This is a genomic window from Pseudomonas pharyngis (assembly GCF_021602345.1).
Classification (GTDB): Bacteria; Pseudomonadota; Gammaproteobacteria; order Pseudomonadales; family Pseudomonadaceae; genus Aquipseudomonas; species Aquipseudomonas pharyngis.
Genome location: NZ_BQID01000002.1, coordinates 630,321 through 687,991 on the forward strand (window position 1 = coordinate 630,321; position 57,671 = coordinate 687,991).

The 57,671-nt window shown below is 57.6% G+C and carries 43 protein-coding genes (2 of these 43 cut by a window edge); 23 read left to right on the top strand and 20 right to left on the bottom strand.

The annotated features are described in order from the left end of the window. Together L6D74_RS06445 and L6D74_RS06450 are read left to right on the top strand one after the other, a co-directional pair. A protein-coding gene (locus tag L6D74_RS06445; protein WP_236188308.1) for a hypothetical protein crosses the window boundary here: on the top strand, positions 1–130 show its 3' end. Its footprint begins 179 nt before the window's first position; the window shows 130 of its 309 coding nt (coding positions 180–309); its start codon lies off the left edge, out of view; the stop codon is at positions 128–130. 10 nt (positions 131–140) lie between these two features. Further along, positions 141–1,685, top strand: a complete 1,545-nt coding sequence (locus L6D74_RS06450) for a conjugal transfer protein TraG N-terminal domain-containing protein (protein WP_236188309.1) — start codon at positions 141–143, stop codon at positions 1,683–1,685. 9 nt (positions 1,686–1,694) lie between these two features. On the opposite strand, the gene L6D74_RS06455 is transcribed toward L6D74_RS06450, so the two are convergent. The 3 genes from L6D74_RS06455 to L6D74_RS06465 all read right to left on the bottom strand — a co-directional run bounded on the left by L6D74_RS06455 (position 1,695) and on the right by L6D74_RS06465 (position 3,579). Then, positions 1,695–2,078: a DUF3742 family protein gene (locus L6D74_RS06455; protein WP_126589253.1), complete on the bottom strand. Its 384-nt coding sequence runs from the start codon at positions 2,076–2,078 to the stop codon at positions 1,695–1,697. Between the two features lie 179 nt (positions 2,079–2,257). Next, on the bottom strand, positions 2,258–2,848 hold the full coding sequence (locus L6D74_RS06460; RefSeq protein ID WP_126589252.1) for a hypothetical protein: 591 nt from the start codon (positions 2,846–2,848) through the stop codon (positions 2,258–2,260). Beyond that, a complete protein-coding gene (locus L6D74_RS06465; protein ID WP_236184620.1) occupies positions 2,848–3,579 on the bottom strand; it encodes a hypothetical protein in 732 nt (243 codons plus the stop codon). Before L6D74_RS06465 ends, L6D74_RS06460 begins: the two co-directional genes overlap by 1 nt. A 440-nt stretch (positions 3,580–4,019) precedes the next feature. On the opposite strand from L6D74_RS06465, the gene L6D74_RS06470 reads away from it, so the two are divergent. Together L6D74_RS06470 and L6D74_RS06475 are read left to right on the top strand one after the other, a co-directional pair. Then, a complete protein-coding gene (locus L6D74_RS06470) occupies positions 4,020–4,349 on the top strand; it encodes a hypothetical protein (RefSeq protein ID WP_236184622.1) in 330 nt (109 codons plus the stop codon). Positions 4,350–4,481: 132 nt separating this feature from the next. Beyond that, positions 4,482–5,441 carry an ArdC family protein gene (locus tag L6D74_RS06475; RefSeq protein ID WP_236184624.1) on the top strand — a complete coding sequence of 320 codons (960 nt, stop codon included), beginning with the start codon at positions 4,482–4,484 and terminating at the stop codon, positions 5,439–5,441. 131 nt (positions 5,442–5,572) lie between these two features. Here the strand turns inward: L6D74_RS06475 and L6D74_RS06480 are convergent, their stop codons facing one another. Continuing rightward, positions 5,573–5,770: a DUF7740 domain-containing protein gene (locus L6D74_RS06480; RefSeq protein WP_007901093.1), complete on the bottom strand. Its 198-nt coding sequence runs from the start codon at positions 5,768–5,770 to the stop codon at positions 5,573–5,575. 222 nt (positions 5,771–5,992) lie between these two features. Between L6D74_RS06480 and mobH the strand changes: the two genes are divergently transcribed. From mobH to L6D74_RS06515, 6 genes are all read left to right on the top strand, one after another. Beyond that, entirely contained in the window at positions 5,993–7,720 is a 1,728-nt protein-coding gene (mobH, locus tag L6D74_RS06485; protein WP_236188311.1) for a MobH family relaxase, read from the top strand. A gap of 602 nt (positions 7,721–8,322) precedes the next feature. Next, complete coding sequence (locus L6D74_RS06490) at positions 8,323–10,941, top strand: PD-(D/E)XK nuclease family protein (RefSeq protein ID WP_236188312.1); 2,619 nt, start codon at positions 8,323–8,325, stop codon at positions 10,939–10,941. Then, the gene (locus L6D74_RS06495) at positions 10,938–14,114 is read left to right on the top strand and encodes a UvrD-helicase domain-containing protein (RefSeq protein WP_236188319.1); all 3,177 of its coding nucleotides are present in this window, start codon (positions 10,938–10,940) and stop codon (positions 14,112–14,114) included. Before L6D74_RS06490 ends, L6D74_RS06495 begins: the two co-directional genes overlap by 4 nt. Before the next feature lie 55 nt (positions 14,115–14,169). Beyond that, positions 14,170–15,381 carry a phospholipase D family protein gene (locus L6D74_RS06500; RefSeq protein WP_096134206.1) on the top strand — a complete coding sequence of 404 codons (1,212 nt, stop codon included), beginning with the start codon at positions 14,170–14,172 and terminating at the stop codon, positions 15,379–15,381. A gap of 339 nt (positions 15,382–15,720) precedes the next feature. After that, positions 15,721–16,491 carry a hypothetical protein gene (locus tag L6D74_RS06510; RefSeq protein ID WP_192874387.1) on the top strand — a complete coding sequence of 257 codons (771 nt, stop codon included), beginning with the start codon at positions 15,721–15,723 and terminating at the stop codon, positions 16,489–16,491. Further along, a complete protein-coding gene (locus L6D74_RS06515) occupies positions 16,488–19,295 on the top strand; it encodes a DEAD/DEAH box helicase (protein WP_096134205.1) in 2,808 nt (935 codons plus the stop codon). Before L6D74_RS06510 ends, L6D74_RS06515 begins: the two co-directional genes overlap by 4 nt. 796 nt (positions 19,296–20,091) lie before the next feature. Here the strand turns inward: L6D74_RS06515 and L6D74_RS06520 are convergent. The 4 genes from L6D74_RS06520 to L6D74_RS30030 all read right to left on the bottom strand — a co-directional run bounded on the left by L6D74_RS06520 (position 20,092) and on the right by L6D74_RS30030 (position 26,565). After that, positions 20,092–21,216 (bottom strand): DUF4062 domain-containing protein, encoded by a 1,125-nt coding sequence (locus L6D74_RS06520; protein WP_236188320.1) that lies wholly within the window; start codon positions 21,214–21,216, stop codon positions 20,092–20,094. A gap of 117 nt (positions 21,217–21,333) precedes the next feature. Next, positions 21,334–24,273 carry a DEAD/DEAH box helicase gene (locus tag L6D74_RS06525; protein WP_236188321.1) on the bottom strand — a complete coding sequence of 980 codons (2,940 nt, stop codon included), beginning with the start codon at positions 24,271–24,273 and terminating at the stop codon, positions 21,334–21,336. Positions 24,274–24,918: 645 nt separating this feature from the next. Then, positions 24,919–26,241, bottom strand: coding sequence for a hypothetical protein (locus L6D74_RS06530; protein ID WP_096134201.1), 1,323 nt, complete (start codon positions 26,239–26,241; stop codon positions 24,919–24,921). A 99-nt stretch (positions 26,242–26,340) separates the two neighbouring features. Continuing rightward, positions 26,341–26,565, bottom strand: a complete 225-nt coding sequence (locus L6D74_RS30030) for a DUF4113 domain-containing protein (protein WP_309295708.1) — start codon at positions 26,563–26,565, stop codon at positions 26,341–26,343. Positions 26,566–27,166: 601 nt separating this feature from the next. Between L6D74_RS30030 and hxsD the strand changes: the two genes are divergently transcribed. Genes hxsD through hxsA form a run of 4 tightly spaced genes read left to right on the top strand, consistent with a single transcriptional unit; the run spans position 27,167 to position 30,790 of the window. Continuing rightward, entirely contained in the window at positions 27,167–27,466 is a 300-nt protein-coding gene (gene hxsD, locus L6D74_RS06540) for a His-Xaa-Ser system protein HxsD (RefSeq protein WP_221397312.1), read from the top strand. After that, positions 27,463–28,950: a His-Xaa-Ser system radical SAM maturase HxsB gene (gene hxsB / locus L6D74_RS06545; protein WP_236188325.1), complete on the top strand. Its 1,488-nt coding sequence runs from the start codon at positions 27,463–27,465 to the stop codon at positions 28,948–28,950. Before hxsD ends, hxsB begins: the two co-directional genes overlap by 4 nt. After that, positions 28,950–30,185 carry a His-Xaa-Ser system radical SAM maturase HxsC gene (gene hxsC, locus L6D74_RS06550; RefSeq protein ID WP_236188327.1) on the top strand — a complete coding sequence of 412 codons (1,236 nt, stop codon included), beginning with the start codon at positions 28,950–28,952 and terminating at the stop codon, positions 30,183–30,185. The genes hxsB and hxsC overlap by 1 nt, the downstream gene beginning before the upstream one ends. Continuing rightward, the gene (hxsA, locus tag L6D74_RS06555; protein ID WP_221397309.1) at positions 30,182–30,790 is read left to right on the top strand and encodes a His-Xaa-Ser repeat protein HxsA; all 609 of its coding nucleotides are present in this window, start codon (positions 30,182–30,184) and stop codon (positions 30,788–30,790) included. Before hxsC ends, hxsA begins: the two co-directional genes overlap by 4 nt. Before the next feature lie 74 nt (positions 30,791–30,864). Here hxsA and L6D74_RS06560 read toward each other — a convergent pair whose 3' ends face one another. Beyond that, entirely contained in the window at positions 30,865–32,115 is a 1,251-nt protein-coding gene (locus tag L6D74_RS06560) for an MFS transporter (protein WP_236188328.1), read from the bottom strand. Between the two features lie 101 nt (positions 32,116–32,216). On the opposite strand from L6D74_RS06560, the gene L6D74_RS06565 reads away from it, so the two are divergent. Continuing rightward, positions 32,217–33,185 carry an AraC family transcriptional regulator gene (locus L6D74_RS06565; protein WP_236188329.1) on the top strand — a complete coding sequence of 323 codons (969 nt, stop codon included), beginning with the start codon at positions 32,217–32,219 and terminating at the stop codon, positions 33,183–33,185. Between the two features lie 37 nt (positions 33,186–33,222). Here L6D74_RS06565 and L6D74_RS06570 read toward each other — a convergent pair whose 3' ends face one another. The 3 genes from L6D74_RS06570 to gcvA all read right to left on the bottom strand — a co-directional run bounded on the left by L6D74_RS06570 (position 33,223) and on the right by gcvA (position 35,822). After that, positions 33,223–33,984 (bottom strand): SDR family oxidoreductase, encoded by a 762-nt coding sequence (locus L6D74_RS06570; protein ID WP_236188330.1) that lies wholly within the window; start codon positions 33,982–33,984, stop codon positions 33,223–33,225. A gap of 29 nt (positions 33,985–34,013) precedes the next feature. Beyond that, complete coding sequence (locus L6D74_RS06575) at positions 34,014–34,841, bottom strand: EamA family transporter (RefSeq protein ID WP_236188331.1); 828 nt, start codon at positions 34,839–34,841, stop codon at positions 34,014–34,016. A gap of 75 nt (positions 34,842–34,916) precedes the next feature. Next, complete coding sequence (gene gcvA, locus L6D74_RS06580) at positions 34,917–35,822, bottom strand: transcriptional regulator GcvA (RefSeq protein WP_236188332.1); 906 nt, start codon at positions 35,820–35,822, stop codon at positions 34,917–34,919. A gap of 430 nt (positions 35,823–36,252) precedes the next feature. Here gcvA and mexE point away from each other — a divergent pair, with 430 nt between their 5' ends. Genes mexE through L6D74_RS06595 form a run of 3 tightly spaced genes read left to right on the top strand, consistent with a single transcriptional unit; the run spans position 36,253 to position 42,131 of the window. Continuing rightward, a complete protein-coding gene (mexE, locus tag L6D74_RS06585) occupies positions 36,253–37,506 on the top strand; it encodes a multidrug efflux RND transporter periplasmic adaptor subunit MexE (protein ID WP_064596473.1) in 1,254 nt (417 codons plus the stop codon). A 15-nt stretch (positions 37,507–37,521) separates the two neighbouring features. Continuing rightward, a complete protein-coding gene (locus L6D74_RS06590; RefSeq protein WP_064596472.1) occupies positions 37,522–40,713 on the top strand; it encodes an efflux RND transporter permease subunit in 3,192 nt (1,063 codons plus the stop codon). Further along, a complete protein-coding gene (locus L6D74_RS06595) occupies positions 40,710–42,131 on the top strand; it encodes an efflux transporter outer membrane subunit (protein WP_039768284.1) in 1,422 nt (473 codons plus the stop codon). Before L6D74_RS06590 ends, L6D74_RS06595 begins: the two co-directional genes overlap by 4 nt. Before the next feature lie 59 nt (positions 42,132–42,190). Here the strand turns inward: L6D74_RS06595 and L6D74_RS06600 are convergent, their stop codons facing one another. The 3 genes from L6D74_RS06600 to L6D74_RS06610 are packed head-to-tail and all read right to left on the bottom strand — an operon-like array spanning position 42,191 to position 45,501. After that, positions 42,191–43,171 (bottom strand): HlyD family secretion protein, encoded by a 981-nt coding sequence (locus L6D74_RS06600; RefSeq protein ID WP_085610246.1) that lies wholly within the window; start codon positions 43,169–43,171, stop codon positions 42,191–42,193. 4 nt (positions 43,172–43,175) lie between these two features. Next, the gene (locus L6D74_RS06605; RefSeq protein WP_039768281.1) at positions 43,176–43,376 is read right to left on the bottom strand and encodes a DUF1656 domain-containing protein; all 201 of its coding nucleotides are present in this window, start codon (positions 43,374–43,376) and stop codon (positions 43,176–43,178) included. After that, positions 43,366–45,501: an FUSC family protein gene (locus L6D74_RS06610; RefSeq protein WP_236188333.1), complete on the bottom strand. Its 2,136-nt coding sequence runs from the start codon at positions 45,499–45,501 to the stop codon at positions 43,366–43,368. Before L6D74_RS06610 ends, L6D74_RS06605 begins: the two co-directional genes overlap by 11 nt. 192 nt (positions 45,502–45,693) lie before the next feature. On the opposite strand from L6D74_RS06610, the gene L6D74_RS06615 reads away from it, so the two are divergent. From L6D74_RS06615 to L6D74_RS06625, 3 genes are all read left to right on the top strand, one after another. After that, the gene (locus L6D74_RS06615; protein ID WP_236188334.1) at positions 45,694–46,749 is read left to right on the top strand and encodes a tetratricopeptide repeat protein; all 1,056 of its coding nucleotides are present in this window, start codon (positions 45,694–45,696) and stop codon (positions 46,747–46,749) included. Positions 46,750–46,877: 128 nt separating this feature from the next. Beyond that, entirely contained in the window at positions 46,878–48,380 is a 1,503-nt protein-coding gene (locus tag L6D74_RS06620; RefSeq protein WP_064596462.1) for an ATPase domain-containing protein, read from the top strand. Continuing rightward, positions 48,377–50,047 (top strand): ATP-binding protein, encoded by a 1,671-nt coding sequence (locus L6D74_RS06625; protein ID WP_236188340.1) that lies wholly within the window; start codon positions 48,377–48,379, stop codon positions 50,045–50,047. The genes L6D74_RS06620 and L6D74_RS06625 overlap by 4 nt, the downstream gene beginning before the upstream one ends. Before the next feature lie 13 nt (positions 50,048–50,060). Here the strand turns inward: L6D74_RS06625 and L6D74_RS06630 are convergent, their stop codons facing one another. From L6D74_RS06630 to L6D74_RS06650, 5 genes are read right to left on the bottom strand one after another with little or no spacing between them, the layout of a single operon-like run. Next, complete coding sequence (locus L6D74_RS06630) at positions 50,061–50,438, bottom strand: response regulator (protein WP_007954537.1); 378 nt, start codon at positions 50,436–50,438, stop codon at positions 50,061–50,063. Between the two features lie 44 nt (positions 50,439–50,482). Further along, on the bottom strand, positions 50,483–51,697 hold the full coding sequence (locus L6D74_RS06635; protein ID WP_085610240.1) for a hybrid sensor histidine kinase/response regulator: 1,215 nt from the start codon (positions 51,695–51,697) through the stop codon (positions 50,483–50,485). Continuing rightward, positions 51,691–52,284, bottom strand: coding sequence for a chemotaxis protein CheB (locus L6D74_RS06640; protein WP_064596456.1), 594 nt, complete (start codon positions 52,282–52,284; stop codon positions 51,691–51,693). Before L6D74_RS06640 ends, L6D74_RS06635 begins: the two co-directional genes overlap by 7 nt. Beyond that, positions 52,281–53,114, bottom strand: a complete 834-nt coding sequence (locus L6D74_RS06645; protein ID WP_064596454.1) for a CheR family methyltransferase — start codon at positions 53,112–53,114, stop codon at positions 52,281–52,283. The genes L6D74_RS06640 and L6D74_RS06645 overlap by 4 nt, the downstream gene beginning before the upstream one ends. Further along, a complete protein-coding gene (locus tag L6D74_RS06650) occupies positions 53,114–56,605 on the bottom strand; it encodes a response regulator (RefSeq protein WP_236188344.1) in 3,492 nt (1,163 codons plus the stop codon). The genes L6D74_RS06645 and L6D74_RS06650 overlap by 1 nt, the downstream gene beginning before the upstream one ends. A 264-nt stretch (positions 56,606–56,869) precedes the next feature. Between L6D74_RS06650 and L6D74_RS06655 the strand changes: the two genes are divergently transcribed. Then, positions 56,870–57,232 carry a response regulator gene (locus L6D74_RS06655; protein WP_064596446.1) on the top strand — a complete coding sequence of 121 codons (363 nt, stop codon included), beginning with the start codon at positions 56,870–56,872 and terminating at the stop codon, positions 57,230–57,232. A 432-nt stretch (positions 57,233–57,664) separates the two neighbouring features. Beyond that, positions 57,665–57,671: the beginning of a hypothetical protein gene (locus tag L6D74_RS06660; protein ID WP_236188346.1), read on the top strand. Its footprint extends 3,887 nt past the window's final position; only the first 7 of its 3,894 coding nucleotides appear in the window; it begins with the start codon at positions 57,665–57,667; its stop codon lies beyond the right edge, outside the window.

The following is a 57,671-nucleotide window of genomic DNA, read 5'->3' on the forward strand; positions in this document are numbered from 1 at the left end:
CGCCCTTTTTGCGCTCTGGTGGGATCTGCTTCGGCGCTACCGACGCCGACCACAGGATCGACTGCGCGTGTGGCGCATCGGGGCATTAGGGCTCGTGCTCTTGACCGTCATCGAACTCACCCGACTGTGAGGTCACCACCATGCTCATGAGCACCAACAGCTACCTGGAATTTTACCTCTCTCTGCTGGCCTGGATCATCAACAACGGCCTCTGGAGTGTCCTGTCCGACACCGGGCTGTTCGCCGCGCCCTTCGGCGCGATCATCCTCCAGGAATGGCTGTCGGCCCGTCAGCAAGGCGCGGATGAAGGTAACAAGGGATTGCTCTCGGTGCCGCGGATCGAGAACCGGTTGTGGCTGGCCTACATCGTCGTATTGTTCGGCTGCGCGCCGGTCTTTCCGTTGAGCCTCGCCTCAATGGCGTTCGATGATGCAGCGAGCCAGCGCTGCGGTGTCAGCGTGGCTAAACCGGCGGAAACCGCCTGGGGGACGACCTTCAATACCATCGGCGAACGCTCCGCCAACGTACCGATCTGGTGGTTTCTAGTGCATGCCTTGAGCAAAGGGGTAACCGCCGCAGCCACCGCCTCCATCCCCTGCGCACCGGATATCCGGCAGATGCGCATGGAGATCGACAGCTCGCGCATCGACAGCCAGGTACTACTGCAGGAAGTCGCCGACTTCACCCGCGACTGTTATGGCTATTCCCGTTCTCGGTTGTTTACCAATCGCCCGCAGTTGGACAAGGTACAAAGTCACGATGCGTCCTGGATCGGTTCAAGCTATTTTCTCGACACGCCCGGCTACTACGACACGGATCGTTCACGTACACCGCGAATCAGTTGGCCGTATGACGAAAGCCGCGATGTTTCCTTGCCGCGGCTGGAGAATGGCGCGGGCTACCCCACTTGCAAGCAGTGGTGGAGCGACAGCGGTGTTGGCTTGCGCGAGCGGTTGATCCAGCAGGTTGATCCCTCTCTGCTGACTCAGCTGAAAGGTTGGCTGACTGGCCGCTCGAACAACGAGATTGAGGATGCCACCCTGCGCGAACTGGTCAGTCCGCGCCAGCAATCGATGTCCATGTCGCCCGGACAGGTGTACCAGGACTATGGTTCCAGCGCTCGTGGCGGCTCGATCAATCAGGGACTTAATAACCTGGCCACCAACACTGGGCTGGCTCTCGGCTCCTTCAGCAATTTCCCGGCGATGAACGCGCTACGCGCCGCTCTGCCGATGGTGCAGGCTTTCCTGATCATGGGCGTCATCATCAGCTTGCCGCTGATCCTGCTGGTCAGTACCTACCAGCTAAAGACCGTCATGACGGTGACGTTCGCGCTGTTCACGCTGCACATGCTGGGCTTCTGGTGGGAACTGGCCCGCTGGGTCGACTCCAGCATGCTCGATACCTTGTACAACCAGGTTTCGGCGTCCAATCAGGTGCTGTTATCGCTGCCCACATCTGGATTTATGGATGGAACGGTCACGGCGCAGGTGATCGAGTATGTGATGGGGGCAATGTTCGTCGTGCTTCCAATGTTGTTTTTGGCTGCAATGAGCTGGGCAGGATATAGCGTTGGCTCAATTGCCGACGGCATGCTTAGCAAAGGAGCAGCTCAAGCTCAGGATGCGGGTGCAAGGGGCGCTGGAGCTCTGATGTCTGCTGGAAAGACCTTAAGGAAGGGGTGAAGAACTCGACTACAGGTCTTTTAAATCAGGCTGACCGGGTGCGCGCCCATACTCATACTCACCATATGGGTCGCCATATGCCTTGTACCGGAGAGCATCCTTAGGTTTGATAGACGTTCCATTGGCGATGGCCCAACACAAGGCAATAAGGATCATCACCGACACTGTAAACCATAAGCTAACGAGAAGGAGTCCGGCAGCTACTGCCAACTTGATGACTAGAAAACTCCCGCGAACAAGTAATTTACCTGCGGGCATTCCTGCCGTCTCCGCACGCTCAACCACGCGGGATTCAAACGTTTTCAACCTACGGTAACCACACTTCACCGACAGACCACAGGCATACGCCCAGCGGTGGGCACGTGAACTCTGAACAGGTTGCTGAGTCGGCATGGTCTCGCCCTCTTCTGAGCGTTTTCATGGTTGAGACAAAAGTAATAGCTTACTACTGAAGACGGCCCGTGCGTGACCATTTATCAGTTTGCTCAGACGGCACCGCGAGCTTTGATATGGGCGTCGCGTTGAGCGCCGCACCCATATCGCATTCCGTCAGGCATAGGACCAGTAAACGGTTAGTAACCTTTTGGTATGCGATAGGTCTTGCCCTTTGTGCGGTCTCCGAAAATGTCCGTATGCTCCGATTCGTCCGTGCGTATGCAATCGCGCGTCTGACCGTTCCCAACATTGCATTTCGACCACTCAACCCGACTAGCTAATTCGCCCAGTCTCGCAACTTCAACTCGACGCGCTTTTATTTCGTCTAATGACGGCACCCACAAATAAAGAGACACTACTACCAATGCAAGGATCGTAGCCTGCGCCGACAGGAAGTAGAGCCAACGCCTGCTATTCAATTTTTTTGCTGCCATGTTGTACAGTTCAGCAGCCCGCTGAGCGGCAGCATCTGCCTCCGTGAATCTCTTGCTCAACAGCTCAGCAGCTTGATTCGCAGTTGACTGTGCAGAACTCTCGATACTCTGCTTGACGCCAGCCTCCAGTCGAACCAGCTTCTTTTCGACGCTATCCTGCAGCTCACGCAACGCATCAGTAGCCCGTCGAGACTTGCTCTCATCGATCTCTACAGCTTCGAGAACTTTGCGAGCCGCGCCAAAGAGGGCCTGAAAATTTCGATCGTGCGCTTGCTCTTGACTTGTTCCGGCCATCAATATCTTCCTAAAGTTGGACCTTTTAGATCGGGCATCTCATGACCTGGTTGCTTCATCTCTCTCTGAAGGGAAAGATATCGCTCCTGGCTGTACTCGATCCATTGTTTGTGGGATAGGTTCAAATCCATCAAATCCTGTAAGGCGGCGAAATGCAGACTTCCACCGCTGCCGGCCACAAGCACCAATCCGCCTGTTCCGGTCTCCTCTGGCCCTTGAGCAAGCCGCACCAGATCGATGTAGTCGCGCTCAGCCCTTGTGATCTCAGCCGATCTGCGTTGCAGAATGCCAACAGCCAGCTCCTCGATAAAATTTTGGAACCTCTCGGTTGACTTAGGCCGTTGCCTGGCGCCGTCGCCAAACGCATCGAGGTAGGGTTCAATGCGTGCCGACAGTGCAGCGCTGGGAAGAGGCGCCGTTTCGATGTACCAATGCACCCGCCGCGAAGTACCTGGTAGATCAGGCAATTCGTCCAATTTTTCGGAAAAAATTCGAGATAGAAACTGGTGACGACCAGCCTCTTTTTTTGACTTGTTAGCCTCAGTCTTAAACTCGATCAAACGTACTGTGCCGGGGAATGCCATCAGCAAATCCCCCAATCGTTTATCGTCTGGCGTTTGTTGAAGCAAGTTCACCATGCTTGGTAACTGACCGGATCTCAGCTGTGAACCAAGAGCGAACCCCAGCCCGTAGAGAAAATTTCCGATAACCACATTTTCATACAACTTCATTGAACATCATCACCCTAGTATCACACCCTTTAGAAGCTTGCCGGTACCGCTCCAAGCCTAACCGTTTGTCAGTCAATCCGGTCGAAAAAACAAGGCTGGCTTTCAGTAGACTCAGTTCGTCTAACGTGTTGGTTTATCTCGTTGCTATTCGCGAACAGCTCGGCTAAACCCGAGGTACGGATCGCTGTTATCGGCAGCACTTTCCCAGGTAGCCAGAACCTTCAAGGCTACGTCACTTCGGTGATGGTTCTCCCCAAGTGCGATTAGCGTTCGGTGGCTCGCACGGTGACCGTTGCTACGGTGATGAACGCCTACTGCTCTCCTGAGCACCTTTCGAGCGCTGCTCGTGAGATAAGCCCTCTTGATTTTCTTCAACCCACTGCGGGGAAATCTTTCCCCGCACAGGACAGGTTTCTTCGCGTTTTCAACGGAGACATACCATGCCCGATTCACTTACACCGGAACCACTGAACACCCTTCGGTTGCCCATCGTGTTCACCCCTGGCGCGTGGCAACGCGCAGTACTGCTAGAGCAATCCGATCACGCTGAGAAGCTGCAGGTCGATCGGTTGAGCCACGTATTGCGCGCAGCCTTCGAAGCCCACCTGGCCTTTCCACACAAGCCTTACGTGCTGTTCGAGGTAATCCACATTGAACCAACCGATCGCTTAGACCAAGACCCGTTGCTGCAATTGAGTCTGAGCCTACTCCAAGAACCGGGTCAGCCTGCCGCCTTGCTGATAGCGCTTGCAGCAGAACACCAACGCTAAGTGCAATGGGCGGCGCCCACCTCCACATTCGGACGGTATGCAGGACCTGCATCAATCCAACCCATCACCCAACCGGGGAACCCTCCCCCGACGGGCAAGGCGTTCCTCCGTTTTGCTCTCGAGGAAATTGCCATGCGCGATATCTACCAAGACGTGACAGACAAGATCGTTACCGCGTTAGACCAAGGCGTTGTTCCCTGGATCAAACCCTGGTCCTCAAGTGGCTCCGCTTACATCGGTCATCAACCCTACCCCATCAACGCCATCACGCGACGTCCGTATTCGGGCATCAATTTACCGCTGCTCTGGGCCGAGGCCAGGTTGCAGGGCTTCACTCAAGATCGTTGGCTGACCTTCAACCAAGCCAAAAAGACCGGTGGGCACATTCGTAAGGGTGAGCACAGCACTCTGGCGGTGCTCTACAAGCCGATGGAGCGCGAGGAACAGACCGAGTCAGGCCAACCCGTACTCGATGAAAACGGTCAGCCCAAGGTCGCTCACTTCTGCATTCTCAGGATACATTTTCTGTTCAACATCGAGCAAACGGAGGGGCTCGAAATGCTCAATGACACCCTGCTCGAGACGGAACAGAGCGATCCCTTCCAGCCCAACAGCGCCGCGGAAAATCTGCTGTTAAGTTCAGGTGCACGCATCGTTCATCGGCCTGCCGACGAAGCCTTTTACCACCCGATCAGGGATCTCATCCAACTGCCGACAAAAGCGCAATTCCACGATGAAGGTGGGTACTACGCCACCGCACTTCACGAGCTGACGCACTGGACCGGGCATCACGCTCGGTTGCAACGCGAAGGCGTGACGTCAGCCTGTCCGTTCGGCTCGCCAGGCTACGCATTTGAGGAGTTGATCGCCGAAATGGGCGCGGCGTTTTTATGTGCCTACGCCGGTATACAGGGAGAGCTGAGGCACGAGGGCTACATCGACTCCTGGCTCAGCCTGCTCAAGGCTGACAAGCGCGCAATCTTTCGTGCCAGTGGCCACGCCCGAAGCGCCTCGGAGTATGTACTAAACCTGAAGCAGCAATTGGGGCAAGTAGTCTTGGATGACTCGCTATGCATGAACGATGGAGCTTAATCGTTACCTCACCGTTCCAATCGCTTCACAGGGCCCAACGCGAGTTGAGCCCTTTTTTCTGCGCCCGGAAAAAGCCCCATGCCACGGGGCACTGATGCAAAGAATCAGAGAGCGCACACACCCGCAGCCTGTCATTCCGCATCCAGGTTCTGCGCCAGAAAATCCACCAGCTCAAGCGGACTTCGACTATCGATCACTTTGTAGATCAGATCGCGTTTGCTGCGCGGCAACTTCTTGACCACGCTCTTCGCCGAGGCCCTGACGGCTTCGTCGGTCCCATGGATACGTGCCGCGAGCAACAGCACAAGCGTGGCGTCAGTGAGGTTCATGGCAAGACCCAAAAAATAGGCACCGTAGTGTACCGACTCTTTTCTTTTTCGTACCAGCCCCAACAAAACGATGTGTAGCAGTATCGATATCCCGATTGCCGCGCAAAGGGACACGAGCCAAAAAGGACGGGTAAGGGTTGGAAGGGAATGGGGACTCAAGGGTAAGAGCTCTATCCGAAAAGGCTAAAAGGCCACTGACCCAGCCACCTCCCGGGGGTCACGATGCTCAGTCTGTTTCGCCACAAAAAGCAGAAGCCACCTCCGCCACCGACCGTCAACGTCGCCGAAGGCTACCTACCCGTTGAGTCGGCCCACAGCCTGTTAGCGGCGGACCACCGCTGTCAGTTGCTTGATCGGATTTGGCAGTACACCGCCCTCTCCCACGCGCAGTTCAGCCAGCTCTATTTAAATCCTATACATCGTTACGCCGAACAGGTCCAGCAACTCCCGGCCAGCGAAACACACCACCATGCGTATCTTGGTGGCATGCTTGACCATGGGCTGGAGCTGGTCGCCTGCAGTTTGAAACTGCGTCAGTTATATCTACTTCCCACCGGTGCCGCGCCTGAAGACCAAGCTGCCCAGACTGACGCCTGGTCCGCAGGCATCGCCTATGGCGCGCTTCTCCATGACATAGGCAAGATCGCCGTGGACCTGTTGGTCGAACGCCAAGATGGCCGTCTTTGGCATCCCTGGCAGGGCTCACTGGATCAGCCCTACCGTTTTCGTTACATCAAGGGTCGCGACTACCACCTGCACGGCGCCGCCGCGGGCTTGCTCTACAACCAGATTCTCGATAGCCCCATCCTCGATTGGCTCAGTGGATTTCCGTCACTGTGGGCCGGTCTACTGTATGTCCTGGCGGGTCAGTACGAACGTGCCGGCGTGCTGGGGGAGTTGGTGATTCAAGCCGACCGCGTCTCCACCGCGCAGAACATCGGCGGTAACCCAAGCAAGGCATTACAAGCGCACACTCATTCGTTGCAATATCACTTGATTAGCGGACTGCGTCATCTGGTTCAGCACGAGCTGAAACTCAACCAGCCGGGTGCCACGGGATGGCTGACCCAGGACGCACTCTGGCTCGTCAGCAAGACGGTCACGGACAAGCTACGAGCCTATCTGCTGTCGCAATCGATTGAAGGCATTCCCTCGTCCAACCTCGCGGTATTCGACGAGCTGCAGTCACATGGATTGGTTGAGTCCACGCCGGATGGCAAAGCCATCTGGACTGCGCTTGTGACACAGGGAAATTGGCAGCAGACTTTCACCTTTCTGCGCCTTCAGCCGGCACTGATTTGGGGTGATGAAGACCGGCCTGAGGCGTTCAGCGGAACAGTGAGCGTTGCAACCAATGACCAGCAACCTGACGGTCCGCCATCCCCCTCACCTCCCACGGCAGTCAATACACGATCAACTCGAAGCCAATCGCAACCTGATTCACTAGCTATGGAAGATGACGACTATTTAGGAACGTTGCTGGACATGTTCGAAATAACAGAACCCGAGACCAATCGTTCACCTTTAGAAAGTGCTCACGAAATCTCAGATCCTGCTTCGGATAACTCTGGCCAGGTTTTCCTGAGTTGGGTCAAGGAAGGTATCCAGAGTCACAAGCTGATCATCAACGACAGCAAGGCCAAGGTGCACACGGTGAGTGGCCGCGTATTTCTGGTCACTCCTGGCATTTTTCAGCGCTATGTTCAGGAGTTTCCGGGCATATCAATGGGTGCCTATTACGAAGGTGAAGAATGGCGATGGGTGCAGAAACAGTTCGAGAGGCTGAAGACCCACAAAAAGCGCGACGATGGTTTGAATATCTGGCTCTGTCAGGTCGAAGGCCCCAGGAAGAAGGCAAAACTCAAAGGCTATCTTCTAGAAAACCCAGCACTATTTTTCGAAGCTGGGTCCATGCCTGCCGATAACCCCTTTCTTAAACTCGAAAAATAGTAAATTTCCATGGCAGGCTAATGGATCCCTACGACGTTCTGTATCGCGAGTACTCGCCAGCATTCATCCTCGGCGCTCATTCCTTTCTAGATCAATAACCGTCTTTGCGGCCTCATATTTTTTCAACTCGATGCTTTAGCCACAACTACACCTGCTTTCGAACTATCACATCCCCCAAGTTGTCAAGCACAGTAACCGCTCATGCCCCAGGGTGAAGCGAATCGACACTGCGGCCATCCACCTCGACCACTTGTCCAACCCGGAGAGCGGCTGTGATGAGCCTCTGCAATCGCGCTCCCTCTTCAGGGGCAGGTAGGAACGGCTCAATCACCACCTCGGGTCGCCTAGCGCTAGAGAGCGTTACGCGATGGGTAGCTGGAGAAAGGCTGCTAACGGTAAAGAGCGGAAATTCCGTAGGCGCGGCCCCGTGTCTGCCTTGCTGCGATATCTGACACACAGGCAGTCGTGGTCTGACAGCCGTTCTCATCAATTTTCCGTCGTACGTGAATGGTTGCTTTCGGTTAGTCTTGTCGACTAGGAGCAGGGGAACAAGATGCAATAGGACGCCTGCATTCGATTGCCTTCAGGGAGTCAACTGCAGCATGCACATCACTTTTGGCCTTTTCTTGGACTCCCGTCAGGGTCCGTCCCCGACGAACTTCTTCAACACCCCGATAGTCGGCCGCCTCGGATTTCTGTCCCTGCTGGAGACCTACCTTGGTCTAAGCGCGCCAGAAGCGTCCAAGGCCAGACGCGTGGCCATCTACTCTGGCCTGCTGCGTGTCCATGACAACAACTCGCGCTTCTACAGTGAGTCCCTGAAGGCCGACAGTATCGGTACGGCCGCGCGCCTCCTGGCCTGGCGTGACGAGTGGCGGCTTGGCGGTTGGGACGGCAGCGCGAATCCAGAGCATCCTTCGCGAATCCAGGAGCTTGCTTCCATTGAAAAGGCAGCTCTCGAAACGCTGCCGCCCGGAGAGGCCGAGCGCTTGCACCTGGTGATGCAGGCTCTGAGTGCGTCCGGCCCCGGCCCCATCAAGTCAGTTCACCTGGTTGACCCGCCCGAGGACTTCCCGCTTCTCTGGCGGCAGGTGCTCGAGCGCCTGCCAGCGGTCGAAGTCCGACTTCCCGAGCCACAGGGAGAAGGCCAACTTCGTGCGTTGCAAGAGCAAGCCCTAACCGTTCTGGCTGGAGGCTCCGCGGGCAATCTGACCGTGCAGACCGACGGGAGCGTCTTGCTAGTGCATGCTCTCGCGGCCACGACCGCCGAACACTGGTTGAGCGCACAGCACTCGCACCAGCCCGGTGACCGGCTGATCCTGGCAGAGGAGGCCGGCGACTCGCTAGACGTGTCGCTGTCCGCGACCGGCGGGGTCAACTGCGGGTTCGAACGCCCTAGTCAGCTCCGCCCAGCCCTACAGGCACTAATCCTTGCCTTGGAAATGTGCTGGGAACCAATAGACATGAACCGACTGCTGGATTTCCTGACGCACCCAGTTGGCCCATTCAGCCGTCCTGCGAGAGGCAGGCTCGCTCGTGCTGTCGCCAAGCAGCCTGGAATTGGGAGCGACGCCTGGACGGCGGCTAAGGCCAAGATCGCAGCGGGTAACGATGCCCAGGAAGTAGCAGATGAAATTAACTTCTGGCTGGAGTCAGAGCGCTGGTCACGCACCGATGGAGTGCCGGTCGATGCACTGATTGCTCGCGTCGCCCGGATGAAGGAGGCTATGCGGCTTCGCCTTTCAGGTGAATCCGCTGATGCGGCGAGCTTCACGGCAGCGCATAGCCAATGTGCGGCCGTCCATGAAGCATTGATCGAGCTGGCTCGGCAAGGGTTGGCCACGGTGCTGCCTCGGCAAGTCGAGCAGTTGGTCGCCCACGCCACGCCCGCCGGGGCAACCAACCCCGCTGCGGTTTCCCATGTCGGCTGCATGCGCTCGACCAGCACGGCAGCCGCGTGCATCGAAGCCGCTGATGAAGTGATCTGGTGGATGCCATCTACGCCTGCCCTGCCCTCACCTCTGCCTTGGTCTCCTGCCGAGGTGAATGCTCTGACTCAATTAGGTGTGCAGTTGCGAGACCCGGCGCGTGAGCTTGTATCGTTAGCACTGAAGTGGCTGCGGCCACTACTTGCTGCGAGAAAAAGATTCATCATCGTCTACCCTCCCCCCGGTTCAGAAGTACATCCGATTCGCCAGCTTCTTAAGAAGCTCGTACCGGATATCGAGTCCGCTTCGCTTGACCTGGACATTGCACTCAACTCCACACTTCTCGGGGTAACTGCCGAGGTGCTTGCACGTCAGTCGCTGCCCGCTATTCCACGACACATCCAACTCCCTCATCCCGTGCAGCTCGGCGACGCCTCACAGTCGTTTACTACGCTCAACGAGCTCTTCAATGACGCGGCCCTATTCGTTTTGAAACGAGTGGCGAAGCTAGATCCTACTTCAGTCCTGGGGGTGGATGAGGGCAACCGCCTGCTGGGCATCCTCGCTCATCGGGTGCTCGAGAAACTCTTCGCGCACAACGATGCCCTGAGTTGGTCAAACGCCGATGCCGTTGCCTGGTTCCGCGCCGAAGCCGACTCGCTCTTGCTGACTGAAGGCGCTGTACTACTCATGCAGGGCGCGGGGGTAACGCAGCAACACTTCCGGAAGGTTTGCGAACGAGCCATAGGTAGTCTCCTCGATCACCTCAGGCTCGCAGGTGCCATTCAGGTTCAGACTGAGGTGGAGTTCAGAGGAACCTTGGGAGCAGTTCCGCTGATCGGCAAAATTGATCTCTTGGTCACGCTTGGTGACAAGCGAACTGTCGCCGTGGACATAAAGTGGAGAGGCGATACCTACTACGCCGGGCTGCTTCGCTCTGGTGAGCACCTACAGTTGGCGCTCTATTCCAGCCTCATAGAGCAAACAAGCGGTGTCGCACCCGCCGCGCTTGGCTATTTCATCCTGGAAAGCGGGGGACTGTACATCACCGCTGCCGACATTTTCCCAAAAGCGCAAGTCAGAAGACCGCCCGACGGCGTAACCGTCTCCAACCTACTAGACCGTACCCGCACCACGTGGGAGTGGCGCAAGCAGCAGTTGGATGCGGGGACCATCGAAGTCGTTCCGGAAGATCCGAGTGACGAGTTCCAAGGCCCTGAGGGGACCCTTCCGGTCAACGGTCCAAACAAATGGGACCGAGATCACCTTATCTTGCTGGGAGGCTGGAAATGATGAACAACATCGAATTCATCAGTGCAGGCGCCGGCAGTGGCAAGACCTACAAGCTGACCGAAACACTCGCTCAAGCTCTCGAATCGGGCACAGCGCGCCCTCACGCCATATTGGCCACGACCTTCACCGTGAAGGCCGCTACCGAACTGCGCGAACGTGCCCGCTCCTGGCTGCTTGAAAATGGACGTATCGACCTGGCCACAGCTATCGGCCAGGCCCGCTTGGGCACCGTCAATAGCGTTTGCGGCCAGATGCTCAAGCGGTTCTGCTTTGAGCTGGGCCTGTCTCCCGACCAGACTGTCCTGGGCGAAGGTCAATCCAAGAGACTGCTCAAAGCTACACTTGCCGAGTCGATGGAAGCCGACGCTCAAACGGAGCTTGTTCGGCTCACAGAGCGGTTCGGCATCGAGCAGGCGGACTGGTCCAAGACTGTTGAGGCTGTCGTTAAGGCCGCACTCGACAACGATATTGGACCGGAGGAGCTTCGAGTGATGGGTTCCCAGAACGCGGACGCGATGCTCACGAATTGGCCTGCTCCGGCTACGGGGCTGGACCCAACCGAAGCATTGGCGACTGCGCTGGCCGAAGCACACAAGGGGGTAGCGGCATACGTAGAACAGCAGCAAGCTGTCGATGCCAAAGTTGCAGACAACCTATTAAAAGGCCTAGAGGGACTCCAGAAGCTAGATCGACTCTTCCGTGAAGGCCGCTGGTGCTGGCCCGACTGGATCGGCGCAGCCGGATTTGACGCTGGCGCCAAGGTCAGAGATATCGTGGCGCCAGTCAAATCCGCTGCGCAGGTCCACGAGTCTCACCCGGCCTTTCATGCCGAAGTCCGCCAGTACCTTGACCAGATATTCAACCTCGCCGCCGACGTTCTCAATGCCTACGAGCAGGCTAAGAAGGCGCTGGGTGCCGTCGACTTCAGCGACCAAGAGGTGTTGCTGCTACGTGCGTTGAGAACAAAGCCATCTGTCCGGGAAGTCTTGGCGGCAGAACTGGATCTCATCATGGTTGATGAGTTCCAGGACACCAGCCCTCTCCAGCTAGCGCTTTTCATCGAGCTGGCCAAGCTGGCTAAGAAGTCGGTGTGGGTCGGCGACCCCAAGCAGGCTATCTATGGCTTTCGCGGAACTGACGCAAGCCTCATTTCCGGCGTTCTCAACGCCATCAAGGGCTGGGGCGGAATCGTAGGGAAGGCCCTGGACACCTCCAGGCGCTCCAACGAAAGCCTGGTCTCGCTCACTAATGGTCTATTCATCTCTGCGTTCGAGCCTGAGCTGACGCCCGAACAGGTTCGGTTGCAGCCACTGCGCAAGGACATTCCGGACCAGCCCGCGCTGTTGAACTGGAACTTCGAGAGCAGCCGAAACGACTCGGATTACCTATGTCTTGGCCAGGCCATCCGCGAGCTGCTGGAGTCCGGGGTCAAGGTCGAAGACAAGGACACCGAGGAGCTCCGTCCGATTCAGGCCGGCGATATCGGAGTGCTTTGTCGCTACAACGACCAGGTCGAATATTCCGTTACGTCGCTCACCCGCTGGGGCATCCCGTCAGCCAGCCCACGCTCCGGTTTATTGGGAACTGCCGAAGCCATCTATGTCATGGCCTGTGTGAGGCGCATGAACGACCCAACCGACACCGTCGCCACGGCGCTGGTACTAACCCTGGCCGATGGCACTCCGATCGAGACCTGGCTAGCAGACAGGCTGCAATACCTAGCCACCGATGGGGTGAGGTCACACGAGTGGCTGACGAAGGGTGAGAGCGCCCATCCGCTACTGGCCCGATTGGAAGAGCTGCGTCCAACGCTAATGGCTTTGACGCCACAGGAAGTACTGCGACTTGCTGCTGCCGAGTCCCAAGTAGTGCGGCGGGTCGGCGAATGGTCCACCTCCCCTCACGAGAGCCGCAATAGGCTGTCCAATGTCGAGGCACTGGTCGAGCTCGGAAAGACTTTCGAGGACGAGTGTGTCGCCGCGAAGCGACCGGCGACCGTCAGCGGCATGCTTCGTTGGCTAGACGAACTCGCCAGCGCAGAGGACGATAACCGGGCCATTTCAGAAGACAACTCGGTCTCAGTCCTCACCTATCACGGGGCCAAGGGGCTGGAGTGGCCAATCGTTGTGCTGACAAGCCTCGATGCGACAGCACGCAGTTCACTTTGGGGCGTGCGCGCGAGGACAGTTGGGGGCTTCGATCCGCAGCAGCCGCTCGCCAACCGCTTTGTACACTGCTGGCTGAAGACCTGGGGCAAGCGGTCCCAGCCCCAAGCCGCACTCAATGCCGAAGCCAGCGTAACTGGCCAAGCCATGCAGGCAGAGGCCTTGGCGGAGAACAAGCGTCTGCTATATGTGGGCCTGACCCGCGCACGTGACATGAACGTCGCACTATCTTTCGTACGCAGGTCAGGGCCGGGCCGCGCCTGGGTCGGCGAGATTAAAGGTGCAGCCGAGCTGTTGTTCGGTGACTCAGAAATAATAACGACTTCCGAAGGCAAGCAGCTTTCCAGGCTATCTAAGTCCTGGAACAAGGATGAGTGCTCAACGGAACCACCTGCCAAAGCCTCCGAGGCTTGCCACTGGTTTGCAACTCGTCCGCGCGTGCAGGCCGAACCTTTGTGGCACCGACCGAGTTCTGCTTCGGGCGGTGCATTCACGGTTGTCGAGACCGACGCCGTCGGAGTTCGGCTAAGCCTGGCAGGCAAGCCCGACATGGCATCGCTGGGCACGGCGCTTCACCTGTGTATCGCACGCGCCGGCGTGCTTGGCGGTATTTCTCCCCCTGACGTCGAGGGCATTCTGAAGACCTGGGCCGTGGCTGGTTCTGTAGATAAGGATGCCGTGTGCACTCAGACCTCAGCGTTCCAAGCTTGGATAGCCAAGCGCTGGCCCGACTGTCCCGTTTACGTCGAGGTACCCATCGAAGCAGATGGCCCGAACGGCACTCGTATCAGGGGCCGCATCGATTTGCTGGTGGAGTTGCCAGACGGCTGGATTCTCCTGGACCACAAGTCGAACCCCGGAGGCTCAGCCAGAGACGAGGACCTGGTGGCCGAGCACGGCCCCCAGCTCGAGTCCTACGGTCATGCCCTTCTCAACGCAACCGGCAAGCCCGTGAGCGAGCGATGGCTCTACATGCCGGTCGCTGCACGAGCAGTCCGCCTCTCCTGACGTTTCCCAGAAGCGCACCAGACTTAGTTCAATAGAAGCACGAGGAAAAGCAGAGATGGATGTGAAGTTCCTGTCGGCTTCGCGGACGCAGTCGACACTCATAGCGCTGGTTGAGAACTGCGAGTCGATGCAATGGGCAGTAGCCTGGGCTACCGAGAACGCGGTCTTCGAGGCAGCGATGAAAGACAGCTCGAAGTTCGAGCACTTCGTTGTCGGCACTCATATGTTCCAGACGCAACCCGAGGTGCTTGAGCGGGCTGCAGCACTAGCGGCCGCAGCCGTCGTTCCTCCTACGGGCGATCTGTTCCACCCGAAGGTCTACCTGTTTCGTAACGGGCAACGCATACGCTGCGTGGTCGGGAGCCCGAATCTCACGAAGGCGGCGATGAGCCGAAACGTCGAGGCGAGCGTGCTGCTTGATGGCTCGCTCGACGATGCAGCGCTAGTAGACCTCAGTCGCTTCGTCGCAGAAGCGTGGAAAGGGGCGGAGGACATCTCTCACGAGTTCCTCTTTCGGTACCGTCACCAGTACGCAGCTAAGACGGCTGCGCGACAGGAACTGATCAAGTTCGCTGACGTTCGGCCACCTTCTAAGCCGAATACCAAGCGAGCGCCACATGACATGAGCTGGGCGGACTACCTCGTGCAGGTCCGAAGCTCATCACACCCGTCTGCGCACCTGTTTAAGGAGCGCTTGGGCGTTCTGACAAAGGCTCGCGCCCTTTTCGCGACTGGCATACCCTACGCGAAGTGGAACAAGGACGACCGCAAGCTGGTCGCCGGCACTCTCGGGCGCAAGAAGTCTCAGCAGCCAGGCGTGGACTACGGGCTTTTCGGGAGCATGGGCGCAAGTGGGACGTTCGCGAACCTGGTCATCGAAGCGCCCACAGGTCTCTCCCACGCCCTCGATTTCATCCCGTTGATGGGCGCGGTCACGCAGGACGACTACGACCGCTACTGCAAAGCGTTCAGAGCAGCCTTCGATCAGGACGGGCGAGTCGGCGGACTACCGACCGCGACTAGGCTCTTGGCGATGAAGCGGCCTGACGCATTCGTGTGCATCGATTCGGCCAACCGAAAGGACTTGTGCGAAAACTTCGGTGTCAGCCCGAGCACAACGAACCTGGAGAACTACTGGCAGCGCATCATTGAGCCGATGCACGGTGATCCGTGGTGGAGACATCCGCAGCCGAGCAATGCGGCTGACGCCGAAATCTGGTTGGGACGCGCAGCGCTTCTGGACGCAATCTACTACACGCCCCGTTGAGCATACAGCTCTTCGACTTCCTGCGGACGCTGTGGGCGGTTCAACTGCTGCTCGGCCATACGAAGCTGAAGAGCACCGTTCGATATCTGGGAATTGAGGTCGATGACGCCCTGGAGATGGCGGAACAGACTGAGGTTTGACTATAAATAGGTCTAGCGACGGTCGAAACCAAGCTGTCGCGAACCGACCCAAAGCAGCCATCGGTCCCAATCGTGGTCTGGCGTCACAGAAGGCCAGTCATCTGGAATACCTAACCACACCCTCTGGCGGTCGCGCTATGATGGCAAAATGGAGGCCTTGCTCACGCAGCAATGGCTAAGCATTTAAACAGGAAGTCTGATGCCGATGGCCTTTACCCGCGTGCAAAAAAAATCGTCGAGTGGTTACCAAATTCAGTTTGTTCGAGGTAACCCTGACTGCGCAGCTTTTTATGAATGGATACATGGCCAACTGACAGAAGTGACTAAAGCGTGGCCGCCAAAAATCACGAAGCTCGAGACTGGTAGGAAAGGTAATCTCGGAGAGTTCCTGTCTTTCAAAGTAGCGCGTGAAAGTGGCCTTTACGGAAAGAAAAACGGGTACACCGTAGCGCTTGTGGGGGCTTTGACACCACTACAAGACGGGGCTCCACCAGGGCTGGATGTCACGATTGTTCACCTCGATCCAGCAGGAAATGAGAGTAAGGATTGCCTCTACATCATGGAGATTAAGACTACCGGGTCGATGAAATTGACCTACGCCACCGCGTTAATCGACGACTACGAAAAGCTCCTCGGAAAAACAACTGTAGCCGGGTCACTTGGTCAAAGGCTGAACTGGCTTGTAGGCTATCTGAAAGAGGTACATGAGTTTGATGTTCTGGCGCTTGAGAGAGTCGGTAGGCTTTTCATGCCTGATCCCAAGGACTGTGATCGCATCAAGCTGGTGCCTACTCTCGTGCATGACCGACTTGCAGGAGATGTGGCTGCATCCGAGGCATTGGGGGATGTAGCCATTAAGATCCAAAAGCAGGGTTGGGGTTTAAAAACCATTGAGCCGTGGAGCATCGCGATTAATGGCCTTACGAAATGCTTCATACATCTCTCAAACAATGAAAGTAGCATGCCATGAGCAATCTCCCCGCATCGGTAACGTTTCTGGAGAGCGCAGCATCATCCGCAGCTAAAGCAAGGGGGGCTAAGCCAGCTCTGCCCACTACGGACCCACATGACGTGGCGACTGCGTTGAAATGCATAACCGCGTTCCAAGTGCGTGTAGACCTCGATGCACTAGAATCATTAGATGATGAAACCACCGCTCGACCTCTGACCGCTGCGGCCCGTATTTTACAATCGACTGCCCAACATCTTCGGCGCATGAACGATCCTCCGGCTGACGCGGACCTTGATGATCTGTCGTTTCATGCCGCACTTGCTTATGCCATGTATGGCAACTTCCCCAGCGCCCGCGCTGCGTTGACGGACGTATCAACAGGCTTTCTGAGAAGAAGTGTTGTTTTTCGGATGGTCGCAGCTTTTTGTAATCCCGCCAGTAGGACACTTCGCTTCGTGGGGAGGGGGCGTTTTGAAGCGTTTCGATATGCTTGGTTCAGGGCGCTCCGTAGTCGCAGTAAAAGTCGTCGCGTGAAATGGTTTGAAGCTGCACTCAGGCGTTTTTCAAAAGCTGCGATGCAAGGCAGCATGGCCGAAGGGGCGCTCTTAATGGGTGGACGCGTGGCAGCTCATCAAGCGATGCGGTTAGCAACGATCAATCTATTGGAAGATGCTCCCGAAATTCCAGACTGGTTTGTCCGAAACTCTATAAAATCTGGCACCGTAACCCTGCTGCCCCCGCAACATGTGCTTTTGGTAAAGAGACGGATTGCCAACCATCGGCAAAATACCCTGTTAACGCTGCCGACAAGCACAGGGAAGACGTTCGTTGCTGAAGCTTGTATGGCTGCAAATTTTGAAGATAGTGGGCTCTGTGTGTATGTTGCTCCCTACGTTGCTGTCGGCGAGCAGGTGAAGGACTCGCTTCAAAATAGGCTTGGGGACAATGTTCCTTTCGTATCGATGTTTGGCGGCTTTCGATCAGATAAACTGAAAGGTGCCTGCGGGAGTGAGGCTGTCGTTGCTACTCCTGAACGATTTGATGGTTGGTTGCGCCTAGGTAAAGATATCGAGCGATTACGTACGGTCATTTTTGACGAAATCCATATACTTGAGAACGGGGTTCGAGGTGCTCGGGTTGAAGGACTCATTTCGCGATTACTGCTGCTGCAACAAAGCTATCCAAAGATCCGCATTATTGGGCTCTCTGCAGTCTTAACTGAGCCAATGAAGATGTGCAGCTGGCTTAGGGTAAAGCAGCGTGACTTACATCAAATTGCGTGGAGGCCAACGGCACGGCGGCTGGCTATGTGCCTGGCAAATGGGGATATGTACTGGATTCATGGTTACGATGCGCTGCGTCCATCCGATGAAGACCCCACTTACGAACTCTCTAAACCGATAAAAATAAAACTACCTGGAGCTATTCAGCCTGCGAGATTCCCCAATGCAAACGAAAAAAGCGCTGCAGCAAATCTTGGATCAATCGCGAAAGACCTTTTAATCCGCCTAGGCTCGCCAGGGCTAATAGTATGCGCACGAAAAATAGACACGAGATTGCTTGCATATCAGCTAGCTGCAGACCGGAACCCCATTGAGGACGTTGAGGTTTCAAAAATTGCAGATAGCATCGTACTGAATTACCCCTACCTTATTCATCTCGCAGATTGCTTGCGTCATGGTGTTGCTTACCATAATGCTTCTCTTCCTTTTGATGTGCGACGCAAGGTAGAAATGTTAGTCCGCGCGCGTCTTCTATCAGTTGTTTGCGCCACAACTACGCTCGCCGAGGGTGCTGATCTCCCTTTTCGCTGGACAATCGTAGGTCATTGGCTCAGCAGCATGCGTGAGGATGGCACTGCTATGAAGTCAATGACCTTTCGCAATATCGCCGGCCGATGTGGAAGAGCTGGAGCGTTTGCTGAAGGCGACACAATTCTTTTTGAAAACCTGATGGGGCCTCCCTCTTTAAGGCCAGGTCAAAGGAACACTAGGCGGATGGAGGAAGTGATGTTTTCTTCCAATCCTATCGAATCAACGCTGGGTGGCGAGTGGGATAAACTGCCTATCCAAGGGAAACAAATGCTTGAGGCAACGCTCAGTTCACAGCTGCTCGCATGCATAAGTGAAAACCCGGAGGCGGATGATATTGTTTCGGATCTCGCCGAGTCCACATACGCTGGACATACCGACGGTGGGGATAACGTGCGTCGGATCCTTTCTGAGGCTGTCGATCAGATTCTTGATAATCAACAGGCTGGTGGTGCTATGGCTGTGAAGAACAGCCCTATCAGGCTTACGGAGTTTGGAAAAGCAGCCAACCTTAGCGGGTTTTCGCCTGATACTTGTCGACTGATGGTAGAGTACTTGGAGCAACTAAAGCCTGGTGTGGGTGCAGCACTTTATAGCGATTTATTGCGAGAATTTCATAATATACCCGAGCAATCTAACGAGGTGTTAAAAAAGATTTACTCCGGTGTTAAGCATCGCAATGTCGTCACGGAGGATAATGTAGAGGACATGCTCGGTAACTTACTCTCGAATATGGACTTGCGGCAGGTATTTGAAAGTCTGCGCAAAAAGACCTCTAAAGCTAGCCCAGAATCTGTTGAGACATATTTTGAGGACTTTGTTTCGTTTATTAATAGTGTTTTGGGTAGCTTTCTTCCGTGGCTTCTGAGAGGGCTCGAAAAGCTCTCGGTGTTTGGAAGCGAAGAGGCGGCTGGGATGATCTGGACCCAAATGGCCAGAGAGATTGAAAATGTCTTGCGATCAAGAGGAGATGAGATTGAGTTTGATGACCCATTCTTGCCGGTTGAGTGACGTTGCATCATCTAGTGGGCATTTCTGAATGCGCAGCGCGCAGGAGAGATGTTATCCACCATCATTATCCCACTTGGACCTGGAGGCGATGCCGCAGTTGATCAGTGGCTTTGCCCAGGGTCATACCGGTGGCCTAGCGGCTAACGCCTCGCAGTCGATCGCCAGTATGTAGCTCCTCAGCTTTATTGGACCGTATTTGTACCCAGCACTCCGTCACCGAAGCCTGCATTGGATGAGATAGTGGTCCACTTCGGCCCAGCGTGCCGAATGTCTTCGCTGCTTCGCCGCGCCTACGACATTCACCTTGACGGTTTGATGCAATATGACAGTCATTGGTGACTACCCGTATGAATGGGCTCAGCGAATGCTCAGCCTCTAGGCGCATCTATCCGAATGTCTGCTCTTGGCCGATTGTTTTGAAAAAGTCGCTCCGCTCACACTGCCCGGATATTGACCGGGGAAAATGCAACTTTTGCACGTTGCTACGTGAAATCTGAGTCCGGAAGCCTCAGCCAAAAGTAAGGATTTCAATCTCAGACGCGTACTTTTCTGCCGTGGGAACCAAGGCCGACTTTTTCAACAGAATCGGCCGTCTGCTGCCTGTCGCCACGGCAGCTTTTGGCAAATGCCCGGTATGATGTTGGCGCTAACGACGAATTAACCCACTGGCCGGTGCCACGCTGACCCAACACCAATCGGCAAAAATCCAACATTGGTAATGGTTCACAAGGTAGGAGCCTGGGTCAGTGAAATGTCGGTAACTGGGTCAATCTTGCGCTGGCAATAACAATCCCTGTTATCTCCCTTCAAGTTCGGCGGCAATAACTTTGACAATCTTGGCGCGTGAAGCGGCTCTCTTGGCCAGAATTTTCGCTTCACCTGTTTGATCCAACCATTCCCTAAAACGCTGGAGCGCATGGCGCGTTTGCGACGCATCGCGACAGTTGGCCAGGAAGGCAAACTGTACTTTCTGTACATCATCAGCGACAAAAATACCGAAGGAACCGCTGACAACCGTAGCATCAGGAAAGCCTAACAACGCAGTGGCCTGAGTCTCCGTCGCTCCACGGTGACAGGCGATCAAATGCAACGGTCCTTCTGCACCTTTCAATAGATCAGCATGCTCATGGTCACGCAGAAAAGGCTTACCCACCAACTCACGCGCAGCAGCGACCGTGAATGCAGCCGGGATTGCATGGACAAGCACAGCGATATTCACTCCTGCAATTGGAACAAAGGCGAACGCTTCGCTAGCAGGGACTTTGCCACCATTGAGCGCCTGCAGTAACACCGTTTCCATCGCTCGTTTGCGCTGACGAAAGTCCATCCGTGTCCAATCGAGCGCCTGGCCCATATCGAATCGACTCGAAGCTGCAGCGGTTACTCCACGCTGGGTCAGAACAACCAACGCATCCAGAAGCGCTTCCTGAACACGGGTACGTAACTGCTCAGCGGTTGAGACCATTCCCCCCCTGAAGGGTGTCTGTTGTGCAATAAAAGCCTGGAAGCGCTGATTACGTGCAGCCTCAGCTACCCGGCCATCGCATGCCGGGATATTTGGCATAGCGATGAAGCGCACCTTCCCTCGAGCGGTGGCGAGTCCCTCCATATACTCCGCGTGGCAGATACCGATGTCGCCGTCACTACTAGCCCAACCGGCATTGCCATTGGACAGCACCAGCAGCACATCGCAATCCCTGACCGCCTGCAAACAGGCATCCCAACTATCTTGCATGCCATCCGCGGGAGGTGCATCTTCGTTAATCCAGACTTCAAACACCTGCTTGCCAAACAGCTTCGTGCCTTCTATCTCCCGCTTGAGTTGCTCTCGGATATTGCTGAGCGTTTGATCGCTGTCCGCGGGAAAGTGGTCGTTACAACGACTTGACAACATTACTTTGATTCTCTTTGACTGGGCCATCCCTGCTCCTGCCCCAATTCCGAGGCCTCAAAATTCTTATCGATGAATACCTTCCCGCCTTATCTCCAAACTCACCCGGCCAAGAAGCCGGAGGCAACGTGATGCCCCACCTTTCTGTTATGCACTGGTTACGACCCGGACATCTGAACCAGATACATTCTTAATGTAGGAATAACTGGTGCCGAGGACAGCAAGCTGATCAACGGAGATTTTCGCTGCTGAAATGGCAGGCTGTACGATCACAAATCTGAAAATCATCTCGTGGTCGTGGCACTTGTTGCGAAGCAGCTCCAAATCCATTGGGTCACCCTTGAGGATTCTGTCGAATCCTCTCGGCAGCGATTGCTGGTACCGACCCATCAATCGATTGAAGAATTTTTCCTCGGTGTGCAGCCACTTCACCGATCGTGAGGCCTGGCCGCAGACCTCGTAGACATCGTTCACACGAGCGCCAGGTCGAGCCTCGCCATCTTTTTGGGGGCAATACTTGCAATGGTAAAGGTCAACAAAGATTGCGTCCTTGCTCTCTTTGATTGCTACCAAATCCGCAATCTCACCTGAGCCATCATCGTTGAAAATGAATGCATAGTCGTCCTCGATTCGGCTGTAGGTGAACCCTTGGACGGTGTCCATGTTACGAGCTGCTCTCATGGATTCGCTGTGGATCTGAGTGGTCCCCCAGTCCCAAGCTTCAATCAGCGCTATCGGAAGCTTCAAGTCCAAACTATTGGGTGTGTAAAACCGATAATTGCCCTCGACCATCGAACCGTCCACTGCTAGCAGGACCAAGGGGTTCGCATCCAGGTACTGCTCTAACGAGCTCTCTTCAGCGAAAATGATCTTCACCCCAGGGCAGGAGACTTTGTAGCTGTCGTTCAGTAACCGTATCGCGATGTCAGGAAGCTGACACTCCGTGCCATCTGCTGCTATGGCGATGACGGGCACTTCTAGTGTCAGATCGTCAGTTCTCCGAGGCTTGCCAAGCTCGACATCAAGCAGGTTGAAGATCTCACCATTGAACGCCAGCGAGATTTTCTGCTCGTTTTCGATCGCAATGGACTCAGGCCAATCAGCATAGAAGAGTCCAGTTGGCCAAGCTCCCTCAATCTTCTCCGAGCGAATCACATCCTTGAGCACTTCAGAAGGATTGATCGTGGCATTGTTGAGTTTCTGTGAGGCGCGCTTGCACCACTCAATCCAGTAAATGATGCTGGAAGAGTTCATCTCCCAGATCTTCCCTTTGTGAGAGCAGCCAACGGTGGTGCGCTGTCCATCTTCATAGCCCGTTGCGAAGATGTTGGACTTTTTCGCCGTGCCGTTCTCGATTTCACTGATGACGGTATTGATGTCCCGCCCGACGTGCATCGTGAACCTCAGATCCTTGCGTGTCCTGGACAGCCCGACGTTCTGCAACTTCATGAGCTTGATGTCGTGCAGGGTTCGGAAGGTAGGCTCGCCGTTGATTCGCCTGGCATCCTTTGCAATCAAATTCAAAAAACGCGTCGCTTGCGACTCATCACCAGAGGAGTGAATGAAGAGCGTCTCGTCGGGCGCGTGGTAGTACGCCAGGTACAGAATCCAGTTCGTATCCACAATCGCCGAGGTCTGAGCCCATCCGACGGGTGTTTCTCGCCGGGTCACCATGATGATGGTGTCTGAATCGTCGTTGATAGAAAGGAACTGCAGCGGTTCTTTTTTCTGGGAGAAGTGATTCGCTTTCTCTGGCCGCCAATGACCGCGCTCCACATGGTAGGCGATCGCACTGATCTTGGGGTTTGGGTTCAACCCGAAGATCTCCTCGGAGTCGGCATCATCCGGGAACTGTTCAGTGAATGTCTCTTTTTCTATTTCGCGGGCGATCTTGTCTTGGCTCACATCTCGAATCACGGCGCTCCAGTCGGCACTTTCCTTGTAAAGCACTGCCATCTGGTAATCGACTTTCTGGTTGGCAATGTTTGAGACGAATTTGGCATCGCCGAGCGTGTCATCAACCCGGGTAAGCCGACCGATGAACTGTAGCGTGACGGCCGGACTGCGATGCTGGTCGTGAATAGCCGCGATTTTCAGCTCTGGCAGGTCGAAGCCTTCGCCCAGCATGTCCACGCATACGATGATCTTGTATTTCTTCTCGACAATTTCACCCAGCAGCTTGACCCGATTCGGCACCTTGCTGTGGATGAGAATGGGTGAGAGGTCTTCATGCTTTTTGTAGAGCTCAAACAGGGCTTCAGCACGTTTTTGCGATCGTGCGCGTACCATCAGTAGGTGGTTAAAGCCTTGCTCTCGATCACCTCGCAACAACTCTACCGCCTTATCAGCAACCACTTGGTCAGCCAACTCAAGGTTGTATTCGCGCACTGGGTGAAATTCGATCGACTTGAAGTAGCCATCGATCTGCGCATCCTTCAACGGGTAGTTGTAGATAATCTTGCCTTCGAGGGGCTGATTGTCCTCCCTGAAAGGCGTAGCAGTGAACTGCAGGCATGGCTTCTCTTTAAACGCGGTTTTCACCCGCCCCCATGTCATGGCAGCCACATGATGGGTTTCGTCGATGATCAGGTGGCTGCAGAGCTCAGCCAAGGCTTGGAGCGACTCTGTGTCGAATCGCTGCAATGCTTGCGGAGTAGCGACAATTACATTCGCCTCGGCAAACTGTTGGACATTTTCAGCCGACACTCCTGAGCCGATCGCCCTAACCACAGGGTTAAGTGCTGTGGCAGAAACAGCACCGATCTCCCGAAGTTTTTTCAGCCCGAGGCATTTTTCGACAAGCTGGGAACGCAAGGCATCTGACGGGACGAGCACCAATGTCCTTGCCAACCGCCCTGCGATAAGCAGACCAAGCATGGTATCGGTCTTGCCGGTACCCGTTGGCATCACGATCGTTGCCGTCGTGGCCGGAGACATTACCAGGTGGCCCAGTGAAGCGTATAGGGCGGCAAGCTGAGGCTTACGCAAGCCCGGCGTATTCGTATCCCGGACTGCCAGGTTGAAGTTGAAGAGGTGTTGCTGCCAGCTTTGATATACGTCTAAGTACTTCCCTGTAGCATCGACCATTGCGTTCACCAAATTGAATGTGAAAATCAGCGCTGATTATTCAATGGCCACATGCTATCAGTGAACATCAGTTCAGGTGTACCCTGAAAATTTGCGGTCATACCCACCACTCTCTCTGCCTTCACCAACCGACGATCGATGCGAAACACGCAAATCTGAGATGGAGGTAAAATGCCCCCCCAATCCACCCTGGTCTCCGTCAGAAAACGTCATTCGCGATAGCTCAATCACGTCATTCATGTCAGCGACGCGTCGGTTTCCATTGCAATAGCTGCAGGTCCCTCTCACCGAATTATCCTTGATGAAAGCTTTGAGGCCGTCATCTTCGACGCAGCGTAAGCACACAAAACTGTCCTCGACTCGCGAGAAACCTCGCTCCATGTCCTCTTCCATCATTCTCTTGACTCCGCCCATAGCACCGCCTCAAATGCATGCTCAAACATCTCAAAAGTACTGGATTGCGAACGGAGAAAGCCTGCCCCATCTCCACGACTGACGAGTGAGACACGCACCTCCAACTCACCGAAGATGATCTTCCAGCGCCACGGTGCTCGTGCGGCGGGCGCTCGAGGAGCCTACGAAGGCAATACCGTGCGTGACCGCCTGCAAGAGATCGAGAAAACCAAAGCGCAATGAGGGCGAGGTTCAATCGTGACGATCAAGCCTGGCTTTGAGCGACTCGAGCATGCGCGCTCTCTTTTCTGAATCTTCCAGCAGACGCTGGCGTGCAGCGGGCAAGGTACGCAGAAACTCCTTACCACGCGCCTTGATCTGCGAAGCGACATCATCATCGCCAAACAAAACCGAATGATATTCGAGCTTGCTCACAAAGCGCTGGGTTTCCTTGGACTCGACATCCGTTTGTGTGAGTTGCTTATCCAGTTGGCTCCAGAACTCATCCGTGTTGATCCACTGGCCCAACGCCCTGCATTCGGACTCGAGCCGGGCGTGATGCTGTTCGATTCCCATGGTGAAGATCTTTTTGACCTTCTTTATTGTCGGCTGCCGCAACACATCCAGAAGACCATTCAGCGGAAGATCACTTCGCTTGGCAAGCACCAGAAGCAGGTCAAGATCAAGCATGAAGCTCACTGCGACCTCCCGATAGCTGGCGTACAGATCCCGACCATGGGCAATGCGATTGCGACGAATTGGCATGATGAAGAGGAGGTACTCCATGCCGATTAGATCGGTGTGCTTCTGAATCGTCTTGAGCAGTTGATTGAGAGCAGCTCTCTCACTCATCGACTCCTTCAAGCCAAGCGTCTGGCAGATGCCGTGAATGGTCCCCTCGATAAACGGCGGCAGGATGAACGACAACGAAATGTAATCACGTTCCTTGAAGCGCTCGACGATGTGCTCTACGAGATCGCCCTTGCCAGCAACATGAATGTCGTTACGGCCAGCCTCCAAGAACCTCGGAATGATGCTGTCCTCGATGTACCAATCGGCTACCTGGTAGTAGTCATCGCTCACCTCCCGGTCCTTGTAGTACGCCCGGATTTGGTCGATGTTTTCGTAGTACGTAGGTACAGGTAGCGACAGGAAGCGAAAATCCATTTCCTCCAGGAGATCGGGATCGAAGTTTCGGGTTTTCCGATTACGGAACCGATAGCTATAGGTGAGGGCATCATCGAGACTCGGCGGCCTCAAGCCCATGAGTGACCCGAGGCCAAACATCTTCTCTCCCTCAGGTCTCCATTGAATCGCGAGACTGAGCGAAGCGTTCTCGAGTTGAACCTTGATGTACTCGTCAATTTCGGCCGCCGCAGCCTCGTTCTTCTGGAGAAAGTACTCCAACGCACGTTTGCGATATCGCTGCTCTTGAGTACGACTATCGTCGTCCTCAGGAACAGCCGGAGCGTCGAGCTCGGCCTTTATCCGTCCAATCTGCTCGTTGATAGAGCTACGATCCTTCTCTATTTCTACGAGCAGTTTTGCTTTTACTTCGGCGGCTTCCTCGTGCATTTCAATGTCCTTGTGTAACGCCTTTTGAACGGCCGCCCACGAGTCGCCATGGCAGCCTTGGGGCTGAGTAGTATAAGGAAGTCCGAGACGCCGTCACCTTCAATTGACGCTCCACAGTTGATCCAGGTGCAAGGTGAAATTCCTGCTCATCAACTCACGGCTCATTCCACGACCAGGCTCGGCAGGTACGATTCCAGAGCGCACCGTGCCTCTCCCACAGCGTGCGTTGATGGCATCCATCGTCCGTATCGCGTTACCGTTACGTCCGGGCTGAGTCTGAGCGAATAGGTCTCCTGTGAACTCGCCGGGCTGCTGCCGACGCATTGCAGCATAAAAATACTGCAACGCAACGCCGAAGCAGGATGAGGACTGTCACAAGAACATTAAATACTGACTTCAGGGCGTACACTGAAAGCTAGCCAAAGCCACACTGGTGTTTATCAGGAATCGCCATTCACGATCGCTAGCACAGCCGATGCAAGTGGGGGCACAAATGGGGGCACAACTCTTTTTTTTCGATCTGAAATAACCGTCCTAGAGCCATGTCAAAATGTTTTTTGGGGATCCGGATAGTCTTTAGGCGCCGCCTGATAGGCTGTTCGGCTGATCATTTCTGCCTTTCCACAAACCATGGAGCTCCATTCACTTCCAATGGATTGCTACATTGGGGGCATATCTGAGGACATGCTTTGGATGGGTTGAAAAGGATGCCCCCAGCCTGAAGGCCAAGCAGGCTATAGATGAGGATGGGTTGACTGAGGGAGATATGAACCCTCGACCCTACCCCGTATCATTCCGAGCCGTAGTTAGCGCACCACCCACCACGCTGGACAAATGCGTGCAAATGTAAAAAATTATGGTGGCACAATGCCTCGGAAACCGACAATATCCACACGTTCCCAACGGATTTGAAGGACCGGTTCCGATGACATGGCCAGTCACGCTGAAACTCGACAACGCAGCCTACCCGCTCAGCGTGGTGCAACGCGCCGCTTATTCCCTGGCCGACACTGTCACGATCCAGGTCGGTATTGAAGCCAATCAGATAAGCCTCACGGCCCACCCCGCTGAAGCAAGGCTAACGCTTTCCCCGGAGCAGGCTCACTCGCTGATCCTTCAGCATCTGAACGACTTCGCCCTCCGCGACCATATCAACCGCGAAACAGCAGGGCTGCGCGAAGTCCTGGCCCGAGCCGCGCTCGCTGGATGTGGGGTTTCGCAGTGACACTGATTGCGACAGACGCCAAGCACTACCGCTTGCTGCCTTTTCGTTTCATGCGCATGAACACGGGACATGACCGTGACATCCTACTCACCTCCGATACCGGTGAGTACATGCACGTGAACGACGCGCAATTACGAGCCCTCAGTTACTTCGACGTTCAAGCAAGTACGCCTTTTTACAAGGACCTGCTGGCCCGCCACTTCATCTACGAACCAGGCCGCCACGACCCGTTCCCGGAAATGGCCGCGCAGTATCGCAGCCGCAAGGACTTCATCTTCCAGGGCCCTGCACTGCACTTGTTCGTGGTTACATTGCGCTGCAACCACACCTGCCAGTACTGCCAGGTGTCGCGGGCCCCTCTGGGAGGATCCGGCCACGACCTGTCGGAAGCGGATGCACTGGCGGCGGTCGATCGCCTGTTCGAATCGAACGCTCCCGCCCTGACTGTGGAGTTTCAGGGTGGCGAGCCGCTTCTGGCCTTCGAGCGCGTCCGCCAGATTGTCGAATGGGTCGTTGAACGGAACGTGGTCGAACAACGGGATATCCAGTTCGTCATCACCACCACGCTGCACCACCTGACGGAGGAAATACTCGATTTCGCAGAACAAAATCGCATCCAGTTTTCGACCTCGCTCGATGGGCCGGCGCCCTTGCACAATGCCAACCGCCCTACCCCGTCACGAGACTCCTACGAACGCACTGTAAAAGGCATCCAGTGGGTCCGTGAGCGCCTTGGCCATGATGCAGTTTCCGCGCTGACCACGCTGACTTCAAGAAGCCTCGAACAACCTGAAGCGATCATCGATGAGTATGTAAGCCAGGGCTTCTCCAGCATCTCGCTTCGGCCTCTGAGCCCTTATGGGTTTGCCACCAAGAGTGCCCATCGACTTGATTACCCTATTGAGCGATACCTGGCCTTCTACAAGAAGGCGCTGGCCTATTTGCTGCATATCAACCAACAGGGCGTATACCTCTCAGAGAGTTATACGAGCTTGTTGCTGAAGAATATCCTGACACCCTTCTCCTCCGGCTATGTAGACCTGCGCTCCCCCACTGGCGCAGGCACTGCGGCGCTGGTCTACAACTATGATGGTTACGTCTATCCCTCGGACGAAGCCCGAATGTTGCTGGAGATGGGTGAAGACGGCTTGAGGCTCGGCACCGTGCAGCAACCCTTGTCTGAATTACTCGCATCGCCCGTTATGAATGCGTTGCTCGCCAGTGGTGTAGCAGAGGCGCTGCCGGGCTGCTCCGATTGCGCACTTGTCCCGTACTGTGGTGCTGATCCCGTCGAACACTATGCCCGCCAAGCTGACCCGATCGGACACCGAGTGTTCAGCAGCTTCTGCAAGAAGAACATGGGGCTGCTGAAGCATCTTTTCGGCCTGCTTTGCGATGGCGACGACAACGTGCAGAGAGTGTTGCTGTCTTGGTTGAACAGGCGCTCTTACAACGATGTCCGGTTCCCGGGTTACAGGGGCTGATGGCGATGCTGCGCAAAGATACCCACTTCGAAATCCATCACCTGAATGAGCCGAAACTGCTCAAGGTCATCACTCTGGATGAGTTCATCGAACAAGGCCTGGCTGTTTGTGCCGGAAGCGCTGAGTTCGGTGACCTGCTGCTTTGGCTGCCAAACGAAGAACGGCTACGGAACCCGCATCTGCTCTCATTACCAGTGGGTGGATTCCTGATCCCGGAGCCATTGATTGGCGACTTCGACAGCGCGCGGCCACACCTGCACACCCCTAAAGATGCGGATGTCGTGCAGCCCGGCGATGTCATTGCCATCACACCAGGCAACGCGATGGTGCGAGTGCTCTATCGACGAGGCTCAGACAGCAACCTGCTGTTCATGACCGATCGTTGCAATAGCCTCTGTCTGATGTGCTCGCAGCCGCCCAAAGATATCGATGACCGTTGGCACATCGAGGAGAACCTACGGCTGATCGACCTGATGGACCCGGGCGAGGAAAATCTGGGAATCAGCGGCGGAGAACCAACGCTTTATCGCGACGGCCTGCTCGAAATCCTGGCCAAGTGCAAAGCCGTTTTGCCGCAGAAACCCATTCATGTGCTCAGCAACGGGCGTCTGTTCCAAGACCCGAGCTGGATCGCAGCGCTCTCTGCCATCGGCCACCCTCAGTTGAGCTGGGGCATCCCGCTGTATGCCGACAATGCCGAAGACCATGACCATGTGGTGCAGGCTCCAGGCGCGTTCAGCGAAACCCTGCAAGGTCTTTACAACCTGGCGCGCGCAAACCAGATCATCGAGATACGCGTGGTGCTCAATCGCCTGACCACGCCACGCTTGCCCGAACTCGCCCACTACGTGTTCAGGAACCTGCCCTTCGTGCGGCATGTTGCGCTGATGGGTATCGAAAGTACCGGCCTGGCCAGGAAGAACTACGAAGAACTATGGGTTGACCCGCTGGACTATCAAGAGTCGTTGAGCCAGGCCGTGTATTTCCTGTTCAACCGCGGAGTGCCGGTTTCGATCTACAACTTGCCCCTGTGCCTGATCCCGGCCCACCTCTCGCGTTTCGCCCGCCAAAGCATCTCGGACTGGAAGAACCTGTTCATCGATACCTGCCAGCAATGCGCTGCCGTCAAACATTGCTCTGGCTTCTTCAGATCCCACACCGACCGCTGGCAGAGCCGCGGCGTCCAACTACTATCGACCGAGGCCTTTAGCGCCTATGCAAGGAGTGCACAGTGAAATTGCTCGACCGCTGGAAAGTCCTGATCAGTGGGATCAGCTTGCTGCCAATGGCAGGTACCACCCTGGCACAGGCGGGCCATCTGTCGCTCGCCGATGCGAACTGGCAACCCAAAGACAAGCTACAGCCCCCGGTATTTGCCGATACGCTCAATGCGCCAGACACCGTCAACATCTATGCGGCACATCGCTCGCACAGTTCGCACCGATCCCACAGTTCGCACAGTTCTCACTACAGCGGCTCGAGTGGCTATAGCGCACCTCGCTACTACAGCCCACCCGCTACCAGTACCCGAAGCTACAGCGCGCCGAGTGCTTCGAGCAGCACGTCAAGCAGCAACAGCCTTTATCAGTCGTCTGGCACTACCAGCGGGACAAGTTCGAGCACTTCAAAGAGCCGCGCGACCAATGAGCAGAAAAGCAACCTGGTCACCCGTGTGCAGACCGCGCTGATGGTGCGCCAGTATTACCAAGGCACCATTGATGGGGTGATGGGCAAGGCGACACGTGGTGCGTTGATGGCCTTTCAGATGGACAGTGGGCTGACCGTGAATGGCCGGATGGATACGCCATCGTTGAATGCGTTGGGTATCAAGATTCCATAAATCGCTCCGTGAGACATCGTATTCTGTTGTATCTCCTGATTACGAACGCGTTCGAAACGGTTTGGCAAACCGGATCAAAGGTGCAACGCGGGTTTGGCCTGGCGAACGTCATGGCCAGAAGGGACGCGGACCCGCAGCGCAATCAGCAACGCGGCCAGTAGCATCAGCGCGGCCGCTGCGACGAATACGCTTGCGCTGCCACCGAGGCTGAATACCGCACCGCCAGCGGCCGCGCCTGTTGCGATAGCGGACTGCACAGAGGCCACCACCATGCCTCCGGCGCTTTCCGCCTGATCAGGTACCGCATTGGCGACCCAGTTCGACCACGCCACCGGCACACCACCAAAGGCCAGACCCCAGATCGCCAGCAATACCGCCTGCCCCGGCACCGACGCCGGCAACAGCACCAACGCCAATGCTGCGACGCCGACCAGCGCAGGCATCAACACCAGAGTGGCCAGCGGGTAGCGCTCCAGCAGCCTCCCGGCTAACAACGTGCCGACGAAGTTCGCCACACCGAACCCCAGCAGCATCAGCGACAACCCTTGCGGGCCGATGCCGGTAGTCCCTTCAAGGAATGGCCGAACATAAGTGAACATCGCAAAGTGCCCGCTGTGCACCAGTACACAACCGAACATGCCCATGGCGATGCCCGGGCGCAGCAATACCTCCAGAACGGTGCGCAGTCTTGCCGGCCGGCGCGGCGCGAGGCGCGGCAGAGTGAGAGACTGGAAAGCCAGGGTCACCATGCCTACCGCCGCCGCTGCAAAGAACGCGCTGCGCCAGCCATATAATCCGCCCAGATAACTGCCCAGCGGTACTGCCACGACCGTCCCTATGGCTATGCCGCTGAAAATGATCGACAACGCCCGAGGCAACAGAGCATTCGGCACCAGGCGCATCGCTACCGCTGCCGCCATGCTCCAGAACCCGCCAAGGGCAATACCCAGCAAGATGCGCATCAACAACAGCACCACGAAGCTGGAAGAAACGGCGACCAACAGATTCGAGGCGACCATCAACGTGGAAAAGCCCAACAACACCCAACGTCGGTCGATGCTGCGGGTCAGACCTGGCACCAACAAGCCAGCGAACAGCGCCACCACGGCTGTTACCGTCACCGCCTGGCCAGCCAGCGCTTCGGACACTCCCAGTTCGGTAGCCATCAGCGTCAACAAACTTGCGGGAAGGTACTCAGCGGTGAGTAACCCGAACACACCCATTGCCAATGAGAAGACGGCCATCCACGCGGGCGTCGCAGGCTCTACATCCGCACCGACGCCGCAATGGCGGTCGGATGCGGCGTTACATACACAGTCATTCATCGCACGGATCTCCCAATGTTCATTGCGAGCCGAGTCTAGGCGCTGAAAACTGGATGATCTATGATCCAAAGTCTCTACTTTTTGATCAGAACCCCTGAACGATGTCTGCAGACCAGTTTGCTCTTTCCTCGGACCTCATCAACGAGCTGTTGCGTGGCATGCGCCTGCGAGGCGTTGAATACCGGCGTATCCAGGCGGGTCCAACGTTCGGATTGAGCTTCGCGGAAAAACCTGGGCACGCCTGGTTCCACTTCATGGCCATCGGCAATGCGCAATTGCGAATGGAGGACGGCAACAGGTACGCGCTGTCTGCCGGCAACGCCGTGTTCATCTCTCACGGCGCGGCTCATCAACTGTTTTCCCATCCGGACGCGCCTGTTCAAGACATCGACGGTCTAGACGGCGAAACCTTGGGTGACACCGTCAGCGCGGTGGATACCGGAGCCGATGCCAGCCCAACGCCGAGCACTCTTTTGTTCAGCGGTTGCATGGAGTTTGAGCTGGGAAGTATCCATGGCCTTGGCCGGCTGATGCCGGGCCTGATGCTGATTGATGCCGGTGGCCAGCGTTATCCCGGGCTGGTACCGATCCTGACCACCATGGAGCGCGAGGTCAGCGCCGCCCGCGTGGGCTTTGCCGGCATCCTCGCGCGGTTGGCCGACGTGGTGGCCGCCATGGTTGTTCGCGGCTGGGTGGAGTGCGCCTGCGGCAATGCTTCGGGGCTGATCGCCGCCTTGCGCGATCCACGCCTGGCCGGTGCACTGCTTGCGCTCCATCAACAACCGGGCCGCGACTGGACCGTTGCGCAGTTGGCAGAGCACAGCAATATCTCGCGATCGGTATTCGCGGAGCGCTTCCAGGTCACGATTGGCATGACTCCGCTGCGCTACGTGACCGAACTGCGAATGCGGCTTGCAAGCCAGTGGCTGACGCTCGAGAGGCTGCCGATCGAAGAGGTGGCGCAGCGTTTGGGTTATACGTCCCAGGCTGCTTTCAGTCGTGCATTCAAGCGCATTACGGGCAGGACACCGGGCTTGAGTCGCAAGGTGAGGCGGCCCGCACTTACTTGAAGTCGAGCGCAAGGAGTCGACGATCCGTGCCTCTGACTCATTTACCACCCGTTACGTCGAGGAATGTACCGGTAACAAATGATGCTTCTGCACCAGCCAGCCACAAAATGGCCCGCGCCACTTCCTCCGGCTGCCCGCCTCGCCCCATCGGGATCGAGTCCTTGACCCGATCGACCCGCCCCGGCTCGCCGCCGCTGGCGTGCATGTCGGTATAGATGTGCCCCGGGCGGATACAGTTGACGCGAATGCCCTCACGGGCCACCTCTTTGGCGAACCCGATGGTGAACGTTTCCAGCGCGCCTTTCGATGCTGCGTAGTCGACATATTCATTCGGACTGCCCAGACGTGCCGAGGCCGACGACACATTGATCACCACGCCGCCCGCACCGCCGTGCCGCAGGGACATGCGCTTCACGGCCTGTTGGGCGCACAGTATCGGCCCGAGAGCATTGACCGCAAAGATGCGTTGCATGCGCGCGAAGCCCAGGTCTTCCAGGCGTGACTGTTGCGCCAGCACGCCAGCGTTATTGACCAGGACATCGATGCGCCCGAACGTGTGGTCGATCGCTGTGAAAAGCCCCGCGACCTGCTCAGGGTCGGCACTGTCGGCGCGCATCGCCAACGCCTTGCGCCCCATCGCTTCGATATCCGTCGCCACCGCCAGCGCGGCGGACTCATTGGCAACGTAACTGATCGCAACATCGTAGCCTTGGGCAGCAGCGAGTCGGGCGGTGGCGGCGCCTACTCCACGACTGCCACCGGTAATCAGAATCAACGGAGCCTGCGAGACGTTAACCATGAAACTACTCCTTAGCAGATGATGCCGAGTCAGCCGATGATGATCGCGCCGCTGGCGATCACCACACAGGCCAGCATCCGGCGGGCGGTAAGGGTTTCACCGAGGAACAGGTAGCCAAGCAGCGCCGCGAACAGCACGCTGGTTTCACGCAGGGCTGACACCGCGCCCAGCGGGGCTTCGTTCATCGCGTAGATAACGATTGCGTAGGCAAGCAGAGAAACCAGCCCGCCCATTGCCGCAGCGAACATTCCGGGCCGAATCGAAAACAGGCTGCGGGCATCGCGCAGAACGACGTAGACCACCGGCATCAGCACGCCCCACAAGGCACTCATCCACACCGTGTAGGCCAGCGGCGCACCGGACAGCCGCGCGCCAATGCCGTCGACCACGCTATAAGCCGCGATAAAGCAACCGGTTCCCAATGCGTAAGGCAGGCTGGGCACCGACAGGCTGCGTCCCCGGAAAGCCAGCGAAATGATGCCGCCTGACACCAGCGCAATGCCGAGCATTTCGCCCGGGGTGATGGTTTCGCCGGCAAACAACGCGGCGCCGAGCGTAATCAACGCGGGTGATGAACCGCGCGAAATCGGATAAATCTGTCCCAGATCGCCGACCCGGTAACTGCGCACCAGAAACAGGTTGTAGCCAACGTGCAGCAATGCCGACAGCAGCGCATACCCCCAGCTCTGAGGCGCAGGCGCCACCATGAACATCGCGGCAACTGCACAGACTATGGCGATTGCAACGCACATCACCGTCATCGACCAGAGCCGATCGGCACCGCCGCGCAGCAATGCATTCCAGCCGGCGTGCAGCAGCGCGGCGAACAGGACAAGTAGGACGAGATGAGTAGGCATTGGCCATTTTAGGCAGCCCGAACGGCCGGATTACAGAAAAGGCTCCTCATTGCACCATGAGCGATTCTTCATGCCTCAAACCTGCCCGCCTCGCACTTTGAGCGCCTCACCGAGCAACCACTCGCGAAAACTCTCAATGTGCGGCTGCGTCTCAACGCCCTTGGGGCAAACGAAGTAATAAGCGAGCGGTGACTGAAACGGCACATCGAACAGCCGCACCAGCCGGCCATCGCCGATTTCCTTCTCGACATGCCCGCTGCGCACAAGAGCAATTCCATGGCCGAGCAAAGCCGCCTCGACCGTCATATTGGTATCGCCAAACCTGACGCTTTCCCGCAGCGGCAAAAATGCCAGCCCGACGGACTGGAACCACGCTTCCCATTTCGGTGCCAGTTCAGCGCCGTCACGTGCCAGCAGCGGCAACTGCAACAAATCGGCGGGACTGCTCGGCATTCCGACGCGTTGCAGCAGTTCGGGACTGGCCACCGGGAAAACCTGCTCACCGAACAAAAACTGTGAATACAGACCGGGATAGTTGCCCTTGCCCAAGCGGATCGCGACATCGGCTTCGCTGCTGGCGAAATGGATGACCTTGTCCGTGGTGTCCAGCGACACCAACAGTTCCGGGTGCTGGCGGGCCAGGCTCGGCAAGCGTGGCAACAACCATTTCAACGCAAAGGAATAGGTCGTGCTGACGCTGAGCCGGACCCTGCCCTTTTGCTCACGCAAGTCGGCCAGCGTTGCCTCAAGGCTCATGAAGAACTCACGCACAATCGGCGCCAGGGTAGCGCCCGCAGGCGTAAGGCGTAACGACTTGCCCCGTTCAAACAGCTGCAAGCCCCAAAGCTCTTCCAGATGCCGAAGCTGATGGCTGACCGCGCTCTGGGTTACATGCAGTTCCTGCGCGGCGGCGGTGAAAGTCGGGTGCCGGGTGGATACTTCGAAAGCCCGCAAGGTTGCGGTCGGGGGCAGATCTCTCATAAACAAAGGGTCCGGGATTGGCAAAACATCGGGGTATGAGTATCAGGTCATGTTAGAGCGAAATGTTGTGGGTTGCCTGTTCCGGGTAACCGGACTCTTGATGTTGGCGTATTGATCCAGCAGCCAGGCGAGGTCTTTGTAAAAAAGCGCCATATGCTCCGCAAGGATGTCGAGGCTCGGTAACTTCAGCGCAGCATTTAATCGCCGCATAATCCTCACCCAGCAATTTCGCCTGCGACAGTTGCCGATCGCGCAACACAGAATTGTCATCAGGCCAATTGATAGCCCCCTAACGAAAGGCGCATGCTAGAGGGCTTCTCTCGGGCTTATATCATTCCGAATGATAGTTACCTTCGTGTCATTCGATTCGTTTTGCTATCGACCCGCCGAGCATCATCCGCCCATCTTCAATACATTGGCGGATGCATCCATGGAACAATCACTCAAACATTTGCGCTTCCCGTTGGCTCTGTTGGCCGTGCTGGTGATGAGCGCCTGCGGCAAGACTCCGGAAACCGCCGCCACCATGCCTGCTGCCAAGGTCAGCGTGGCCAAGGTGCTGGAACAACCGGTCAACGAGTGGGACGAATTCACCGGGCGCCTCGAAGCGCCGGAAACCGTTGAAATCCGTCCGCGGGTCTCCGGCCAGATCGACGAAGTCGCCTTCACCGAAGGTGCTCTGGTCAAGAAAGGCGACCTGCTGTTCCAGATCGACCCGCGTCCGTTCCAGGCCGAGGTCCGCCGCCTCGAAGCGCTGGTTGCCCAGGCCCGCGCCAATGCCACTCGCAGTGAAAACGAAGCCGGCCGTGGCGAACGCCTGCGCGCCAGCAACGCCATCTCCGCCGAACTGGCCGACTCGCGTACCAGCGCTGCACAAGAAGCCCGTGCGGCTGTTGGCGCGCTGCAAGCGCAACTGGACCTGGCCAAGCTGAACCTGAGCTTCACCCGCGTCACTGCGCCAATCAGTGGCCGCGTCAGCCGTGCCGAGATTACCGCCGGTAACCTGGTGACCGCCGACACCACCCCGCTGACCAGCGTTGTGTCCACCGACAAGGTCTACGCCTACTTCGACGCCGACGAGCGTGTGTTCCTCAAATACACCCAGCTCGCCCGTCAGGGTCAGCGCGGCGCCACTACCCCGGTGTACATGGGCCTGTCCAATGAAGACGGCAACCCGCACCTGGGCCAAATGAACTTCGTCGACAACCAGGTCAACCCGAAAACCGGCACCATCCGTGGTCGCGCCGTGTTCGACAACAGCGACGGCACTTACACCCCAGGCCTGTATGCACGTCTGAAACTGGTCGGCAGCGGCACCTACAACGCCATGTTGATCAACGATGAAGCGGTCGGTACCGACCTCGGCAAGAAGTTCGTGCTGGTGATGGATGGCGACAACAAGACCGTCTACCGCGCCGTTGAACTCGGCCCGAAGATCGAAGGCCTGCGTATCGTGCGCAGCGGCCTGAACAAGGACGACACGATCATCGTCAAGGGTCTGCAACGGGTTCGCCCTGGCTCCCCGGTTACGCCTGAAGTGATCCCGATGGCCAGCGAGCAAACCATTGCCGCTCTCGCTCAACAACGACAAGCGCTGGAAGCCAGCAACCTGCCCAAAGTCGCACCTGCCAAAGGCGCGCCGGGTTCGGTTGTAAAACTGGCTGCTGCGACCCCACGCGGTTAAGGGACGACAACTCCGATGAATTTTTCCCAATTCTTCATTTCACGGCCGATCTTCGCAGCGGTGCTGTCGCTGTTGATCCTGATCGCCGGTGCGATTTCGCTGTTCCAGTTGCCGATCAGCGAATACCCGGAAGTCGTGCCACCGACCGTGGTGGTGCGTGCCAACTTCCCGGGCGCCAACCCAAAAGTCATCGGTGAAACCGTGGCGGCTCCACTGGAGCAAGCCATCACCGGCGTCGAGAACATGCTGTACATGTCCTCGCAATCCACCGCTGACGGCAAGATCACCCTGACCATCACCTTCGCCCTGGGTACTGACCTGGACAACGCGCAGGTGCAGGTGCAGAACCGCGTGACCCGGACCGAGCCGAAGCTTCCGGAAGAAGTGACGCGCATCGGTATCACCGTCGACAAGGCTTCGCCCGACCTGACCATGGTTGTGCACTTGACCTCGCCGGACAAACGCTACGACATGCTGTACCTGTCCAACTACGCGATCCTCAACATCAAGGATGAGCTCGCTCGCCTCGGTGGTGTCGGTGACGTGCAGCTGTTCGGTATGGGCGACTACTCGCTGCGGGTATGGCTCGATCCGAACAAGACCGCTTCGCGCAATCTGACCGCGACTGATGTGGTGACCGCCATTCGCGAACAGAACCGTCAGGTGGCCGCCGGCCAGTTGGGCGCGCCCCCTGCCCCGACTGCGCAAAGCTTCCAGCTGTCGATCAACACTCAAGGCCGTCTGGTCTCCGAGGAAGAGTTCGAGAACATCGTCATTCGCGCCGGCGACAACGGTGAAATCACTCGCCTGAAGGACATCGCCCGCGTCGAACTGGGCTCCAGTCAGTACGCCCTGCGTTCGTTGCTGAACAACCAGCCAGCCGTAGCGATCCCGATCTTCCAGCGCCCGGGCTCCAACGCCATCGAAATCTCGAACGAAGTTCGCGGCAAGATGGAAGAGCTGAAGAAAAGCTTCCCGCAAGGCATGGACTACAGCATCGTCTATGACCCGACGATCTTTGTGCGCGGCTCCATCGAGGCGGTGGTTCACACCCTCTTCGAAGCACTGATTCTCGTGGTTCTGGTGGTGATCCTGTTCCTGCAGACCTGGCGCGCCTCGATCATTCCGCTGGTGGCGGTGCCGGTATCGTTGATCGGTACGTTTGCGGTGATGCACCTGTTCGGCTTCTCGCTCAACGCGCTGTCGCTGTTCGGCCTGGTACTGGCGATCGGTATCGTGGTGGACGACGCCATCGTGGTGGTGGAGAACGTCGAGCGGAACATTGAACTGGGGCTCAACCCCTTCGATGCGACCAAAAAGGCCATGGGTGAAGTGACCGGCCCGATCATTGCGACAGCGCTCGTGCTGTGTGCGGTGTTCGTACCCGCCGCGTTCATCTCGGGCCTGACCGGTCAGTTCTACAAGCAGTTTGCTTTGACTATCGCGATCTCTACGGTGATCTCGGCGTTCAACTCGCTGACCCTGTCGCCAGCACTGGCCGCCGTCTTGCTCAAGGGCCACGACGCGCCGAAAGATCGGTTCTCGCGAGTGCTGGACAAGATCTTCGGTGGCTGGCTGTTCCGTCCGTTCAACCGTTTCTTCGACCGCGCCAGTCACGGTTACGTCGGTACCGTGCGCCGGGTCATCCGTGGCAGCGGCATCGCCCTCTTCCTGTACGCAGGCTTGATGGTGCTGACCTTCTTCGGTTTCTCCAGCACCCCGACCGGCTTCGTACCCGGCCAGGACAAGCAATATCTGGTGGCCTTCGCGCAACTGCCGGACGCCGCGAGCCTGGATCGCACCGAAGACGTCATCAAGCGCATGTCCGACCTGGCACTGAAACAGCCAGGCGTGGAAAGCGCCGTAGCGTTCCCGGGTCTGTCGATCAACGGCTTCACCAACAGCCCGAACGCCGGCATCGTGTTCGTGACCCTGAAACCGTTCGACGAGCGTAAAGACCCGAGCATGTCCGCCGGTGCGATTGCCGGTGCCTTGAACGGCCAGTACGCGGGAATTCAGGAAGCCTACATGGCGATCTTCCCGCCGCCGCCGGTACAGGGGCTGGGCACCATCGGTGGTTTCCGCCTGCAAATCGAAGACCGGGGCAACCTGGGCTACGAAGAGCTGTACAAGGAAACCATGAACATTATTGCCAAGAGCCATAACGTTCCGGAACTGGCCAACCTGTTCACCAGCTACACCGTGAACGTGCCGCAGGTCGATGCCGCCATCGACCGGGAAAAAGCCAAGACCCACGGCGTGGCCGTCAGCGACATCTTCGACACCCTGCAGATCTACCTGGGTTCGCTGTATGCCAACGACTTCAACCGCTTCGGTCGTACCTATCAGGTCAACGTTCAGGCCGAGCAGCAGTTCCGCCTCGAGTCCGATCAGATCGGCCAACTGAAAGTACGCAACAACAAGGGCGAGATGATCCCGCTGGCGACCTTCATCAAGGTCAGCGACACCTCGGGCCCGGATCGTGTGATGCACTACAACGGCTTCATCACCGCTGAAATCAACGGTGCAGCAGCCCCGGGCTACAGCTCCGGCCAGGCCGAAAAAGCCATCGAGAAACTGCTCAAGGATGAACTTCCGAACGGCATGACCTACGAGTGGACCGACCTGACCTACCAGCAGATTCTGTCCGGTAACACAGCGCTGTTCGTGTTCCCGCTCTGCGTATTGCTGGCGTTCCTGGTGCTCGCGGCTCAATACGAAAGCTGGAGCCTGCCACTGGCGGTGATCCTGATCGTACCGATGACCCTGCTGTCGGCCATCACCGGTGTGATCATCTCTGGCGGCGACAACAACATCTTCACCCAGATCGGCCTGATCGTACTGGTGGGCCTGGCGTGCAAGAACGCGATTCTGATCGTCGAGTTCGCCAAGGATAAGCAGGAAGAAGGCCTCGATCCGCTGGCCGCCGTACTGGAAGCCTGCCGTCTGCGTCTGCGGCCGATCCTGATGACCTCGTTCGCGTTCATCATGGGTGTGGTGCCACTGGTTTTCTCCAGCGGTGCCGGTGCCGAGATGCGTCATGCCATGGGTGTGGCGGTGTTCTCCGGGATGCTCGGTGTGACCTTCTTCGGTCTGCTGCTGACCCCCGTGTTCTATGTGCTGATCCGCAACTTCGTGGAGCGCAGCGAAGCTCGCAAAGCGGCCAAGGCGCAAAATCTTCAAAAGCCACTGGAGGCGCACCAATGAGTCTGAAAGTCTTCCTGCCGAGCCTGCTGGTGCTGGCCCTGAGTGCCTGCGCCGTCGGCCCTGACTACAAGACCCCGACGACGGAGGCGGCGAACATTACGTCCGCCACCGACGGCGCCGCCGGCCAGAAGAACTTCGACCGTTCGAAATTCGAAGGCATCTGGTGGCAGCAGTTCGACGATCCGACCCTTAACCAGTTGGTGACTCAATCGCTGCAAGGCAACCGTGAACTGCGCGTGGCATTCGCCCGCTGGAAAGCCGCCCGGGCGATCCGCGACGACGCCAGCAACGATGCGATGCCGACCATCACCAGCCGCGCCAGCAGCGATCTGGCCAAAGGTCAGATTCCGGGCCAGACCACCAATCGGGTCAATAGTGAACGCTATGACCTGGGCCTGGACATGGCTTGGGAACTGGACCTGTTCGGACGTATCCAGCGCAATCTGGAAGCCAGCGACGCCGATCAGCAAGCGGCCGAAGCCGATCTGTATCAACTGCAAGTCACCATGATTGCCGAACTGGTGGACGCTTACGGTCAACTGCGCGGTGCTCAACTGCGGGAAAAGATCGCGCTGGCCAACCTGAACAACCAGCAGGAATCGCGCAAGATCACCATCAGCCTGCGTGACGCCGGCGTTGGCGATCAGCTCGATGTCGAACGTGCCGATGCACGTCTGGCATCGGTCGAAGCCAGCGTGCCGCAGCTGCAGGCAGAACAGGCCCGGCAGAAAAACCGCATCGCCACCCTGCTGGGTGAACGTCCGGACAAGCTGACCGTCGACCTGAGTCCGAAAGACCTGCCGGCGATTGCCAAGGCCTTGCCGATCGGTGATCCGGGCGAACTGCTGCAGCGTCGTCCGGACATCCTCAGCGCCGAGCGCAGACTGGCTTCGGCCACGGCGCGTATCGGTGTAGCCAAGGCCGACCTGTTCCCACGGGTCAGTCTCAGCGGTTTCCTCGGCTGGACGGCCGGGCGTGGTTCGCAGATCGGTTCCTCGGCGGCCAACGCCTGGGCACTGGGCCCGAGCATCACCTGGGCAGCGTTCGACCTTGGCAGCGTGCGAGCCCGTTTGCGCGGCGCCGATGCCGATGCCGAAGGCGCACTGGCGACTTACGAGCAGCAAGTATTGCTGGCGCTGGAAGAGTCGGAAAACGCCTTCAGTGATTACGGCAAGCGTCAGCAGCGTCTGATCTCACTGATCCGTCAGAGCGAATCGAGCCGCAAGGCTGCCGATCTGGCTGAAATCCGCTACCGCGAAGGCACCACCGATTTCCTGGTGCTGCTCGACGCCCAGCGTGAACGCTTGAACGCCGAGGATAGCCAGGCTCAGGCCGAAGTGGATCTGTATCGCGGCATCGTCGCGATCTACAAGGCCCTCGGTGGCGGTTGGCAGCCAGAAACGGTGGCCAGCAAGTAATCGTTTTTTAAAGAGCTCCTTTGGTTGGCCGCAACCAACCAAATTTTTTGCCCCGCGTATCATTCGGTCGCGGGGCTTTTTTGTCTCTGTCTTTCATGGTTTTCCAGCACCGTGACTGTCGCGGTGGTACCGGCTCTGAGTCGGTCCTTGCCCGCGTAATCGGGATCGATGCCAATCCGCACCGGCACCCGTTGCGCCAGTTTCACCCAGGTGTAGCTGGGGTTGATGTTGGCCAGCAATCGGCTGCCCGGCGCGTTTTCCCGATCAGCAATGGCGAAGGCGATGCTTTGCACGGTGCCGCCGAATTTTTCCCCGCTCATCAATTCGATCCGCACCCGGTCGCCCTCCTCGATCCGTGGCAGTTTGGTTTCCTCGAAATAGCCGCTGACGTAAAAGGAGTCGCTATCCACCAGCGCCAGCAAGGCACTGCCGGCTACCGCGTAATCCCCCTGCCGGGTCAGCAGATTGGTGACATAACCGCTGACCGGTGCTTCGACGCGGGTGCGTTGCAGATCCAGTTCAGCCTGGGTCAATGCAGCAATCGCCAGTTGCACGTTGGCTTCGGCGAGACCGAGATTGGCCTGATTGCGCAACAGGTCGGCCTGGGCCACCGCCACATCGGTGCTGGACTTCTCCCACTCTTCCCCGGAAATCGCGAACCCTTGCTTGAGCGTACGTCGCCGGCGCTCTTCACTCTGGCGTTGTTTGAGCAATGCCTCGCTGGCGACAATGGCCGCTTGCGACTGCCCGAGCGTGGCCTTGGAGACCTCCACCGAGCGTTTCGCATGCTCGACGGCCAGACTGTAGCGAGCCGGATCGATTTCCAGCAGCAACTGGCCCTTGACGACATACTGGTTGTCCTGCACCGCCAGCGTGACGATGCGGCCCGAGACATCCGCCGAGAGTGTCACCACATCCGCCCTCACCCGCGCATCCCGAGTCCACGGGGCCCGGGTGTAATGTTCCCAGGCAAACCAGCCGAGCACGATGGCCAGCAGCACCACCGCCAATGTCGTCAATCGAGTGAGCAACGTCTTCAAGGTTTCAGGCTCCCATCAGCAGAATCAGTGCGGCGCACACACAGGCATAAAGGGCGCCTTCGAACAGCGCCTCATGCCAGACAAAACGCAGGACGCCGAGCCGGCGCAAACCCCAGTCGAGCAGCAGAAAAACCGGTATGGCCAGCAACAAGGCCTGAGCGATTGGCGGCAGGTAAACGCCGCCGATCTCGAAATCAATGGGCAAGGATGGGCTCTCCTTCAGATCGGTCGGGCTGCAAATGCTCGCCATGTCGTTCCAGAAACGACACCACGATCAACAGGGCCACGCGCATGCGAAATACCGACCACAAGTGCTCATGGGTGGCGACATGCAAGGCATCCAGCTCATCGCCGAGCGCATGCAGCGTAGCCAGTAAAGGTGTCAGGCGTACATCCGGTCGGCCGGCGACGAAACGGCCGGTCTGACGCAATGCCGTCGACAGCTGCCTATGCAAATCGTCCGTAAGCAGAGCATTGTTTTGCGCCTGTTGCCTGAGCTGGTGCATGGCCACGCCCAGCGCTACACAGGCGAGGCTGATTTCATACAGGCGCTGCATGTCCCGTTCGTTGGCGGCCGGCAACACGCCCAGCATCGAGGTCAGGCGATCAACCATGCGGCTTTCGAAGGCGAATTGCTGTTCATCGGTGGCCGGGCTCTTGGTCAGTTGGTAGACCTGCTCCCGCGCTTCGTTGTAAAAGCGCCGGATGCGCAGAGCCGGGCGGAACGGGAAAATCCAGGCATAAACAATCAGAGCCAGCATCGCCGCACTCACGTAGGCTCCGGCAAATTCGAACCATTGAATGGCGGTGTTCTGCCCGGTGCCGACGTTCTGCGGCCCGAGCATCAGGAAACTCGACAGCCCCAGGCCCATGCCGATACCGGTGGTGGCCGGGTTGGCCAGTCCGACCGCGATCACATACAGCAGAGGCGCGAGCAGCAAGGCCAGCATTTCGAAATCACTGATAGCCGGGACCAGCATGAATTGATAGAACGCCGAGACGACCAAGGCCAGTCCCAATCCTCGGGCGTAACTCTGTGCAGCGATCAAGGGACGCGGAAATGTCGCCATCAACGAACACAGAATCCCCACCAGAATCATCCCGCCCCGCGCGCCGTCCCAAGCGGTCTCGATCCAGATCAGCCCAGCCACCAGCAACGCGCTGAAGGCGCGAATGGCATTCATCGTCGCGAGGGTGAAATCCAGGTGCAAGGGGCTGGACTGGCCACGAAACATGCAACTGGCTTCGCGTCCTTCCTGTATCGCGTCGCTCAGTTCGAGAATCTGCTCCAGCTGCTGCAAAAGCCGCGCCTGCTCCCAGCGCAGTGCCCACGCCAGCGAACGCAGGGTTGCACTCATGTCTTCGGTCAGTTGTTCGGCCCTGTAGGCGAGCCCTTCGAACTGCTGTTGCAGCGCGACGAACTGGTGCCGCGCCTCTGCCGGCAATGAGCGCCCTTGCAGTGCGAGCTGGTCGAGCAGTGCCAGTTCTTCTGCACGCAATTGCTGGATCTCCAGCGGCAGATCGCCCTCCCATCGCTCGGTGAGCAGCTCCCGCTGGTGACGCAGCGCGGTCAGGCGCGAGGTCAGCAGCATCAGTTGATTACCCAGCAACAGCACCAGATTGTTGGCACTGCGCAAGCGCGGGGCGTCGAAATACAAATGCCGACGCAGGCCTTCAAGGGCGCTGATTTCCCCCAACAACTGCATTTGCCGGCGCTGAAAGTCCGCTTCGCTTTCTTCGGTGCGAAGTACAGCGGCGGCATGGCTGGCAACCAGCCTGATCACCTGATCGACCTTTGCAAAATAGTTGCGCGACACCGCCTCGGGCCGCGCCGTCAACAGACTGACAACGCACACGCACGCTACCGCCAACAAGGTTTCGGTGACCCGGGTCACCGCCAGCAAAAAGGTGCCGTCCTGATCCGGAATCGCCAGCAGCGCCACTACCACAGCGGTATATCCGCTAAGCACGAACGCCTGAGAACTGGTGTAGCGCAGTAGCGTACCGCCCGCCGTGCACAGCGCCAGCCATAAGGCCAGGGTCGTGATGAACGGCAACGGCGCCTGGGGAAAAATTGCCATCAGCACCACCGCCACCACCGCGCCAAGGGTCGTCCCGATGATTTGCCCGAAGCTGCGTGCCAGCGCCATCCCGGCCAGTGGCTGGCTGATGATAACGACGGCCATGATCGACCACTTCGGTTGATCCAGATCGAACAGAAACGCCAGGTACAAGGTCAGCAATCCGGCGACGATGGTGCGCAAACCAAACAGCAGCACTGCCTGACCGGGGTGGATCAGCGCCTTGAAATAAATGAGCAGGGACTGCATGGATAGCCTCGTCGAAACAACTTCTGCAAGCGTAGTCACTGTATTAAGGATTTGATGGTTTACGGGAGCCACAAAGCTCGTAGGGCGTTTCAGCACTTGTAGTAGGTCATATCAGGCACAGTGTTTGACTCACGGCGCGAGCTGACAGAAGCTTGCGACCTCCGCTGCAAAACGAAAGTTTCGGAAATTCGCATGCCTCAGTCTCGCCGCTATTTGCTCATCAGCCTCGGCCTTGCGCTGGTCCTGATTGTCGCCTGGCTGTCTTTGCGCAGCACTGCGCCCGTTGTGCCGGAAGCGATCAAACACGGTTACAGCGAAGCGCTGGCCGCCGCGCGTGCCGGTCAACCGGGGGCTGCGCGGGTTTTATACCAACAGCTGGGGCGCCCGGATCTGTCGGTCAAACGGCGTGTCTGGCTGCACGCCGAGCTGCCCAACTACCCGAGCCCGCAGGCCTTGAAACTGGCGGACGCCGATCTGCAAAACGAATCGCCGGACGTTCGACTGGCCGCAATCAAAAGCGTGACGGGCCTGGTGCCTGGCGGTCAGCGCAGTTTGCTGTTGGGCCCATTGCTCGATGATGAGGATCAAACCGTACGCTTTGCTGCAATCAACGCCCTGCTCGGTTTGTCTCCGGATCAACTGGGCCTGTATTTTGCGCCGTTGCAGCAAGGCATCGACATGTGGGAACAGGCGCTCAAGAGTCAGCCGGAAAGCGCCGCCAACTATGCACAACTGGCGCGCCTGTATCTGCACAATGCGGAGCTCAAACAGGCGCAGCAAGCGTTGGAGCAGACCCTGCGCCTGGATCCCGGCAATCTGCCGGCGTTGGTGATGCAGATCGAAGTACTCGATCGCCAGGGCCAGAGCGACGCCGCGCGTCAGTTGCTCGCCCGACAATTGAAGGCCCAACCCGATTCGGCTTATCTGCAACATGCCCTGGGCCTCTGGCTGCTGCATCACGATCAACGCGAGTACGCCCTGCTCGGTTTGTCCAAAGCCGTGGAGCTCGAGCCCGACAACAAGGACTACCGCTACGACCTCGCCACCACTCTGCATGGCGCCGAAGAACTGGAAGCGGCGCAAAAGCAGTTGCAGGAAATCGTCCAGCGTCACCCCGCCGACCGCAAGGCGCGGGTGTTGCTGATCAACTACTGGAAAGAAAGCGGTCAGTTGCAGAATGTGCAGATCCTGTTGGCTCAGCTTGAGCAGATGAACCCTGACGATCCCTCGTTGCAGCAAGGCCTCTAGCCGCCTTCCAGACACATCCGGCAAGAAACTCGGAACCGCAGTCTCCGCAAAGGGTCAAGTAATCAAGCAGTACCAATCGGCGTCCGGCGCCCGCTGCCTCGTTTCCCCTAGTCATGAGAGGGCATTTTTTGTCTACATCGAACGCGTTGATCAGTGCAAAAGCCGCCACCGGCATCGAAGGGCTGGACGATATCCTCGCCGGTGGCCTGTCCCGCAGTCACGTTTTCTTGCTGGAGGGTGAGCCTGGAACCGGTAAAACCACGGTCGCGTTGCATTTTTTACTGGCCGGCGCCCGTGCCGGTGAGCGCTCTTTGTACATTACGCTCTCCGAAACCGAGCATGAGCTGCGTCAGGGCGCGGCCTCCCACGGATGGGAGCTGGGCGAAAATATCGAAATTTTCGAGCTGACTCCCCCGGAAAACCTGCTCAACGCCGAGCATCAGCAGAGTCTCCTGTATTCATCGGATCTGGAGCTGGGCGAGGCGACCAAACAGATTTTCGAGGTGGTCGAACGCTTCAAGCCGACCAGGGTGGTACTCGACAGCCTTTCAGAGATTCGCCTGCTCGCGCAAAGCTCCCTGCGCTACCGTCGACAGATTCTGGCAATCAAGCATTACTTCGTGCGCTATGACGCCACGGTGCTGCTACTGGATGACCTGACCACCGAATCCCTCGACAAGACCGTGCACAGCGTTGCCCACGGCGTGATCCGGCTCGAGGAATTAACGCCCAACTACGGCGCCGAACGCCGACGCGTCAGGGTGGTCAAGTATCGCGGCCAGAAATATCGTGGTGGCTACCATGACTTCACCATCATGGGCGATGGCGTGCATGTTTTCCCGCGTCTGGTGGCGGCCGAGCACCGGGGCGATTACCCGCGTCTGCAGCTGTCCAGCGGCATAAAAGAGATGGACGCGCTCTTGGGCGGCGGCATCGAAACCGGCTCCAGCACATTGATTCTGGGCCCGGCAGGCACCGGCAAGTCGTTGATCTCGATGATCTTCGCGGCCGCAGCGGTGTCACGCGGGGAAAAAGCCGCGCTGTTCATCTTTGATGAAGAGCTGGAGCAGCTGTTCGAGCGCATGAAAAACATCGGCATCGACCTCAAGGCTCTGCGAGCCACCGGTAATCTGCTGATCGAACAGGTCGACGCCGCCGAACTGTCCCCCGGCGAGTTCTCCCACCGTGTGCGGCGCTGCGTCGATGAAAGAGACATCAAGACCGTGGTGATCGACAGCATCAACGGTTATCAGGCCGCGATGCCGGAAGAAAACGCCTTGGTGCTGCACATGCACGAACTGTTGCTGTACTTGAACCGCAAGGGCGCCGCGACCTTCATGACCGTCGCCCAACACGGTCTGGTTGGCGACATGCAGGCGCCGGTGGACATCACCTATTTGGCCGACACCGTAATTCTGCTGCGCTACTTCGAAGCGATCGGCAAGGTGCGCCGAGCCATCTCGATCATCAAGAAACGTACCGGCAGCCATGAATCGACCATTCGCGAATACCGCATTTCCACGAAAGGCATGACCATCGGCGAACCACTGGAAGCCTTTCAGGGGGTGCTGCGCGGTGTACCGACCTACCTCGGCGCGAGCAATCCGCTGCTTAAGGACGATTTCTTGTGACAGTCACCGTACCACTGTCGGAACGGGCGTTGATCCTCGCCCCCCTCGGGCGCGACAGTCAGGTTGCGCTGATGATCCTCAACGAAGCGGGCTACGGTGGCCTGATCACTCCCGACCTCAGAACGCTTTGCACCGAACTCGAACCCGGTGCCGGGTTGCTGTTGATTGCGTCCGAAGCCTTGCTGGGCCCGGATCTGGAAACCCTGCTGGCGTATCTGGATCAACAGCCCGCCTGGTCGGATCTGCCGATTGTGTTGTTGACCCACCACGGAGGATCCCAACAGGGACCCTCGTCGCAGTTGAGCAAATTGCTGGGCAACGTGACGTTTCTTGAACGTCCTTTCCATCCGGTGACCCTGGTCAGCCTGATCTCCACCGCCCTTCGCGGTCGACGACGACAGTACGAAGCCCGCGACCGCCTGATCGATCTGAGCGAAAGCGAACGACGCCTGCAATCGACCCTGGAAACCCTTGAGCAACAAGTCGAAGAACGCACCGCCCAGCTGCGGCACAACGAGGAAGCGCTGCGCCAGTCGCAGAAAATGGAAGCGGTCGGGCAATTGACCGGCGGTATCGCCCATGACTTCAATAACATGCTGACCGGCATCATCGGCAGCCTCGAGTTGATCCGCCGTCGACTGGCGCGTGGCCGGACGGAGGATCTCGACAGCCTGATCGATCTCGGCGTGACCTCGGCCAACCGTGCCGCCGGCCTGACTCATCGCCTGCTGGCTTTCTCCCGACGCCAGTCGCTGGACTCCAAAGCCGTAAAAATGAACGATCTGGTGCAATCGATGGGCGAGTTGCTGCAACGCAGCCTCAACGAAAGCATTCATCTGGAAATGCGCCTGCACCAGGAGCTATGGGTAGCCGAGGCTGACCCCAATCAACTGGAAAGCGCCCTGCTCAATCTGGTAATCAACGCCCGCGACGCGATGCCCAACGGCGGCCATCTGGTGGTCGAGACCGGTAATCAGGTGCTGGGGCGCGACTTTACTGCCGCTTACACTAATCTGGAGCCCGGCGATTACGTCGTATTGAGCGTGAGCGATAACGGCTGCGGCATGCCGGAAAACGTCATCAACCGGGCGTTCGATCCGTTTTTCACCACCAAGCCGATCGGCCAGGGCACGGGGCTCGGCTTATCGATGATCTATGGCTTCAGCAAACAATCCGGTGGTCATGTCTCGATCGAGAGCGAGATTGATAAGGGCACCACGGTCAAACTTTATCTGCCACGGTTCAAAGGCGAGACATTGCCGCATGAGCCGCTGGACATTGAACAGGCCCCCGACGCCGTGGAAGGCGAAACCGTATTGATCGTTGAAGACGACCCGGCGGTGCGGGTGCTGGTCAGTGCGGTCTTGAGTGAGCTGGGTTACCGGTTTTTCGAAGCCAGCGATGCTGACGGCGCAGTTCCCATTCTTGACTCGCCGCAGCGCATCGATCTGCTGATCAGCGACGTTGGCCTGCCAGGCATGAACGGCCGGCAACTGGCGGAAATCGGCCGGCAATACCGGCCCGACCTGAAGGTTCTATTCATTACCGGTTACGCCGAACACGCCGCTGTACGCGGCGGGTTCCTCGACTCCGGAATGCAGATGATCACCAAGCCGTTCACCTTCGATCTGTTGACGGCGAAGGTGCGGGAAATGATCAAGAGCTGAGGCGGTTCACGCCTCAGGCCAGCAGTTCCTGGATCTTCTCCTGCAACACATCCAGATCGAACGGTTTTTCCAGGATCGGCGCCCGGCGGGTGATGGGGCTGCCGGTCTCGCGGATTTCCTGCGGATAGCCGCTGATGAAAATCACCTTCAGATCAGGGCGCAATTTGACGGCGGGCTCGGCGATCTGCACGCCGGAGATTCCGCCAGGCAAGCGGAAATCAGTAATCAACATGTCCAGATGCGGCTTGCTCGCCAGAATCTCGAACGCCTGCTCGCCGTTCTCGGCCTGCAATACGCGATAGCCCTGCCCTGACAGATAGTCTGTCAGTACCATCAGGATCACCGGTTCGTCCTCGACGACGAGTACTACATCTTGTGCATCTACGCTCATGGGAAGCCTTTGTTCGGTCAATAGCTGCTGATACGACCGTGCGGTCACTCAGAGGTTGCGTTTGTTTCGCCGTTTTCCTGGAGCGGCAGACAAACGCGAAACAGGGCGCCCTCGTTGATCTTGCTTTCGACGACGATGAAGCCGCCATGGGCGGCGACGATCTGTTCGGAGATGAACAGACCCAGTCCGAGGCCGGCCACCACTGTCTTGGCGGAAACCCGTTCGAACTGTTGAAAAATGCGTTTCTGATTTTCCTCGCTGATGCCGATGCCGTGATCCTGAACCTCGACCCGTGCGTGGTTGCCCTGGCGATAGACGCGCACCTGAATCGGGCTTCTAGCGCCATAACGCAAGGCATTGGTCAGCAGGTTGGAAATCACCTGTTCGATGCGAAACTCGTCCCAGCAGCCTTCGACCGGACTCTCCGCTTCGAAGGAAACGGTGGTTTCCGCCGCCTCGATCTGTTGCGCAAAGTTTTGCAGCAAGTTGCTCACCAACTGCGCGAGATCGAAGCGACTCGGTCGAATCGACAGCTTGCCGGTGCGGATCCGCGAGACGTCGAGCATGTCCTCGATCAGGCGGATCAGGCTTTTGATCTGGCGTTCGTCGCGGTCAACCATCGCGTGCATTTTGTCGAGGGTGAACGCGGCGGCGTTGTCCCGGGCCAGATGCATCTTGCGCAACTGGGTTTCGAGGATAAGACCGTTAAGGGGCGTGCGCACTTCGTGGGCGACGATCGACATGAAATCGTCACGCATGCGTACCGCCTGCTCCAGTTCGCCCTGGGTTCTTTGCAGTTGCTGAAGCAGCGCCTCCTGTTCGCGACGACTCTGCTCCAGCGCTTCGACCTGTTGCTTCATCGCCTTGCTCTGGCGGTACAGATCGACAAACACGTTCACCTTGCTTTTTACCGCATGGATGTCCAGCGGCTTGTGCAGGAAGTCCACTGCCCCGCTTTCGTAGCCTTTGAACGCGTAATTGAGTTCGCGGCCAGCGGCGCTGACGAAAATGATTGGAATGTTCTTGGTTTTCTCGGTACCGCGCATCAATTCGGCCAGTTCAAAGCCGTTCATGCCGGGCATTTGCACGTCAAGAATGGCCATGGCGAATTCGTGTTGCAGCAGCAGCGACAGTGCTTCGTCCGCCGACAAAGCTTTGTAGACGGTGCGATCCTCACGTTTGATCAGCGCTTCGAGGGCCAGCAGGTTCTCGGGCAGATCGTCGACGATCAGCAGTTTTGCCTGGATATTACTCAGCATGCGATTCGTTCCAGCTCGACAAGCAGACGGCCGATGCCGTGTATGGGAAGTATGTAATCCGGTTGATGCGTTTTCAGTGCCGCGCGAGGCATGGTATCGACCTGTGCGTCATCCGGATCCTGCACGACGGTCAGGCCGCCCCGGCGTTTGACCTGGGCCAGGCCTCGCGCGCCATCGTGGTTGGCGCCGGTCAGCAGCACGGCGGCCAGCGCCGGCCCGTAGGCATCAGCGGCGGATTCGAACAGGAAATCGATCGAAGGCCGCGAATGATGCAAACGGTCTTCAAGGCTCAGCGACAGGCTGCGATCCTGCTCCACCGACAGGTGATAACCCGGCGTGGCGAAATACACGGTGCCGGGCATGATGTCCTGTTTGTCGATGGCTTCAGCGACCGGCAGCGCCAGCCGCCGGGCGAATACCTCGACGAGCTGACTGCGACGCTCTTCCGGCAGATGCAGCACAATGATGATCGGCAGCCCGAACCCGGCCCGCAGCGAACCAAGCAAGGTCAGCAACGCCTCGACGCCACCGGCGGAAGCTCCGACCACAATCGCCTCGACCCGAGGCAAATCCGCGGCACTGTTCATGATTTGCGGTAGATCCGTTCTTGTTTCACCAGGGGTTCGAACTGGTTGGCATAGCCTGAGAAGTCGAGGGTTTCCTTGCTGCCCAGCACCAGGAATCCACGGTGACACAACGATTCATGGAACAACCCGAAAGCTCGATCCTGAAGCTTTTTATTGAAGTAAATCAATACGTTACGACATGAAATTAATTGAGTTTCGGAGAATACGCTATCGGTCGCCAGGCTGTGATCGGCGAACGTTACGTTCTCACACAGGCTCTTGTCGAAAATCGCGTAGCCATAGGCCGCAGTGTAGTAGTCGGCGAACGAACGCTGGCCGCCTGCCTGCTGATAGTTGGCGGTGTAGGCGCGCACGTTTTCCATCGAAAAGATCCCTTGCTTGGCCTTGTCCAGCGAGCGCGGGTTGATGTCGGTGGCGTAGATGATCGTACGATCAAGCAGGCCTTCTTCGCGCAGCAGGATCGCCATCGAGTAGACCTCCTCGCCGGTACTGCAACCGGCGATCCAGATCTTGATCGACGGATAAGTCTTGAGCAGCGGCACCACTTCCTGACGGATTGCCAGGAAGTGCGATGGATCGCGGAACATCTCGCTGACCGGGATCGTCAGCAATTGCAGCAACTGCATGAACGCCGTCGGGTCATGCAGGACTTTCTCCTGCAAGGCCGAGATGGTCGCGCACTCGAACTGGCTCAACGCATGTTGCACACGGCGTTTGATCGAGGCGCCGGAGTAATCGCGAAAATCGTAGCTGTACTTGAGATAAATCGCTTCGATCAGCAACCGCAGTTCGATTTCACTGTTCCGCTCAACGGAATTACTACGTTCCACTAAATGCGTTCCATCTTGGGTAACCACACGCGAATCAGCGAGAACAGACGATCCAGGTCGATAGGCTTGGCCAGGTAATCATTAGCACCCGCCTGCAGGCAGCGCTCCTGATCGTCCTTCATGGCCTTGGCCGTCACCGCGATGATCGGCAACTTGCGCCAGCGCGGATCCTTGCGGATTTCGATGGTGGCTTCAAAACCATCCATCTCCGGCATCATCACGTCCATCAGCACCAGGTCGATGTCCTCGACTTCATTCAGTTTTTCAATCGCTTCGCGGCCGTTACGGCCGATCACCACAACGGCACCCTTGGTTTCCAGCGCGCTGGTCAGGGCGAATATGTTGCGTACATCGTCGTCCACCAGCAGCACCTTGCGTCCTTCGAAGACCTTGTCGCGGCTGCGGGCGGTCTTGAGCATCTTCTGCCGTTCATGGGACAACTGCGATTCGACTTTGTGCAGAAAGAGTGTGACCTCGTCCAGCAGACGTTCCGGCGAGCGTGCGCCCTTGATGATGATCGAACGCGAATACTTGCGTAGTTCGGCTTCTTCGTCGCGGGTCAGATTGCGCCCTGTGTAGACAATGACCGGGGGGAACGAGCAGATGTCCTCGGTGGACATGCGCTTGAGCAGATCGTTGCCAAGCATGTCCGGCAGCTTCAGATCGATGACCATGCAATCGAAGATCGTCGTGCGCAGCAGTTCCAGCGCGTCCTGCGCCAGGCCGACGGCGGTGATTTCGATGTCATCGTCGCCGATCAGGCGGGCAATGCTTTCCCGCTGCAGATCGTCGTCCTCCACCAGCAGCACACGTTTGACCTTCTGCGTGAGCTTGGCTTCGAGACGGGCAAACACGTCCTTGAGCTCTTCGCGAGTGGTCGGCTTGACCGCGTAACCGATGGCGCCCATGTGCATGGCCGCTTCGACGCGGTCTTCCACGGAAATTACGTGCACCGGGATGTGCCGGGTCTCGGCGTGTTCTTTCAGACGCTGCAGGACGGTCAGGCCCGAGTGATCCGGCAGGCGCATGTCCAGCAGGATCGCGTCCGGCACGAACTCTTTGGCCAGGTCATAACCTTCGTCGGCACCGTGGGCAACCAGGCATTGATAGCCCAGTTCATGGGCCAGGTCATAGAGGATGTGGGCGAAATTCGGCTCGTCTTCCACCACCAGAATGCAGCGGGTATCAAACGGCGCTTTATTGCGGTCATCGTTGAAACGTGGAATGTCGACAGAGGCCAGCGGCGAAACCGTCACGGCGGGTGCAGTGACCGGAGCGGCAGCGGGCGGGCTGAACGTCAGCGGCGCGACCGGCGCGTCGCCCGGCTCGCGGTATTGCTGCGGCAGCACCAGGGTGAAGACACTGCCCTGCCCCGGCGCACTGGTGACGCTGATCGAACCACCCAGCAGCGTCGCCAGATCCCTGGAAATCGACAGACCCAATCCGGTGCCGCCGTATTTGCGGTTGGTGGTGCCGTCAGCCTGACGGAAGGCCTCGAAAATGCTTTCCTGTTGATCCGCTGCGATCCCGATCCCCGAATCGCGCACGATAAAGGCAATGTGATCGTTCGGCTGGCCGGCGATGGTCAGGCTGACCGTGCCCTGTTCGGTGAATTTCACGGCGTTGGACAGCAGGTTCTTGATCACCTGCTCCAGACGCTGGCGGTCGGTAAACAAGGTGATGGGCGCATCGGGCTGCAACTCGACGGTGAACGTCAGTTTCTTGTCCGCGGCCAGCGGTTCGAACACGCTGCGCAGGCCGTCGGCCAGGCGCGCCACGCTGGTGTTTTCCGGCATCACCTCGAGTTTGCCGGCTTCCACCTTGGAGATGTCGAGAATGTCGTTGATCAGGTTGAGCAGATCGTTGCCGGCAGAGTAGATCGACTCGGCAAACTTGACCTGCTCGGCGCTGAGATTGTCCTGCGGGTTTTCTGCCAGCAGCTTGGCCAGAATCAGCGAACTGTTCAGCGGCGTGCGCAGCTCGTGGGACATGTTGGCGAGGAATTCAGACTTGTACTTGCTCGAGCGCTGCAACTCTTCGGCGCGCTCTTCGAGCTGCACCTGGGCCAGATTGAGCTCGGTGTTCTTCTGGTCCATGGCGTCGCGCTGCTCGGCCAGGGTCTGGGCCTGTTCGGCCAGTTGCTCGTTGGTCTGTTCCAGCTCGACTTGCTGGGTTTCCAGATGCGCCTGGGATTCCTTGAGAATCCGCGATTGCTCCTCCAACTCTTCGTTGGCGGTTTTCAGCTCTTCCTGCTGCACCTGCAACTCTTCGTTGAGTTGCTGGGTTTCGGCCAGCACTTCCTGCAAGCGCTGGCGATAGCGCGCAGCTTCGATGGAGGTGCCGATATTGCCGGCGATCAGTTCCAGCAGCGCCACATCACGGTCGGTGAGCGGACGCAGGAACCCGAGTTCGATCACGCCGTTGACCCGGTCGTCATCACTGGTCGGCACCACCAGCACACTGTGCGGCAGGCCTTCGCCCAGACCGGAGCTGACCTTGAAGTAATCGGATGGCACCGAGTCGAGACGGATCAGCCGAGCCTGCTGGGCGACCTGCCCGACGAGGCCTTCATCGCTGTAAATCAACTGATCCTGTTGTTCCTGTTCGCGGGAGAAACCGTAAGTCGCCACGCGTTTGAGGCCGCCATGCTCCTCGCGCACATACAGCGCGGCCACGGCGGTGCCGAGGTACTGAGCGCAGAATTGCAGGATATTGCGCCCCAGCAGATTGACCGTCAGTTGCCCCAGCACTTGCTCGGCGAGCTGAGTCTGGCCGTTGCGCAACCAGGCTTGCTGTTCCAGACGCTTTGCACTGGCCTCTTGCGCCGCCAGGGTCGCGCCATAGCTTTGCGACAGGTTGAGCAGATCGCGGCGACCGACATAGGCCAACAGACCGCTGATGCCCGCCACGAACAGCAGATAAAGGCTGATGCTCCAGACCGTGGTGCGGCGAACGTCTTCGTTGCGGGAGGCGCGCAGCAACTGTTCGGTCTCAATCACATCTTCGAACTGTTTACGTATTTCATCGGTCAGGCGCTTGCCCTTCCCCGCTTTGACCGCCGACTTGTAATCACCGCTGGCGCGTTGCAGATCGATCATCGACTGCGCATAGGTCGCCCACTCGGTCTGCAGCGCCTGAAGTCGACGCAGGCGATCGGTCTGCGCCGGATTGTCGGCAGTCAGTTCAAGCAAGGTATTCAGTGCCACGGCGATGCGTGGCTTGGCCGTTTCGTACGGGTCGAGGAAGTGCTCGTCGCCGCTGAGCAGATACCCGCGCATGCCGGTTTCCAGATCCACGGTGAGTTTCACCGCTTCGTTGGCGTTATTGATCACCCGGTCGGTGTGCTCCACCCACTGGATCACAGACAACAAATAGGTGATCAATGAAATGAAGAACACGGCACTGATGACGCCGACGCCCAACGGCAAACTGACGTTGCGGCTCAGGAGTTTGCGAAACCGTTGCTCATCAACCGAAGACGGAGAGGACATGTGGCAGCCTTGTCGAACTGTTGAAAACCAGGGAGTTTGCCCCAAAACGGCACCATGGATCCATTTTTCTCACAGCTTTAATACTGTTTTCCTACATTTGCCTACGCCGAATCGCGGCCCAACAGTTATCCTTGCCCGCCCGTTTGCGCCTATCCTTTTTTTGTATGCAGTCGGGAACTTGTGGCTATGCGCCACTTACTCATGCAAGAGCCCGGCATTTTTGATCGACCGGCGCCCCGTCCCCCATTCTTGAGAGCCGCCACTATGTCCACCCCCGCGCCCACCATCCTTGTAGTCGAAGACGACGCCATCGTGCGCATGCTGATCATCGATGTGCTGGAGGAACTGGACTTCAAGGTCCTGGAAGCAGATGGCGGCGAACAGGCACTGGAAATCCTCAAGGATGACAAGCACATCGACCTGATGATGACCGATGTCGGCTTGCCGGGTATGGATGGGCGTGAGTTGGCCACCGAAGCCCGCAAGCTGCGCCCGACCCTGCCAATCCTGTTTGCCAGCGGTTACGCCGAAACTATCGATGTACCGGCGGGTATGCATGTAATCGGCAAACCCTTCTCGATTGATCAACTGCGCGACAAAGTCAAAGCCGTTATTGCTCAACCCTGAAGTCGGAACGTTCATTTTCGCAAACTTTCAAGGGCAGACATTCGATCTGCCCTGACCCACTTTGAAACCAGCCACAACTGCACCTGCGTCGAAAAACTCAGTTATTCTCAGGCCGCCGGCAGTTGTGGTTTTTTTTGCATTTTCACCTTTGATACGACCAAGCCAGAGCTCTAAAAAAACCACTCGACGCGCTGGTTATATTGAAATCCTCGTCACTTCCGGACACTGGCTTCAGAGCCACACTGTTATCGGCGGCGCAAGTTTCAGCGCAACAATTTAAAACTTAGCGAACAACCCCGAAATCAAATTCAACTAACAAGTCAGCGCGGAGCACTATTACTCTGCGGCGACTCATGGCGCATGCACCATCAATAAAGCCCCCGCACGACCAACGAGGAAGTCATATCTTTCAAACAATAAGGATTTTTACTTATGCAAC

Excerpts from the sequence above, each read along its gene's own strand:
- L6D74_RS06450 (WP_236188309.1), top strand. The coding sequence starts at position 141 with ATGCTCATGAGCACCAACAGCTACCTGGAATTTTACCTCTCTCTGCTG.
- L6D74_RS06455 (WP_126589253.1), bottom strand. The coding sequence starts at position 2,078 with ATGCCGACTCAGCAACCTGTTCAGAGTTCACGTGCCCACCGCTGGGCG.
- L6D74_RS06460 (WP_126589252.1), bottom strand. The coding sequence starts at position 2,848 with ATGGCCGGAACAAGTCAAGAGCAAGCGCACGATCGAAATTTTCAGGCC.
- L6D74_RS06465 (WP_236184620.1), bottom strand. The coding sequence starts at position 3,579 with ATGAAGTTGTATGAAAATGTGGTTATCGGAAATTTTCTCTACGGGCTG.
- L6D74_RS06470 (WP_236184622.1), top strand. The coding sequence starts at position 4,020 with ATGCCCGATTCACTTACACCGGAACCACTGAACACCCTTCGGTTGCCC.
- L6D74_RS06475 (WP_236184624.1), top strand. The coding sequence starts at position 4,482 with ATGCGCGATATCTACCAAGACGTGACAGACAAGATCGTTACCGCGTTA.
- L6D74_RS06480 (WP_007901093.1), bottom strand. The coding sequence starts at position 5,770 with ATGAACCTCACTGACGCCACGCTTGTGCTGTTGCTCGCGGCACGTATC.
- mobH (WP_236188311.1), top strand. The coding sequence starts at position 5,993 with ATGCTCAGTCTGTTTCGCCACAAAAAGCAGAAGCCACCTCCGCCACCG.
- L6D74_RS06490 (WP_236188312.1), top strand. The coding sequence starts at position 8,323 with ATGCACATCACTTTTGGCCTTTTCTTGGACTCCCGTCAGGGTCCGTCC.
- L6D74_RS06495 (WP_236188319.1), top strand. The coding sequence starts at position 10,938 with ATGATGAACAACATCGAATTCATCAGTGCAGGCGCCGGCAGTGGCAAG.
- L6D74_RS06500 (WP_096134206.1), top strand. The coding sequence starts at position 14,170 with ATGGATGTGAAGTTCCTGTCGGCTTCGCGGACGCAGTCGACACTCATA.
- L6D74_RS06510 (WP_192874387.1), top strand. The coding sequence starts at position 15,721 with ATGCCGATGGCCTTTACCCGCGTGCAAAAAAAATCGTCGAGTGGTTAC.
- L6D74_RS06515 (WP_096134205.1), top strand. The coding sequence starts at position 16,488 with ATGAGCAATCTCCCCGCATCGGTAACGTTTCTGGAGAGCGCAGCATCA.
- L6D74_RS06520 (WP_236188320.1), bottom strand. The coding sequence starts at position 21,216 with ATGGCCCAGTCAAAGAGAATCAAAGTAATGTTGTCAAGTCGTTGTAAC.
- L6D74_RS06525 (WP_236188321.1), bottom strand. The coding sequence starts at position 24,273 with ATGGTCGATGCTACAGGGAAGTACTTAGACGTATATCAAAGCTGGCAG.
- L6D74_RS06530 (WP_096134201.1), bottom strand. The coding sequence starts at position 26,241 with ATGCACGAGGAAGCCGCCGAAGTAAAAGCAAAACTGCTCGTAGAAATA.
- L6D74_RS30030 (WP_309295708.1), bottom strand. The coding sequence starts at position 26,565 with ATGCGTCGGCAGCAGCCCGGCGAGTTCACAGGAGACCTATTCGCTCAG.
- hxsD (WP_221397312.1), top strand. The coding sequence starts at position 27,167 with ATGACATGGCCAGTCACGCTGAAACTCGACAACGCAGCCTACCCGCTC.
- hxsC (WP_236188327.1), top strand. The coding sequence starts at position 28,950 with ATGGCGATGCTGCGCAAAGATACCCACTTCGAAATCCATCACCTGAAT.
- L6D74_RS06560 (WP_236188328.1), bottom strand. The coding sequence starts at position 32,115 with ATGAATGACTGTGTATGTAACGCCGCATCCGACCGCCATTGCGGCGTC.
- L6D74_RS06565 (WP_236188329.1), top strand. The coding sequence starts at position 32,217 with ATGTCTGCAGACCAGTTTGCTCTTTCCTCGGACCTCATCAACGAGCTG.
- L6D74_RS06570 (WP_236188330.1), bottom strand. The coding sequence starts at position 33,984 with ATGGTTAACGTCTCGCAGGCTCCGTTGATTCTGATTACCGGTGGCAGT.
- L6D74_RS06575 (WP_236188331.1), bottom strand. The coding sequence starts at position 34,841 with ATGCCTACTCATCTCGTCCTACTTGTCCTGTTCGCCGCGCTGCTGCAC.
- gcvA (WP_236188332.1), bottom strand. The coding sequence starts at position 35,822 with ATGAGAGATCTGCCCCCGACCGCAACCTTGCGGGCTTTCGAAGTATCC.
- mexE (WP_064596473.1), top strand. The coding sequence starts at position 36,253 with ATGGAACAATCACTCAAACATTTGCGCTTCCCGTTGGCTCTGTTGGCC.
- L6D74_RS06590 (WP_064596472.1), top strand. The coding sequence starts at position 37,522 with ATGAATTTTTCCCAATTCTTCATTTCACGGCCGATCTTCGCAGCGGTG.
- L6D74_RS06595 (WP_039768284.1), top strand. The coding sequence starts at position 40,710 with ATGAGTCTGAAAGTCTTCCTGCCGAGCCTGCTGGTGCTGGCCCTGAGT.
- L6D74_RS06610 (WP_236188333.1), bottom strand. The coding sequence starts at position 45,501 with ATGCAGTCCCTGCTCATTTATTTCAAGGCGCTGATCCACCCCGGTCAG.
- L6D74_RS06615 (WP_236188334.1), top strand. The coding sequence starts at position 45,694 with ATGCCTCAGTCTCGCCGCTATTTGCTCATCAGCCTCGGCCTTGCGCTG.
- L6D74_RS06630 (WP_007954537.1), bottom strand. The coding sequence starts at position 50,438 with ATGAGCGTAGATGCACAAGATGTAGTACTCGTCGTCGAGGACGAACCG.
- L6D74_RS06635 (WP_085610240.1), bottom strand. The coding sequence starts at position 51,697 with ATGCTGAGTAATATCCAGGCAAAACTGCTGATCGTCGACGATCTGCCC.
- L6D74_RS06640 (WP_064596456.1), bottom strand. The coding sequence starts at position 52,284 with ATGAACAGTGCCGCGGATTTGCCTCGGGTCGAGGCGATTGTGGTCGGA.
- L6D74_RS06650 (WP_236188344.1), bottom strand. The coding sequence starts at position 56,605 with ATGTCCTCTCCGTCTTCGGTTGATGAGCAACGGTTTCGCAAACTCCTG.
- L6D74_RS06655 (WP_064596446.1), top strand. The coding sequence starts at position 56,870 with ATGTCCACCCCCGCGCCCACCATCCTTGTAGTCGAAGACGACGCCATC.